Source organism: Lysobacter sp. 2RAF19 (genome assembly GCF_052115395.1).
Lineage (GTDB): Bacteria > Pseudomonadota > Gammaproteobacteria > Xanthomonadales > Xanthomonadaceae > Noviluteimonas.
Map to the genome: position 1 here is coordinate 679,284 of NZ_JBFRGO010000002.1, position 57,077 is coordinate 736,360.

The 57,077-nt window shown below is 67.0% G+C and carries 54 protein-coding genes, 1 tRNA gene and 1 pseudogene (2 of these 56 cut by a window edge); 42 read left to right on the plus strand and 14 right to left on the minus strand.

Annotation, left to right across the window (positions count from 1 at the left end):
- Positions 1-1,465: the end of a TonB-dependent receptor gene (locus AB4059_RS10040; protein WP_498978769.1), read on the plus strand. Its footprint begins 1,643 nt before the window's first position; only the last 1,465 of its 3,108 coding nucleotides appear in the window; its start codon lies off the left edge, out of view; its stop codon occupies positions 1,463-1,465.
- A gap of 158 nt (positions 1,466-1,623) precedes the next feature.
- On the opposite strand, the gene AB4059_RS10045 is transcribed toward AB4059_RS10040, so the two are convergent.
- The 4 genes from AB4059_RS10045 to AB4059_RS10060 are packed head-to-tail and all read right to left on the minus strand — an operon-like array spanning position 1,624 to position 5,589.
- Positions 1,624-2,508, minus strand: coding sequence for a hypothetical protein (locus tag AB4059_RS10045; protein WP_498978770.1), 885 nt, complete (start codon positions 2,506-2,508; stop codon positions 1,624-1,626).
- Positions 2,505-2,969, minus strand: a complete 465-nt coding sequence (cueR, locus tag AB4059_RS10050; RefSeq protein ID WP_498978771.1) for a Cu(I)-responsive transcriptional regulator — start codon at positions 2,967-2,969, stop codon at positions 2,505-2,507. Before cueR ends, AB4059_RS10045 begins: the two co-directional genes overlap by 4 nt.
- 11 nt (positions 2,970-2,980) lie before the next feature.
- The gene (locus tag AB4059_RS10055) at positions 2,981-5,188 is read right to left on the minus strand and encodes a heavy metal translocating P-type ATPase (protein ID WP_498978772.1); all 2,208 of its coding nucleotides are present in this window, start codon (positions 5,186-5,188) and stop codon (positions 2,981-2,983) included.
- Between the two features lie 56 nt (positions 5,189-5,244).
- Positions 5,245-5,589 carry a MerR family transcriptional regulator gene (locus tag AB4059_RS10060; RefSeq protein ID WP_498978773.1) on the minus strand — a complete coding sequence of 115 codons (345 nt, stop codon included), beginning with the start codon at positions 5,587-5,589 and terminating at the stop codon, positions 5,245-5,247.
- A gap of 138 nt (positions 5,590-5,727) precedes the next feature.
- Here AB4059_RS10060 and AB4059_RS10065 point away from each other — a divergent pair, with 138 nt between their 5' ends.
- The 15 genes from AB4059_RS10065 to AB4059_RS10135 all read left to right on the plus strand — a co-directional run bounded on the left by AB4059_RS10065 (position 5,728) and on the right by AB4059_RS10135 (position 18,925).
- Positions 5,728-5,961: a heavy-metal-associated domain-containing protein gene (locus AB4059_RS10065; RefSeq protein ID WP_498978774.1), complete on the plus strand. Its 234-nt coding sequence runs from the start codon at positions 5,728-5,730 to the stop codon at positions 5,959-5,961.
- 25 nt (positions 5,962-5,986) lie between these two features.
- Positions 5,987-6,229, plus strand: coding sequence for a heavy-metal-associated domain-containing protein (locus AB4059_RS10070; RefSeq protein WP_498978775.1), 243 nt, complete (start codon positions 5,987-5,989; stop codon positions 6,227-6,229).
- 15 nt (positions 6,230-6,244) lie between these two features.
- A complete protein-coding gene (locus tag AB4059_RS10075; protein ID WP_477916221.1) occupies positions 6,245-6,508 on the plus strand; it encodes an EF-hand domain-containing protein in 264 nt (87 codons plus the stop codon).
- A gap of 35 nt (positions 6,509-6,543) precedes the next feature.
- Positions 6,544-7,875 carry a pyridoxal phosphate-dependent decarboxylase family protein gene (locus tag AB4059_RS10080; protein ID WP_498978776.1) on the plus strand — a complete coding sequence of 444 codons (1,332 nt, stop codon included), beginning with the start codon at positions 6,544-6,546 and terminating at the stop codon, positions 7,873-7,875.
- Complete coding sequence (locus AB4059_RS10085; RefSeq protein WP_498978777.1) at positions 7,872-8,747, plus strand: PhzF family phenazine biosynthesis protein; 876 nt, start codon at positions 7,872-7,874, stop codon at positions 8,745-8,747. The genes AB4059_RS10080 and AB4059_RS10085 overlap by 4 nt, the downstream gene beginning before the upstream one ends.
- Positions 8,744-9,754, plus strand: a complete 1,011-nt coding sequence (locus AB4059_RS10090) for a zinc-dependent alcohol dehydrogenase family protein (RefSeq protein ID WP_498978778.1) — start codon at positions 8,744-8,746, stop codon at positions 9,752-9,754. The genes AB4059_RS10085 and AB4059_RS10090 overlap by 4 nt, the downstream gene beginning before the upstream one ends.
- A 46-nt stretch (positions 9,755-9,800) precedes the next feature.
- Complete coding sequence (locus AB4059_RS10095; RefSeq protein WP_498978779.1) at positions 9,801-10,199, plus strand: CopL family metal-binding regulatory protein; 399 nt, start codon at positions 9,801-9,803, stop codon at positions 10,197-10,199.
- Positions 10,200-10,280: 81 nt separating this feature from the next.
- Complete coding sequence (locus tag AB4059_RS10100) at positions 10,281-12,110, plus strand: copper resistance system multicopper oxidase (protein WP_498978780.1); 1,830 nt, start codon at positions 10,281-10,283, stop codon at positions 12,108-12,110.
- Between the two features lie 35 nt (positions 12,111-12,145).
- Complete coding sequence (locus AB4059_RS10105) at positions 12,146-13,135, plus strand: copper resistance protein B (RefSeq protein WP_498978781.1); 990 nt, start codon at positions 12,146-12,148, stop codon at positions 13,133-13,135.
- A gap of 124 nt (positions 13,136-13,259) precedes the next feature.
- Entirely contained in the window at positions 13,260-15,353 is a 2,094-nt protein-coding gene (locus tag AB4059_RS10110) for a copper-transporting P-type ATPase (RefSeq protein WP_498979056.1), read from the plus strand.
- Positions 15,354-15,480: 127 nt separating this feature from the next.
- Complete coding sequence (locus AB4059_RS10115; RefSeq protein ID WP_498978782.1) at positions 15,481-16,059, plus strand: anthranilate synthase component II; 579 nt, start codon at positions 15,481-15,483, stop codon at positions 16,057-16,059.
- Between the two features lie 2 nt (positions 16,060-16,061).
- Positions 16,062-17,102, plus strand: a complete 1,041-nt coding sequence (trpD, locus tag AB4059_RS10120) for an anthranilate phosphoribosyltransferase (RefSeq protein ID WP_498978783.1) — start codon at positions 16,062-16,064, stop codon at positions 17,100-17,102.
- Positions 17,099-17,446 (plus strand): antibiotic biosynthesis monooxygenase family protein, encoded by a 348-nt coding sequence (locus AB4059_RS10125; RefSeq protein WP_498978784.1) that lies wholly within the window; start codon positions 17,099-17,101, stop codon positions 17,444-17,446. Before trpD ends, AB4059_RS10125 begins: the two co-directional genes overlap by 4 nt.
- Position 17,447: 1 nt before the next feature.
- A complete protein-coding gene (gene trpC, locus AB4059_RS10130; protein ID WP_498978785.1) occupies positions 17,448-18,236 on the plus strand; it encodes an indole-3-glycerol phosphate synthase TrpC in 789 nt (262 codons plus the stop codon).
- On the plus strand, positions 18,233-18,925 hold the full coding sequence (locus AB4059_RS10135) for a haloacid dehalogenase-like hydrolase (protein WP_498978786.1): 693 nt from the start codon (positions 18,233-18,235) through the stop codon (positions 18,923-18,925). The genes trpC and AB4059_RS10135 overlap by 4 nt, the downstream gene beginning before the upstream one ends.
- 4 nt (positions 18,926-18,929) lie before the next feature.
- Here the strand turns inward: AB4059_RS10135 and AB4059_RS10140 are convergent, their stop codons facing one another.
- Together AB4059_RS10140 and crp are read right to left on the minus strand one after the other, a co-directional pair.
- Positions 18,930-19,385, minus strand: a complete 456-nt coding sequence (locus tag AB4059_RS10140; RefSeq protein WP_498978787.1) for a GNAT family N-acetyltransferase — start codon at positions 19,383-19,385, stop codon at positions 18,930-18,932.
- A gap of 3 nt (positions 19,386-19,388) precedes the next feature.
- Complete coding sequence (gene crp / locus AB4059_RS10145; protein WP_498963797.1) at positions 19,389-20,072, minus strand: cAMP-activated global transcriptional regulator CRP; 684 nt, start codon at positions 20,070-20,072, stop codon at positions 19,389-19,391.
- Between the two features lie 175 nt (positions 20,073-20,247).
- Here crp and speD point away from each other — a divergent pair, with 175 nt between their 5' ends.
- On the plus strand, positions 20,248-21,039 hold the full coding sequence (speD, locus tag AB4059_RS10150; RefSeq protein ID WP_498963795.1) for an adenosylmethionine decarboxylase: 792 nt from the start codon (positions 20,248-20,250) through the stop codon (positions 21,037-21,039).
- Between the two features lie 77 nt (positions 21,040-21,116).
- Here the strand turns inward: speD and coq7 are convergent, their stop codons facing one another.
- Positions 21,117-21,755: a 2-polyprenyl-3-methyl-6-methoxy-1,4-benzoquinone monooxygenase gene (gene coq7 / locus AB4059_RS10155; protein ID WP_498978788.1), complete on the minus strand. Its 639-nt coding sequence runs from the start codon at positions 21,753-21,755 to the stop codon at positions 21,117-21,119.
- Between the two features lie 236 nt (positions 21,756-21,991).
- Between coq7 and AB4059_RS10160 the strand changes: the two genes are divergently transcribed.
- The 9 genes from AB4059_RS10160 (at position 21,992) to maiA (ending at position 35,000) form a co-directional block, all read left to right on the plus strand.
- Positions 21,992-29,761: a hypothetical protein gene (locus AB4059_RS10160; RefSeq protein ID WP_498978789.1), complete on the plus strand. Its 7,770-nt coding sequence runs from the start codon at positions 21,992-21,994 to the stop codon at positions 29,759-29,761.
- Between the two features lie 138 nt (positions 29,762-29,899).
- Complete coding sequence (locus AB4059_RS10165; protein ID WP_498978790.1) at positions 29,900-31,093, plus strand: TIGR03032 family protein; 1,194 nt, start codon at positions 29,900-29,902, stop codon at positions 31,091-31,093.
- Positions 31,090-31,530: an EF-hand domain-containing protein gene (locus tag AB4059_RS10170; protein WP_498978791.1), complete on the plus strand. Its 441-nt coding sequence runs from the start codon at positions 31,090-31,092 to the stop codon at positions 31,528-31,530. Before AB4059_RS10165 ends, AB4059_RS10170 begins: the two co-directional genes overlap by 4 nt.
- Positions 31,531-31,532: 2 nt before the next feature.
- Entirely contained in the window at positions 31,533-32,084 is a 552-nt protein-coding gene (locus AB4059_RS10175) for a hypothetical protein (protein ID WP_498978792.1), read from the plus strand.
- Between the two features lie 134 nt (positions 32,085-32,218).
- Positions 32,219-32,647, plus strand: coding sequence for a 50S ribosomal protein L13 (rplM, locus tag AB4059_RS10180; RefSeq protein ID WP_498963783.1), 429 nt, complete (start codon positions 32,219-32,221; stop codon positions 32,645-32,647).
- A gap of 9 nt (positions 32,648-32,656) precedes the next feature.
- Complete coding sequence (gene rpsI / locus AB4059_RS10185) at positions 32,657-33,049, plus strand: 30S ribosomal protein S9 (RefSeq protein WP_498963781.1); 393 nt, start codon at positions 32,657-32,659, stop codon at positions 33,047-33,049.
- 45 nt (positions 33,050-33,094) lie between these two features.
- Positions 33,095-33,169, plus strand: a tRNA-Gln gene (locus AB4059_RS10190).
- An 81-nt stretch (positions 33,170-33,250) separates the two neighbouring features.
- Positions 33,251-34,243 (plus strand): fumarylacetoacetate hydrolase family protein, encoded by a 993-nt coding sequence (locus tag AB4059_RS10195; RefSeq protein ID WP_498978793.1) that lies wholly within the window; start codon positions 33,251-33,253, stop codon positions 34,241-34,243.
- 85 nt (positions 34,244-34,328) lie between these two features.
- Complete coding sequence (gene maiA / locus AB4059_RS10200) at positions 34,329-35,000, plus strand: maleylacetoacetate isomerase (protein WP_498978794.1); 672 nt, start codon at positions 34,329-34,331, stop codon at positions 34,998-35,000.
- Positions 35,001-35,051: 51 nt separating this feature from the next.
- Here maiA and AB4059_RS10205 read toward each other — a convergent pair whose 3' ends face one another.
- Positions 35,052-36,158 (minus strand): PilT/PilU family type 4a pilus ATPase, encoded by a 1,107-nt coding sequence (locus tag AB4059_RS10205; RefSeq protein WP_498978795.1) that lies wholly within the window; start codon positions 36,156-36,158, stop codon positions 35,052-35,054.
- Positions 36,159-36,316: 158 nt separating this feature from the next.
- On the opposite strand from AB4059_RS10205, the gene AB4059_RS10210 reads away from it, so the two are divergent.
- From AB4059_RS10210 to AB4059_RS10285, 16 genes and pseudogenes are all read left to right on the plus strand, one after another.
- Positions 36,317-37,567 carry an OmpA family protein gene (locus AB4059_RS10210; protein WP_498978796.1) on the plus strand — a complete coding sequence of 417 codons (1,251 nt, stop codon included), beginning with the start codon at positions 36,317-36,319 and terminating at the stop codon, positions 37,565-37,567.
- Positions 37,568-37,898: 331 nt separating this feature from the next.
- The gene (locus AB4059_RS10215; protein WP_498963771.1) at positions 37,899-38,114 is read left to right on the plus strand and encodes an HP1242/YdcH family protein; all 216 of its coding nucleotides are present in this window, start codon (positions 37,899-37,901) and stop codon (positions 38,112-38,114) included.
- 145 nt (positions 38,115-38,259) lie between these two features.
- Complete coding sequence (locus AB4059_RS10220; RefSeq protein ID WP_498978797.1) at positions 38,260-39,642, plus strand: pyridoxal-phosphate dependent enzyme; 1,383 nt, start codon at positions 38,260-38,262, stop codon at positions 39,640-39,642.
- A gap of 49 nt (positions 39,643-39,691) precedes the next feature.
- The gene (locus tag AB4059_RS10225) at positions 39,692-40,864 is read left to right on the plus strand and encodes a cystathionine gamma-synthase (protein ID WP_498978798.1); all 1,173 of its coding nucleotides are present in this window, start codon (positions 39,692-39,694) and stop codon (positions 40,862-40,864) included.
- A gap of 15 nt (positions 40,865-40,879) precedes the next feature.
- A complete protein-coding gene (locus tag AB4059_RS10230) occupies positions 40,880-44,155 on the plus strand; it encodes a glycosyltransferase (RefSeq protein ID WP_498978799.1) in 3,276 nt (1,091 codons plus the stop codon).
- Complete coding sequence (locus AB4059_RS10235) at positions 44,152-45,180, plus strand: GHMP family kinase ATP-binding protein (RefSeq protein ID WP_498978800.1); 1,029 nt, start codon at positions 44,152-44,154, stop codon at positions 45,178-45,180. Before AB4059_RS10230 ends, AB4059_RS10235 begins: the two co-directional genes overlap by 4 nt.
- Positions 45,177-45,764 carry a D-sedoheptulose-7-phosphate isomerase gene (locus AB4059_RS10240; protein WP_498978801.1) on the plus strand — a complete coding sequence of 196 codons (588 nt, stop codon included), beginning with the start codon at positions 45,177-45,179 and terminating at the stop codon, positions 45,762-45,764. Before AB4059_RS10235 ends, AB4059_RS10240 begins: the two co-directional genes overlap by 4 nt.
- The gene (locus tag AB4059_RS10245) at positions 45,754-46,449 is read left to right on the plus strand and encodes a nucleotidyltransferase family protein (protein WP_498978802.1); all 696 of its coding nucleotides are present in this window, start codon (positions 45,754-45,756) and stop codon (positions 46,447-46,449) included. The genes AB4059_RS10240 and AB4059_RS10245 overlap by 11 nt, the downstream gene beginning before the upstream one ends.
- On the plus strand, positions 46,446-47,039 hold the full coding sequence (locus AB4059_RS10250) for a D-glycero-alpha-D-manno-heptose-1,7-bisphosphate 7-phosphatase (RefSeq protein ID WP_498978803.1): 594 nt from the start codon (positions 46,446-46,448) through the stop codon (positions 47,037-47,039). The genes AB4059_RS10245 and AB4059_RS10250 overlap by 4 nt, the downstream gene beginning before the upstream one ends.
- Positions 47,036-47,794: a class I SAM-dependent methyltransferase gene (locus AB4059_RS10255; RefSeq protein ID WP_498978804.1), complete on the plus strand. Its 759-nt coding sequence runs from the start codon at positions 47,036-47,038 to the stop codon at positions 47,792-47,794. Before AB4059_RS10250 ends, AB4059_RS10255 begins: the two co-directional genes overlap by 4 nt.
- Before the next feature lie 35 nt (positions 47,795-47,829).
- Complete coding sequence (locus tag AB4059_RS10260; protein ID WP_498978805.1) at positions 47,830-48,645, plus strand: TylF/MycF/NovP-related O-methyltransferase; 816 nt, start codon at positions 47,830-47,832, stop codon at positions 48,643-48,645.
- Positions 48,642-49,397 carry a methyltransferase domain-containing protein gene (locus AB4059_RS10265; RefSeq protein WP_498978806.1) on the plus strand — a complete coding sequence of 252 codons (756 nt, stop codon included), beginning with the start codon at positions 48,642-48,644 and terminating at the stop codon, positions 49,395-49,397. The genes AB4059_RS10260 and AB4059_RS10265 overlap by 4 nt, the downstream gene beginning before the upstream one ends.
- Positions 49,394-50,224, plus strand: coding sequence for an ABC transporter permease (locus AB4059_RS10270; protein ID WP_498978807.1), 831 nt, complete (start codon positions 49,394-49,396; stop codon positions 50,222-50,224). The genes AB4059_RS10265 and AB4059_RS10270 overlap by 4 nt, the downstream gene beginning before the upstream one ends.
- Positions 50,225-50,355: 131 nt before the next feature.
- Positions 50,356-51,279, plus strand: a pseudogene (locus AB4059_RS10275) (ABC transporter ATP-binding protein); the annotation flags it as partial.
- Positions 51,279-52,700 (plus strand): sulfotransferase family protein, encoded by a 1,422-nt coding sequence (locus AB4059_RS10280; RefSeq protein ID WP_498978808.1) that lies wholly within the window; start codon positions 51,279-51,281, stop codon positions 52,698-52,700. The pseudogene AB4059_RS10275 and the gene AB4059_RS10280, both read left to right, overlap by 1 nt.
- A 31-nt stretch (positions 52,701-52,731) precedes the next feature.
- Entirely contained in the window at positions 52,732-53,151 is a 420-nt protein-coding gene (locus AB4059_RS10285; RefSeq protein ID WP_498978809.1) for a hypothetical protein, read from the plus strand.
- Positions 53,152-53,184: 33 nt separating this feature from the next.
- Here the strand turns inward: AB4059_RS10285 and AB4059_RS10290 are convergent, their stop codons facing one another.
- The 6 genes in view from AB4059_RS10290 to AB4059_RS10315 are tightly spaced (at most 6 nt apart) and all read right to left on the minus strand, a layout consistent with a single transcriptional unit that may run on beyond the window.
- Entirely contained in the window at positions 53,185-53,586 is a 402-nt protein-coding gene (locus AB4059_RS10290) for a GtrA family protein (RefSeq protein WP_498978810.1), read from the minus strand.
- Entirely contained in the window at positions 53,583-54,539 is a 957-nt protein-coding gene (locus AB4059_RS10295) for a glycosyltransferase family 2 protein (RefSeq protein WP_498978811.1), read from the minus strand. Before AB4059_RS10295 ends, AB4059_RS10290 begins: the two co-directional genes overlap by 4 nt.
- On the minus strand, positions 54,532-55,239 hold the full coding sequence (locus tag AB4059_RS10300) for an NAD-dependent epimerase/dehydratase family protein (RefSeq protein WP_498978812.1): 708 nt from the start codon (positions 55,237-55,239) through the stop codon (positions 54,532-54,534). Before AB4059_RS10300 ends, AB4059_RS10295 begins: the two co-directional genes overlap by 8 nt.
- 4 nt (positions 55,240-55,243) lie before the next feature.
- Positions 55,244-55,930, minus strand: a complete 687-nt coding sequence (locus AB4059_RS10305) for a class I SAM-dependent methyltransferase (protein WP_498978813.1) — start codon at positions 55,928-55,930, stop codon at positions 55,244-55,246.
- Between the two features lie 6 nt (positions 55,931-55,936).
- Positions 55,937-56,875 carry an electron transfer flavoprotein subunit alpha/FixB family protein gene (locus AB4059_RS10310; protein WP_498978814.1) on the minus strand — a complete coding sequence of 313 codons (939 nt, stop codon included), beginning with the start codon at positions 56,873-56,875 and terminating at the stop codon, positions 55,937-55,939.
- On the minus strand, positions 56,875-57,077 hold the final stretch of the coding sequence (locus AB4059_RS10315) for an electron transfer flavoprotein subunit beta/FixA family protein (protein ID WP_498978815.1). Its footprint extends 544 nt past the window's final position; 203 of the gene's 747 nt are visible here — the last part of the coding sequence; its start codon lies beyond the right edge, outside the window; it ends in the stop codon at positions 56,875-56,877. The genes AB4059_RS10310 and AB4059_RS10315 overlap by 1 nt, the downstream gene beginning before the upstream one ends.

Genomic DNA, 57,077 nt, shown 5'->3' on the forward strand with positions numbered 1-57,077 from the left:
TGGCGCGACCGTAGGCGTGCTGTCCGATGCGTTCTACCTGGAAGACACCTGGAACGTCACCAACAACTTCCTGCTGTACGCAGGCGTTCGTTGGGACAAGTTCGAGAACACGAACGGCCTGGGTGAGAAATATGTTTCGATCGACGACCAACTGGGGCCGCGCCTCGGCTTGTCGTGGGACGTCTTCGGCGACTCGTCGTTCAAGGTCTTCGCCAATGCCGGTCGTTACGCACTGCCCTTGACCGCCACGGTTGCGGTGCGTGGCGCCAGTGCTTCGTTGTATTCGCAGCAATTCTTCACCTACACCGGCGTGGATCCGACGACAGGCGCGCCGACGGGACTGGATCCGATCTCGGAGGTGAGTTACCTCAACAACGAGTTCGGCACGCCCAAGAACCCGAACGCGGTGACCTCCGGCGACCTCAAGCCGATGTACCAGGACGAATACATCCTCGGCTTCCAGAAGCAACTCACCGACGATATCTCGCTCGGCGTACGCGGCATCTATCGTGACCTCAGCAGTGGGATCGACGACACGTGCGACTGGCGCCCGGTACGCGCCTGGGCGTTGCGCAACGGCTTCGTGGAAGGCGCGGATGGCCCGTTCATCACCACGGCCGACAAGGAGAGCGCCAACCAGTTGGCGTTCCTGAATCCCGGATTCGCGGGCTGCCGCCTGTACAACCCGGGTCGCGCCGCGACGTTCCAGATGGACGTCAATGGCGATGGCGTGTTCGAGAACGTCGCGCTGACGGCCGACGAACTTGGCCAGAAGGCACGTCGCACCTACAAGGCGCTCGAGTTCTTCGCCGAAGGCCACTGGGACGATTTCTTCCTGCAGGGCTCCTACACGTGGGCCAAGAGCCAGGGCAACTCCGAGGGCGGCGTGAACTCGAACCTCGCCCAGGCCGACACCGGAACCACGGTGGACTTCGACTACCCCGAACTGATGTACGGCTCGTACGGCTACCTGCCGAACGATCGCCGTCATTCACTGAAACTGTTCGGCAACTACGAAGTCAACGAACAGTGGTCGATCGGCGCGAACCTGCTCGTGCAGTCGGGCCGTCCGGTGAGCTGCATCGGCGTTTACGGCGACGACCCGACCGGCTACCAGAACAACTACTACTCCTGCAGCCCATCGGCCGGCATTGTCACGACGAGCCCGGGCACTGGCGGCCCGGTCCGCGACAACGGACAGACGCTGGTGCCGCGCGGCACGTACGCCCGCACGCCATGGACCCGAACGCTCGACCTCAACGTTGCCTGGCGCCCCACGTTCGCCGACGGCAAGCTCACGCTGAAGGCCGACGTGTTCAACGTGTTCAACGAACACGGCGCGACGGCGATGAACGAGTTCGCCGAGAATTCCGCGGGCTCGCCGCGCTACCACCTGGCGTTCAACACACCGACGGCCTACCAGGCGCCGCGCTCGGTCCGGCTGATGCTGCAGTACGACTGGTAAGTCCCAGCCGACGAGTCGTCCGACAGAAGGCGGCCATGTGATGGACCCCCCCACCCGCAGCGGAAGCCACCGCTGCGGGGCTTTTTGGGTTGCGGGGCTTTTTCGACAGGTTCGCGGTGCCACGACCGGCCAGGTCGTATGCACGCCGACGGGCCCTCCTATGGCGTGGTCGTTGCTTCCGGGTCGGCCGTCGCGGCGATCCACAATGCGCCCGTCCCCAGGTCGAACGTCACGACCTTGTCGCGCAGGAACGGCATGCCGAGATTTCCGTCGATGATCATGTCGGGTGTGAATGCATTGCCCTTTGCGCGCATGTCCGCGGATACGGAGAAATCCGCCTGCTGCGGGCCCTCGTTGTCGGGATCCAGACCCAAGAATTTGGCGTAAGGCTTTGCGATGAGCAGCGTGCCGCCGTTTCCGGTGTCCAGTTCCATCCAGACCGGTCCATTTGGCGACGGCACGCCGACAGACATCGCTAGCGCGCGGCCTTGCAACTCGCGCGAGAGTAGGCCAGGCAATTTCGTGGAATGGGCGACGCGTTCCTTCAGGCTCGCGGGCGATTCGATCAACAGACGCTGGCCCGGAAAGTCGATCGTGATGGCGCGTCCGGCGAAGAGGTCGAGCGCGATCGAGCCCGCGACCGGCGCGGCGCCTTCGGGCAAGAACTTCGTCACGTCGAGCAACGCGGCGGTCGGCAATTCGAAGGTCGTGTCGCCGAGGGTGATGTGCACGTCGTCGCAGTGTGGCGTATCGACCCGATCGCCCATCATTCGGTGCCCGACGAGGCGGCCCCACGACTTGCAACCGACCTTCGCGGCGTAATCCGGCGAGAGCAGCGTGATGCCGCCCGCGGTGTCGAACAGGAACAGCCCCGGCACGCCTGCAACGCTTCCGCGCAACGCGATGGTCTTGCGATACGGCTCCAGGTGGAACTCGGCCTCCGGCTTCGATGAGGCCTGCGCGCTTTCGAGTGTCGCGGCTGTCGAATGTCCGGGAACCAGACATGACCCGAGCAACAGGGTGATCAACAGGCGTCGCGTCACGTTTCGTCTCCTTGGGCGTGCGGACTGGAAAGGTCGTCGAGGATCGGGCAGTCAGGACGCGCGTCGCCATGGCAGCGCCGCGCGAGATCCTCCAGGGTGCGCTGCATTCCCTGCATCTCCGCGATCCTCTCCGCGAGCGCGCTTGCATGCGCGTGCGCGAGCTTCTTCACGTCGGCGCTCGCCCGCGCGCGGTCGTCCCACAGGCCGAGCAGGTTGGCGATTTCCTTCATCGAGAAGCCCAGCGTGCGTGCGCGCTTGATAAAGCGGATGCGGTGCAGGTCGTTGTCGGTGTAGATGCGGTAGCCGGCGAAGGTGCGGCCCGCCTCCGGAATCAGGTCGATGCTCTCGTAGTGCCGGATCATCTTCGCGCTGACTCCGGTCAGGGAGGCAGCCTCGCCGATATTGTGGAAGCCTTGCGACTTGGCGTCGGCAAGTTCCGGACGTGGGGTTTTATGGGGCATGGAGAGGGTCCTCATGGCGACGGCGACCAGCGGCGCAGCAACAGGGTATTCGACACGACGCTAACCGACGAGAAGGCCATCGCGGCGCTGGCGATCACCGGGTCGAGCAGCCCCATCGCGGCGAGCGGAAGGCCGACGACGTTGTAGCCGAAGGCCCAGAACAAGTTCTGGTGGATCTTGCGGGTGGTGCGGCGCGAGATCTCGATGGCGGCCGCGACAAGTCCCGGATCGGCTCGCATCAGCGTGATGCCGGCCGCCTGCATGGCGACGTCGGTGCCGCTGCCCATCGCGATGCCGACGTCGGCGGCCGCTAGGGCGGGCGCGTCGTTGATCCCGTCGCCGACCATGGCGACGTGGCCTTCTTCCTGCAATGCACGGACCACGTCGGCCTTCTCACCCGGCAGCACCTCGGCGCGCACTTCGTCGATTCCGAGTGCGCGCGCCACCGTTTCCGCCGCACCGCGGTTATCGCCCGAGATCATCACGGTGCGCAGGCCCATGGCCTGCAGGCGCGCGATCGCATCCCTCGCACCTTTGCGTGGTTGGTCGCGGAACGCGAGCAGGCCGAGCAGGTGTGGCGTGCTGTTCGTGTTTTCGGCGAGCCACGAGACGGTCTGGCCAGCACCGGTGGCGAGTGCCGCGTGGTCGCGCAGCATCGCAACATCAACGCCCTCCTCGCGCATCAGCAACGCACTGCCAAGGAACAACGCGCGTCCTTCGATCGTGCCGCGAACGCCGCGGCCAGGAATGGCCTGCACGTCGCAGGCCACGGGAACGGCGCCGTCATGCGCGGCAAGCACTGCCTTCGCCAACGGATGTTCGCTGCCGGCCTGCAATGCCGCCGCCATTCGGAGCAGGGCACGCGCGTCGCCGTCGACGGCGATGCGCTCGGCGAGCACGGGGCGTCCTTCGGTGAGGGTGCCGGTCTTATCGAAGGCCACGATGTCGACATGCTTCGCGCGTTCCAGCGCTTCGGCGTCCTTGATCAACACGCCCGCGCGTGCGGCGACGCCCGTGCCCGCCATGATTGCCGTCGGCGTGGCGACGCCGAGTGCACACGGACATGCGATCACCAGGACGGCGACCGCATGCAGGAGGGCGGCACTCCAGTCGTCGGTAGCGAAGCCCCACCCAACGAGCGTCACAAGTGCGATCGCGACGACCACCGGCACGAACACCGCGCTCACGCGATCCACGATCTGCTGGATCGGCGCCTTGCGACCCTGCGCATCCTCGACCATGCGGATGATGCGAGACAGCAGGCTTTCCGCGCCGACCGCCGTCGCCCGCACGAGGATGCGGCCTTCGCCGTTCATGGCGCCGCCGGTTACGCGATCGCCCGGCTGCTTCGCGATCGGCATCGACTCGCCGGTAACCAGGGACTCGTCGGCGTGCGTGCGGCCTTCGAGGAGTTCGCCATCGACAGGAATGCGCTCACCGGGACGCACGACGACAGCATCGCCGGACGCGACCGATTCGATCGGGACTTCGACTTCCACTCCGTCACGTACTACGCGCGCAACGCTGGGGCGCAGCGCCTGCAAGGAACGGATCGCGTCGGTAGTCTGCCGTTTCGCGCGCCCTTCCAGCCACTTACCCAGCAGGACGAGCGTGATGACCGCGGCGGAGGCTTCGAAGAACAGCGGCCACGCGCCGTGATGGTTGGGCGCGCGCAGGAGGTTGAACACGCTCAAACCGAAGCCCGCCGTCGTGCCTAGCGCGACGAGCAGATCCATGTTGCCGGTGCCCGCACGCACCGCCTTCCACGCGGCCTGGTAGAAGCGCGCGCCGAGGAGGAACTGCACAGGCACCGCCAATGCGAACTGCCACCAGCCCGGCAGCACCCAATGTTTGCCGAAGGGCATCGCCAGCATCGGGAGCACGAGCGGCAGCGACAGCAACGCGGCGAGCAGCAGGTGGCGCGTCTCGCGCGCCAGCTTCGGCGTGTCGGCATCCGCTTGTTCGACGGGAACTTTGGCATCCGCCTTCGCGCCATATCCGGCATCGATCACGGCCGCATGCAGCGCATCGTCCGCCACGTCCCCGGACACGCGCACCGAAGCGCGCTCGGTCGCGAGGTTGACGACGGCGTTGACCACGCCCGGCACCTTCTGCAGCGCGCGCTCGATGCGCATCACGCACGACGCGCAGGTCATTCCTTCGACGGCGAACTCGGCGGTGCGTTCGGGTGCATTCGGGGAAAGCGCAAGGGCGTTCATGTCGCGGTCTCGGAATGGGAACTACCCGAAGCTTCGGGCTTCCCATGATGGGAAGGTCAACGCCCGCCAAGCCATCGGGATAAATGCCGTCGCAACATGGCGTTGCACCGACTCTCGTGTTCGAGTCGCTCGAGGTGCCGCCGCAGCACCTGCACCACCCGCGCCTCATCTGCTGGTACGGCGAGCAACTGCGCGATCTGGCGCAACGACAGCCCCAGGCGGCGTGCGCTTCTGATGATCCGGATGCGTCGCAGATCGTCCTGCGAAAACTGGCGGTAGCCACCGGATGAGCGCGTGGTGGTCGGCAGCAGTCCCTTGCGTTCGTACAGGCGCAGCGCGGCGGTGCTGACGCCTAGCCGGCGCGCCGCTTCACCGATGTTGAGGGGATCGAATCGGGACATGTCGTGACCTTCCGCATTGCCACGGGGGGAAGGTCAACGCGGGCGGGAAATTCCCTCACGAATGCATGCCTTGACCTTCCCATCGGGGGAAGCCCGAACCTGCACGCCGTCGGCAATCGGCCGCACAGGAGAAGTCCCATGAAAATCATCGTCGAAGGAATGACCTGCGCGCATTGCGAACGGGCCATCACCAGGGCTATCCACGCACTGGATGCGGACGCGACCGTCGTTGTCGATGTCGCCGCCGGGATCGTGACCGTCGAGGGCGGCGTGGACGCCGGTCTAGCCACCGCCGCCATCGAGTCAGAGGGCTACCGGGTGGTGTCGATGCAGGACGCGCCGAAGGCTTGCTGCGGCACTTGCAACGCCTGAGCCAGGAGCAGACATGAAACTCCTGGTGGACGGCATTCGCTGCCGTGATTGCGTCGGCGCCATCATCGACGCGGTTCTCGGCATGGACGTGGGCGCACGCGTCAACGTCGATGCAGAAACGCGCCACGTCGTCGTCGCCGGCCGGATGTCGGTCGAGCAGGCGCGAAGCGCGATCGAGTCGCATGGCTTCCCGGTTGCTTCCATCGTCGACAGGACCCTTGAAGACGCAGTCTGGAAAGGCACGCGCCCCACCACCGAATACATCTGACCGTGAGGAATCCCGATGAAATTTCCCGAATGGATCATGTTCGTGGCGCTGATCGCGGCGACGGGCGATTGCCTGGCCAGCGAACCGCAGCACACGCACCCCGCGTCGCCGCCGTCGCAATCGGCCGATGCGTTCACGCGCTACGACGTCGACCGTAACGGCATGTTGTCGATGGCAGAACTGCGCAAGCACCCGATGGGTGCGCACGCCTCGATGGTGGACGCCGACCGCAATGGGGTCCTGGACAAGGTCGAATTCGCAGAGTTGGAACGGATGTGAAGCAAAGGCGGCCCGAAAAGCCAAGGCAGGAAGATATGGAATTGCCCGAAGAGCATGAACTTGCACTCGATCACGCATGGCATCTTGCGCGCGAATACCTGAGCGGCGTTGAGCAGCGTCGAGTCGCGGTGTCAAAGCATCCCGAACCGATTGCTCCCGAGGGAATTGGATTGGATGCAGCCTTTGCTTACCTTCGCGACAACGTGGCCCCGTTCCTGTCCGCCTCGCCCGGTCCGCGGTACTTGGGGTTCGTCACTGGTGGCGCAACGCCTGAAGCGCTTGCCGCGGACTGGGTGGCGAGTGCATGGGACCAGAACGTCTCGAACAAGGTCGGCTCAATCGCGGCCGACGTTGAATCGCGCACGGTTGCGGCCTACGCCGACATCTTCGGGTTGCACCCGGCCATGCATGGGCAATTCGTGAGCGGCGCCACGGCCGCCAATCTTGTGTCGATGGCGACGGCGCGCCATTGGGCGGAGCGCACGCACGGCGCACTACCGACCGTCTTCGCGGGCGCCGCACATTCCAGCATCCTCAAGGTCATGGCCATCACCGGCATTGGCCGACATCGGCACGTTGCCGTTGCGACACAACCGAACAGGACCGCAGTCGACGTTGGTGCGCTGCGAACGGCCCTCGCGGCGCATGAGGGCCCGGCAATCGTCGTTGCGAGCGCGGGAGAGGTGAATACCGGCGACTTCGACGACCTCGTGGCCCTCGCCGATCTGTGCGCGGAAGCGGGCGCCTGGCTACATGTCGATGGCGCGTTTGGCTTGTTCGCAGCCTTCGACGATGCGCTGAAGCCGATGATCGCGGGCATCGAGCGCGCCGACTCGGTGACGGTGGACTTGCACAAGTGGCTCAACGTGCCTTACGACAGCGCGCTCGCATATACGCGATGGCCCGAACTTCAGCGCGAAGTCTTCGCGGCAACCTCCGCTTACCTGGGCGACGACCCCGATCCGCTGCACTACACGCCGGAGAACTCGCGTCGTTTTCGTGCGCTTCCAGCGTGGATGGTGCTCGCGGTTCAAGGGCGCGCGGGAATCGGGCGCTGGGTCGCCGACAACTGCCGACACGCGCGCCTGCTCGCCCGCGGCGTCGAATCGCTGGGGATGGACGTGTTGCACGATGTCTCACTCAACATCGTGGCGTTCGCCCCCAAGGGTGCCGATGCTGCCGAACGCGACGCGTTTCTCGCGCGGCTCAACGCCACGGGCGTCGTCTTCATGACCCCCACGGTGCTGCACCAACGCCCCGCGGTGCGCGCCGCCTTCTCGAACTGGTCGACGACGGACGCCGACGTCGACCAAATCCTACAAGCCATCGCCGAATGCATCGGCGGCACGACGGAAACTGCCCCATGAGCACGAAACCCCAAGGTTGGATCGTCCACGCGTTCACCGAAGGCGGCGGCGGTGGCAATCCCGCGGGTGTCGTCGTCGACGCCGACGGACTCGACGCAGCCGCGCGTCTGCGCATCGCCGCGCGCGTAGGCCTTTCAGAGACGGCCTTCGTGTCGGCGTCGGCCACAGAGACCGTTCGGTTGGAGTTCTTCACGCCAACGCGCCAGATCGCGCATTGCGGTCACGCGACGATCGCGACATTCGCGCTGCTGAGATCGCTCGGTCGAATCGGCGAGGGGCACCTCTCGAAGGAAACGATCGAGGGCCCCCGCGCCGTCATCGTGGAGGGCGATCGCGTATCGATGGAGCAGCGCGCGCCGCGATTTGAACCCGTCACCACGGGCACGCGCACGGCCGCCCGGATCACCGCCTCGCTTCCGGCCACGCGGCTTCAGCACATGACGATCGTGGACACCGGAAATCGATTCGCCGTGATCGAAGTCGCGAGCCGTGCCGACCTCGCCGCCGCGAACCCGGACCAGGCGGCAGTCGCCGAAATCAGCGAGTCGCTCGACCTCGTCGGCTACTACCTTTATTCGCGTGAGGGCGCTCCTGTCGGTCGGGTGGCAACCACGCGCATGTTCGCGCCGCGTTACGGGATCAACGAAGAGGCGGCGACTGGAATGGCCGCGGGGCCGCTGGCGTGTGTCCTGTTCGATCGCTTCGGCCTCGGTCCGACGCTCACCTTCGAGCAAGGTGCGCTGATGGCCGAACCGTCGCCCAGCACGATCCACGTCCGGCTCGACCTCGCCGACGGCGCGATCCGCCGCTTGTTCGCGGGCGGTAGCGCACGCGTCGAACGCCGCGTCGCAGTCGACCTGGAAACGGCATGAACAACGTCTATCGGATTCGCCGCGGCGAAGGTGTCGCGTCCCTGCAACTCGACCATGTTCAGGACCTGCCGCTACTTCCCGATGAAGTGCGCATCCGCATGCACGCGGTGTCGCTCAACTTCCGTGACCTCCTGGTTGCCAAGGGTCAGATGGGTGCTGGTGATGTACGCATTCCGGCATCCGACGGCGCTGGCGAGGTGATCCAGATCGGTTCCGCGGTCACGCGATTTGCAAAGGGCGATCGCGTCGTTCCGACCTTCTTCCCGGAATGGTTGGAGGGCGCCCCGGACGGGGCGGCGCTTTCGGTGTCGCTTGGCGGGAACGTAGATGGCGTGCTGGCGGAGCGGTTTGTCGCGAAGGAGTCGGCACTGGTCCGCGCCCCGGAGAGCCTGACCTGGGCGGAGGCTTCAACCCTCGCTTGCGCCGGCGTTACGGCATGGCACGCGCTATTCGGCATCGGGTCATTGCGCGAGGGTGAGCACATCCTGATTCAGGGGACCGGCGGCGTGTCGACATGGGCCTTGCAGCTTGCGGTTGCCGCCGGCTTGCGGCCGACGGTGCTGTCCAGTTCGGACGAGAAGCTTCAGAAGGCAAAGGCGCTGGGCGCCGTGCATACGATCAACTATGCAGGTGAGCCGGCGTGGGATGCGCGCGTGCAGGATTTGACCGGCGGTGCGCACAGAGTCCTCGACGTCGGCGGAGCCGACACGATCGCTCGGTCGATCGCGAGTACGCGCGCAGGCGGCACGGTGGTGACGATCGGCGGCGTCGCCGGTGGATTTGCACTATCGATCGATCCGTTCGCCTTGGTCGGGCCGCGCTCGGTGACGGGCGTCGTCGTGGGGTCGCGCGCAATGACGGAAGCGTTGGGCGCCTTCATTGACGAACATCGCGTCCGCCCGGCCATCGATCGCGTGGTGCCCTTCGGCGACGCGGCTTCCGCCTACGCGCGGCTGGAATCCGGTCAACCCTTCGGCAAGGTCGTAGTCGGGATCTCCGACCCGTAGGCGACCGCGATCCGCCTTTCACCAGCCGATCGGGTAAAGTGCCGCCATGCGTCTCCGTGCCATCCTGCTCCGCCTGCTGCTGTGCGTCGCTCTCGTGGCGAACGGCACGTCGGCGGTGTATGCGAGCACGATGATGGCCTTCGGCGCCGGCATGGATGCTACGGCCGCCGCCTCCCAAGACTCCAAGCCGCCGTGCGACGACATGCCAGCGATGGCGCATGCGGCCACGGCTACCGACCACGGCGCGCCTGCACCGCCGGTCTCGCATGACGACTGTTGCCCGCCGGGCGCCTGTCTGTGCAGTTGCGTTTCGCATGCGCCCACGATCCCGGCGTTCGGTGCATTCGCCATCCCGGTGCGGCCTTCGGCCGCTCCTGTCGCCGTGCTGCGGATTTCGTTCGCGAGCCCGGCGCTTCCACACCTGATCCGACCTCCCATCGGCTAAGCGGCCCCCCAGCGCCTGCATGGCGCTTCCGCTCGTGCGCGTTCGATCGCGTACGCATGCCCGATTTCTTGGAGTGGTTGGATGTCTTCCGATCGTTTTCTTGGAGCGCCTGTCTATCCGGCGCGTCGTCAGTTTTTGCAAGGTCTTGCCGCAGCCGGCGTGCTGGCCGGCTTCGGCGGTTTCCCGCTGCGCGCTTCCCCTGGTGTAAAGCGCAACGCCACGTTGAGTGGCACCGAGTTCGACCTCGTCATCGGCGAGTCGCCGGCCAACTTCACCGGCCGCACGCGCACGGCCATCACCGTCAACGGTTCCATGCCCGCGCCCTTGTTGCGGTGGAAGGAGGGCACGACGGTCAATTTGCGCGTGAGCAACGCACTGCCCGCGGGGTCCATCCACGGTCATGAAGCCTCGATCCATTGGCACGGCATCCTGCTCCCCGCGAACATGGACGGCGTGCCCGGCATCAGCTTCAACGGCATCGGGCGAGGCGAGACGTACCACTATCGGTTCACGGTGAAGCAGGGTGGGACGTACTGGTATCACAGCCACTCGGGGTTCCAGGAGCAGGCCGGGCTCTACGGGCCGCTCGTCATCGAGCCCATCGCGCCCGAACCATTCTCATACGACCGCGAACACGTCGTGATGCTCACCGACTGGACCGACCTCGACCCGTCGGCATTGTTCGCGCGCCTCAAGAAAATGCCGGGGTACGACAACTACTACAAACGCACTGTCGGCGATTTCGCGCGCGACGCGAAGCGCGATGGCATGTCCGCCACGATCGACGACCGCAAGATGTGGGGCAAGATGCGCATGACGCCGACTGACCTGTCGGACGTCAACGCGAACACCTACACCTACCTGATGAATGGCGCGACATCGCTCGCGAACTGGACCGGCCTGTTCCGGTCCGGCGAAAAGGTGCGGCTGCGCTTCATCAACGGGTCGTCGATGACGTACTTCGACGTGCGCATCCCGGGCCTCAAGATGACGGTGGTCGCCGCCGACGGGCAGTACGTGCATCCGGTGACTGTCGATGAGTTCCGCATGTCGCCTGCGGAGACGTACGACGTGATCGTCGAACCGACGGGGCAGGACGCCTTCACGATCTTCGCGCAGGACATGGCCCACACGGGTTACGTCAGCGGCACGCTCTCCGTTCGCGACGGCCTCCGCGCGCCCGTGCCCGCGCTCGATCCGCGCGCGATCCTGACGATGGCGGATATGGGTCACGGCGGGATGGGCCACGACATGCCCGGCATGGGCGACGGCGCGATGCAACACGACATGGCGGGAATGCAACCCGACGCCATGCAACACGACATGACCGGCATGGACCATGCGGCCATGGGGCACGACATGTCGGGCATGCAGCACGGCACGGCGATGCCGGTGCACCCGGCAAGCGAAGCCGGCAATCCATTCGTCGACATGCAAACGATGTCGCCGACGCCGCGGCTCGACGATCCCGGCATCGGCCTGCGCAACAACGGCCGCAAGGTGCTCAGCTACGGCATGTTGAAGAGCACGTTCGAGGACCCCGATGGCCGCGATCCCGGCCGCGAAATCGAACTGCACCTGACGGGTCACATGGAACGCTTCGTGTGGGGCTTCAACGGCCAGAAGTTCTCGCAGGTCGAACCCCTGCGCATGACCTACGGCGAGCGCCTGCGGATCGTGCTCGTCAACGACACGATGATGTCGCATCCGATCCACCTGCATGGCATGTGGAGCGACCTGGAAGACGAGCACGGCAACTTCCACGTACGAAAACACACGCTCGACATCCCACCGGGAACGCGGCGCAGCTACCGCGTGCGCGCGGACGCGCTCGGTGGCTGGGCGTACCACTGCCACCTGCTGTTCCACATGGAGGCGGGAATGATGCGCGAAGTGAGGGTCGAAGAATGAGGACGTTCAAGCTCACGACGCTCGCGATCGGGTTGATGCTGTCGACCGGCGCGGCCGCGCAGCATCACGATCATTCGTCCATGCCGATGCAGATGCCGATGCCAGCAAAGCCGGCACCGGCGCCGAAGGCCGCGCAGCCAGCGAAACCAGCACCCAAGCCAGCGACCAAGCCGAAGCAGAAGCCTGCCCCGAAGCCGCCAGCCGACAAGCCCGTCGACCACTCGGCGATGGACCATTCGCAGATGCAGATGGACCACTCGACGATGGACCACTCGCAGATGCAGATGGGCGACGCGATGTCCGCGCCCGGCGAGCTCCGCACGCCGATCCCGGCGCTGACCGACGCGGACCGTGAAGCAGCGCGTCCACCCGAGCACGCGCACCCCGTGCACGACAACACCGTGCACTCGAAGGTCCTGTTCAATCGGCTTGAAGCATTCGATGCCGACCATGGCAACGGGTTGGCGTGGGAAGGGCAGGCGTGGATTGGCACCGACACCGACAAACTTTGGCTGCGTTCGGAAGGCGAGCGCGTCGATGACCGGACAGAGGCCGCCGATCTTGAGGTCATGTACGGCCGGCCGATCGCTCGCTGGTGGGACGTCGTCGGTGGCGTTCGGCACGATTTCAAGCCTGGCGCGTCGCAGGACTGGGCGGCAATCGGTGTCGTCGGCATCGCGCCCTACAAGTTTGAAGTCGAGGCCACCGCATACATCGGTGCATCAGGCCGAACGGCGGCGCGCATCGAAGCCGAGTACGAGTTGTTGCTGACCAATCGGCTGATCCTGCAACCACTCGTCGAAGCCAACTTCAACGGCAAGGACGACGAGCGACGTGGCGTCGGTTCCGGCATTTCGACGATAGAGGCGGGACTTCGACTTCGATACGAGGTGCACCGCAAGTTCGCACCGTACATCGGCATCGTGCACGAGCGCGCGTTCGGCGACACGGCGGATTTCCGCCGCCCGCTGGGCGAAGACAAGAGCGATACCCGCATCGTCGCGGGCGTCAGGGTTTGGTTTTGAAAACATGGGTGGATCGAGAATGAACAAGTCTCACCATGACGGTTCGCACGCACATTCCCATGCCCATCGGGATGCGGGCGTTGCGCGATTCGCGAAGAATGCGCAAACGATCTACACCTGTCCCATGCACCCCCAAATTCGCCAGGTGGGGCCGGGCACTTGTCCCATTTGCGGCATGACGTTGGAGCCGGAACTCCCGTCGCTGGACGACGACGAGAATCATGAGCTGCGCGATTTCTCCCGGCGCTTCTGGTGGACGTTGCCGTTGACGCTCGTGGTCGTCGTGCTCGCGATGTGGGGCCATCGCTGGGCTGCGTTGTCGCCGCAGGCAAGGGCGTGGTTGGAGTTGGCGCTCAGCGTGCCGGTGGTGGCGTGGGCGGGGTGGCCGTTCTTCGTGCGTTGCGCGCAATCCATCCGCAACCGCAGCCCCAACATGTGGACGTTGATCGGCATCGGTGTGGCGGCAGCGTTTGGCTACAGCGTCGTCGCGACCGTGGCGCCAGGGCTGTTCCCGGCTTCGTTCCATGCGCATGGGCGCGTGGGCGTGTATTTCGAGGCCGCCACGGTAATCGGCTCCCTCACGCTGTTGGGGCAGATGTTGGAGCTGCGCGCAAGGTCGAAGACATCCGCGGCGATCAAGGCTTTGTTGGGGCTCGCGCCGAAGACCGCGCGCCGAATCGCGGACGACGGCGCCGAAGAGGATGTTCCGCTTGAAAACGTCCACGTCGGCGATCGCCTGCGCGTGCGCCCCGGTGAGAAGGTGCCGGTGGACGGAACGGTCTTGGAGGGGCAGGGCAGCGTCGACGAATCCATGATCACCGGCGAACCGATCCCGGTGCGCAAGGACGCAGGCGCGCGCCTGATCGGAGCGACGATCAATGGCACCGGCTCGCTCATCATGCGCGCGGAGAAGGTGGGGGCCGACACCGTGCTGGCGCAGATCGTGCAGCTCGTCGCACAGGCGCAGCGGTCGCGTGCACCCATGCAGCGCATGGCCGACCGCGTCGCGTACTGGTTCGTGCTCGCCGTGCTGGCCGCTGCCGTCATCACGTTCCTGGCATGGGGCGTCTTCGGACCGGAACCCGCATGGACCTACGCGGTGCTCAACGCGATTTCGGTCCTGATCATCGCGTGCCCATGCGCATTGGGCCTGGCGACGCCGATGTCCATCATGGTCGCCACCGGACGCGGCGCGACCGGCGGCGTGTTGTTCAAGGATGCGGAAGCGATCGAGCGCTTCCGCCGCATCGACACGTTGATCGTCGACAAGACAGGCACGCTGACAGAAGGGCATCCCGCGTACCGCGATGCGGTGGGCGCCGACGGTGTTGCACCCGCCGAGGTGTTGCGCATCGCGGCAAGCCTGGACCAAGGCAGTGAGCATCCGCTGGCCGCTGCGATCGTTGCGGAGGCGCGCCGCCGCGAAATGACACTTGCCACCGTCGATGGATTCGATTCCGTGACAGGGTTCGGCGTGCGCGGTCGCATCGACGGGCGCGACGTGGCGCTCGGGAACACCCGCTTGATGGAACAGGTCGGCGCGGACATCACGCAATGGCAGGACAGGGCGGAAGCGTTCCGGAAGGACGGCGCCAGCGTGATGTTCCTGGCCATAGACGGTCGCGTAGCGGGCCTGCTCGCCGTCGCCGACCCGATCAAGGAATCGGCACTGCCTACGTTGGAGGCGTTGCGGCGCAGCGGTCTGCATGTGGTCATGGCCACGGGCGATGGAGAAACGACGGCGCGCGCGGTCGCCTCGCGGCTCGGCATCGACGAGTTCCATGGTGAAGTCAGTCCGGCCGACAAGGCGGAGCTCGTGCGCGCGCTGCAAGCACAGGGGAGGCAGGTCGCGATGGCGGGCGATGGCATCAACGATGCACCTGCACTGGCCGCCGCCGACGTAGGCGTCGCGATGGGGACGGGCACGGACGTCGCGATGTCGAGCGCGCAGGTCACGCTGGTCAAGGGTGACCTGCGCGGCATCCTGCGCGCGCGTGAACTGTCCGACGCCACGGTGCGCAACATGAAGCAGAACCTCGGATTCGCGTTCGCCTACAACGCGCTGGGCGTGCCGATTGCCGCCGGCGTGTTGTATCCGGTGTTCCACCTCTTGCTGAGCCCCATGATCGCGGCGCTCGCGATGAGCCTGAGTTCGGTTTCCGTCGTCGCGAACGCGTTGCGGCTCGGGGCGGGACCGGGAGTCTCCCCTGCTGGGTGACCCCCGGTGAGCGAGCAGGCATCATGGCGTTTTGCGAGAGCGCCGGTAGCCTTAGGTGGTCCAAGGGGTGGCCCGGGCACCGCAGAGTCCGCAAAATAAACTGTTATTTCAATAGTTTAGGCGAAATATGCTGTTGATGATCGACAACTACGACAGCTTCACCTTCAACCTCGTGCAGTACCTGCAGACGTTGGGGGCGGAAGTGAAGGTCGTGCGCAACGACGCGCTCACCGTGGGCGAGATCGAAAAGCTCGCCCCCGAACGCATCATGATTTCACCCGGTCCGGGGACGCCGCACGACGCGGGCGTTTCGCTCGAGGTCATCCGCGAACTCGGTCCGCGCATCCCGGTGTTCGGCGTGTGCCTGGGGCACCAGACGCTGGGGCAGGTGTACGGCGGCGACGTGGTCCGCGCCAAGACGATCATGCACGGCAAGACTTCGCGCATCCGCCATGAAGGGCGGGGCGTGTTCGCGGGTTTGCCCGACGCTTACGAAGCCACGCGTTACCACTCGCTCGTCGTGGCGAAGGACACCTTGCCCGCTTGCCTCGAGATCACCGCGTGGACCGAGGATGAGAACGGCGGCTTCGACGAGATCATGGGGCTGCGCCACCGCGAGCATCCGGTCGAAGGCGTGCAGTTCCATCCCGAGTCGATCCTCACCGAACATGGCCACGCGCTGTTGCGCAACTTCCTGGAACGCTGACGATGGCCCTCACGCCCCAGGAAGCGCTGCAGCGCACGATCGAGCATCGCGAGATCTTCCACGACGAGATGGTCGAGCTGATGCGCGCGATCATGCGCGGCGAAGTCTCGCCGACGATGACCGCGGCCATCCTCACCGGCTTGCGCGTCAAGAAGGAAACCGTCGGCGAGATCGCCGGCGCGGCGTCGGTGCTGCGCGAATTCGCGCGCCCGGTGCCGGTGCGCGACAGGACCAACCTCGTCGATATCGTCGGCACCGGCGGCGACGGCGCGCACACGTTCAACATTTCCACCGCATCGATGTTCGTCGTCGCCGCGGCGGGCGCGCGCGTGGCCAAGCACGGCAATCGCAGCGTGTCGTCGAAGTCGGGCAGCGCCGATGTGCTGGAAGCGCTCGGCGTGCAGATCGAGCTTTCGCCCGAAGCGGTGGCGCAATGCATCGATCGCACCGGCATCGGATTCATGTTCGCGCCCGTGCACCATCCGGCGATGAAGGTCGTCGCGCCGGTGCGCAAGGAAATGGGCGTGCGCACAATCTTCAACATCCTCGGGCCGCTGACCAATCCGGCCGGCGCACCGAACATCCTGATGGGCGTGTTCCATCCCGACCTGGTCGGCATCCAGGTGCGCGTGCTGCAGGAGCTGGGTGCGCAACGCGCGCTGGTGGTGTGGGGCCGCGATGGCATGGATGAGCTGTCGCTGGGTGCGGGCACGCTCGTCGGCGAATTGCGCGATGGCGTGGTGCGCGAATACGACGTGCACCCGGAAGATTTCGGCATCGCGATGGCGGCCTCGCGCAACCTGCGCGTCAACGATGCGGCCGAATCGAAACTGATGCTCCTCGCTGCGCTGGAGGACATGCCGGGCTTGCCGCGCGAGATCGTCGCGCTCAATGCGGGCGCGGCGTTGTACGTCGCCGGCAAGGCCGAGTCGCTGGAAGACGGCATCGCGCTCGCGCGTCGCACGATCGCCTCGGGCGCGGCGCGCGCGAAGCTCGACGAATTCATCAACGCCACCCGCGCGCTCGCCGGAGTCGCCGCATGAGCATGCACACGGGCTTCGCCAGATTGCCGGAGCCGCCGTACTACGCGGTGATCTTCTCTTCGCTGCGCAACGGCGAGGACGAGGCGGGCTATGCCGCGGCGTCCGACCGGATGCTCGAACTGGCTGCGCTCCAACCCGGTTACCTCGGCGCCGAAAGCACGCGCGGCAGCGATGGCTTCGGCATCACCGTGTCGTATTGGGCGAGCGAATCGGCCATCGCCGCGTGGAAGCACCAGGCCGAGCACGCCGCCACCCGCAATTACGGTCGCAAACATTGGTATGAGCACTTCGAATTACGCGTGGCGAAAGTCGAGCGCGCCTACGGCAAGCCGACGAAGGGTTGAAATGAGCGATGTGCTGAGCACCATCCTTGCGCGCAAGGCCGAGGAAATCATCGAACGCCAACGCACGCGCCCGCTCCAGGCCGTGCGCGAGGCGGCGCTGGCGATGCCCGAGCCGCGCGGTTTCGCGCAGGCGATGCGCGCCCGGCGTGCGCAGAACCTGCCGGCCGTGATCGCCGAGGTGAAAAAGGCCAGTCCGTCGAAAGGCCTGATCCGCCCCGACTTCGACCCGGCCGCCATCGCGCGCAGTTACGAAGCCGGCGGCGCCACGTGTCTTTCGGTGCTGACCGACGTCGATTATTTCCAGGGCAGCGATGCCTACCTGCAACAGGCGCGTGGTGCGTGCTCGCTGCCGGTGTTGCGCAAGGATTTCACCATCGACGAATACCAGGTGTACGAATCGCGCGCGCTCGGCGCCGACTGCATCCTGCTCATCGTCGCCGCGCTCGACGACCTGCGCCTGGCCGACCTCACCGTGCGTGCGCTCGAACTGGGCATGGACGTGCTGGTCGAAGTGCACGACATCGACGAACTCGAACGCGCGCTGCAGGTGCCCGCGCCGCTGCTGGGCGTGAACAACCGCAACCTGCGCACCTTCGATGTCTCGCTGGACACGACGCTGTCGCTGCGCGAGGCCGTACCGGCCGACCGCATCCTGGTCACCGAAAGCGGGATCGCCACGCGCGCCGACGTGCAACGCATGCGCGATGCGTCGGTCAATGCGTTCCTCGTCGGCGAAACCTTCATGCGCGCGCCCGACCCGGGCACCGCGCTGCGCGAGTTGTTCGCATGACGCACGCGCCCCTGGTCGTCTTCGACTTCGACCACACGCTGTACGACGGAGATTCCGGCGGTCATCTGGTGCTGTGGCTGCTCAGGCGCAGTGGGTTGCGCCGCATCGCCGCGTTGCTGGCCACGCCGCTGTTGTTGCCGCTGGTCGCGTTCCTGCCCACGCGGCGCTACGGCATTTCCGGTTACCTGTGGATCGGTACGTTCGGGCTGCACGAACGACGCGAGCTCGACAAGTTGATCGATCAATACGTCGCGCACGATCAGGCGCGCATCCGCGCACGCCTGTTGCCCAAGGCGCTGGCCGTGTTGCAACGGCATCGCGATGCCGGCGACCGCGTGCTCGTCGCCACCGGTGCGCCGCCGGAACTGGCGCGCGCGATCCTCGATTTCGTCGCCCACCAGGATTTGCCGGTGATCGGCAGCCTGTCGCGTCCCTTCCTCGGTGGATTGGTCACGCGCGATCACTGCCACCACGAAAACAAGATGCGGATGGTGCGCGACGCGGGTTACGGGCCGATCGACGTCGCGTATTCGGACAGCGCCGCGGATTTGCCGCTGTTGCTCGCCGCGCGCGCGCCCGTGGTGGTCAACCCGAAAGCGGGCCGCATCGAGATGTTCCGGCGCGTGTTGCCGCCGGGGACGCCGATTCTCAATTGGGGGTGCGTGGATCGGGGTGGCGATCCGGCCTGAGCGGCTAGTCGCCCAGCAGTTTGACGAAGTGGCGCGAGCCGTCGCTGTAGCCGCACGCGTGGTAGAAGGCATGCGCGCCGGTGCGCGAAGGATTGCTGGTGACTTCCAGCCGCACCGCGCCGTTGCGGCGCGCCAGGGTTTCCATCTCGCGTAGCAACCGGCGGCCGATGCCCTGGCCGTGGCAATCCTCGGCCACCACCATCGCGGTGAGCCGCGCGACATCCGCGCCGCGCGTGAGCGAGTAGTTGAGCTTCATCGCGGCCAGGCCCGCGGGAGAACCATCGCGCTCGGCGATCAGCAGGAACTGCCGCGCCTCCTCGCGGAAGTGCGCGATGCGCGCACGCGCCTCGACCACGGTGCACGGATAACCGAGCGCTTCGAGCAGGGCGGCGACCGCTTCGGCGTCGCCCGGCTCCACGCCGCGCACCCGCAGGACCATGGCGGATGCGTCGACGCTCATGGTTCAGCGCGTCCCGTAGAGCACGACGGTCTTGCCGCGGGCGTGCAACTTGCCCTCGGCTTCGAGCTTCTTCAGCACGCGGCCGGCCATCTCGCGCGAGCAGCCCACCAGGCGTGCAAGCTCCTGGCGCGAGACGCGCAACTGCGTGCCCTGCGGATGGCTCATCGATTCGGGCTCGCGCGCCAGGTCGTGGAGCGTGCGCACGATGCGATCGGTGACGTCCAGGAAGGCCAGGCGGCCGGCCTTGCGGCTGGTGTCGAGCAGGCGGCGCGAAAGCTGCGCGCCGATCATGTAGAGGATCTTCGGCGCATCGGCGATCAGCGGGCCGAGCAGCAGCTGGTACAGGCGCTCGTAGCTGATCTCGGCCAGCTCGCAGGGCGTGCGCGTGCGCAGCGCGACTTCACGCCGCTCGGTCTCGATGAACAGGCCCATCTCGCCGACGAACTCGCCGGCGCCGAGGTAGCCCAGCACCAACTCCCGGCCATCGTCTTCCTCGGTGATGATGCTCACCGAGCCGTTGACCACGTAGTAGAGCGTGCCGGCCGGATCGCCGGGGCGGAAGACGTCGGTGCGGGTGGGATAGCGGCGGCGGTGGCACTGCGCGAGGAAACGTTCGAGCGTCGGGCCGTCGGGCGCGAGGGGGCTGGTGGCGCGTCGGAGCGGCGTGGCGTGGAAGTTTGGGCTCATGGGCGCTTCGGTGCTCAGGGGATGGTGAAAACAGGGGATCGCCGCAGCTTAGGCCCAATTCCGGGGCAGCGGTAGATACGTGCAGGCCATGCGATGCCCCTTCCGGGCCGCATGCCGCATAATCGCGCCCCTCGACGGCACCCCCTCGCCGTAGCACCACCCAAGGACTCGACCGATGGTCAAGCCGCTGCCGCGCCTGAAGCTCCAGGGCTTCAACAACCTGACCAAGGCGCTGTCGTTCAATATCTACGACGTCTGCTATGCGGTGTCGGAAGAGCAGCGCCAGCGCTACATCGAATACATCGACGAGGAATACAACGCCGATCGCCTCACCCAGATCCTGACGGACGTGGCGGAGATCATCGGCGCCAACATCCTCAACGTGGCCCGCCAGGACTACGACCCGCAGGGCGCGTCGGTGACCATCCTGATCAGCGAGCAGCCCGTCGTGGAGAAGGCGCTGGCCAAGGGCGTGATCTCCGAGGCGGTGGTCGCGCACATGGACAAGTCGCACATCACGGTGCACACCTATCCGGAAACCCACCCGGACAACGGCATCGCGACCTTCCGCGCCGACATCGACGTGGCGACCTGCGGCGTGATCTCCCCGCTGCGCGCCCTCAACTACCTGATCGAGAGCCTGGAATCGGACATCGTGGTGATGGATTACCGCGTGCGCGGCTTCACGCGCGACATCAAGGGCCGCAAGCACTACATCGACCACAAGATCAACTCGATCCAGGATTACCTGGCCAAGAACGTGAAGTCGCGCTACGAGATGCTCGACGTCAACGTCTACCAGGAAAACATCTTCCACACGAAGATGCATCTGAAGGAATTCGACCTCGACAACTATCTGTTCGAGGAAAAGGCGAAGAACCTTTCGTTCAAGGAGCGCATGAAGATCGAAGCGCGCCTCAAGCGCGAGATCGAAGAGCTTTACCACGGTCGCAACCTGACCGAATAAACCTCCCTTCCAGGGGAGGTCAAAAAGAAACCCGCCGAAAGGCGGGTTTCTTTTTGGGTGGGGTAGCCCGCGACGAATCAAATCCGATACGCAATCGCCTTCATCAAATTCGAAGCCGCCGCCATCAATGTCGGCACCGGCTGCGGCAGCACCCGCGCGCCCTGCGCTTGGGCGTGGTCCGCATGCCGCGCTTCGTCGGCCTTCATGGTTTCCAGGATCGCGCGGCTGCGCAGGTCGGCGGCGGGCAGGCGTTCGAGGTGTTCGTGCAGGTGGGCTTCCACCTGGCGCTCGGTTTCGACCACGAATCCCAGGTTCCAACCATCGCCCCGCAAACCGGCGAGCACGCCGATCGCATAGCTGCCGGCATACCAGACCGGGTTGAGCAGGCTGGGGCGGGCGTCGAGTTCGGCGAGCCGGTCGGCGCACCAGGCCAGGTGGTCGGTTTCTTCGGCCGCGGCGGCGAGCAGCGCCTGGCGCGTCTCCGGATCCCGTGCGACGGAGGCCTGGCCGACGTACAGCGCCTGCGCGCAGACCTCGCCGACATGGTTGATGCGCATCAGCCCGGCGGCATGCCGGCGTTCGTCGGCCTCCAGCACCACTTCGGCGGTGTCGCCGGCGGGGTTGTCGCGGGCCGCATCGGGCCGGCCGAAGACGGTGGACAGCGCGTTCTGCGTGTCGATCAGGAAACGGTCGAGCGGACTGATTTCACGTGCCATGGCCGGGAGTGTACCTATCGTCCAAAGCGCGAGAGGGAGGGGCGGGCGGGCGCGAGGGCTTCAGGTCGCTGAAGCCGCATTTGAAAAAATGTGATGGACGTCCTATTCCATTCGTGAGGGTTCGCACCTTAAACTCGGCTGAACTGGGTCGAAACCGAGACTCAGGTCACAGGGGTTGGGGTCGGGCATCGCAAAAACGCGGCGCAAGGCTTCGTAAAACACATCAGGGGAACAACTTGAAGAACGATCGCAACCGGGCGAGCCGCAAGGCCGCTCGTCGTTACAACGTATCTCCCGTCGCGCGCGCCGTCCGCTCGGTCCTCACCCTCTCCGCCGCGGCCCTGATGTTCTCGGGCACCGGCGTCGTCCTCGCGAAGTCGCCGGTCGTCGCGCCGCTCCCCGTCGAGCGCGCCAGCCTGTCGCATGAATTCGCGAGCGTCGTCGACCTGACGCGCGTTTCGGACGAATGGACGCCCAAGAGCGTCGTCGACGAAGAATTCCGGTCGTTCATTGCGCCCATGGGCGAAATGACGACCTTCGCCGCGGGCGCGACGACCCAGGGCTTCGGCGTCGTCGATGACCCGACGATCCTGCCCGGTTCGTTCCACCCCGGTCCCGGTGGCGTGTACGGGACCGACGACAAGGTCTTCCGAAATTGGGACCTGTCCGTTTCCTATGACGGTCCGGTCAACTGGATCATGTACGACGGCTACGCGCCGCCGGCGCAGGTATCGACCGATGGCATCGCGGTCGGCGCGTTCGTCAGCAACGACGACTCGCTCCTCCTGCGCAACTATTGGGACGGGATCAACGTCACCGGCACGACCTGGGCCGCGGGCCTGGAGGTCGAGTCGGCCGGCGTGACCGGGGTGATCAACTACGATGCGATCACCTCGACGGTGACCGGCGCCGACGGCGTCGCTTTCGGCGTGTACGCCGTCGGCGACACCGGCGCTTGGATCTACAACGACGGCACGCTCGATGTGAACGGCGACGGTGCGGGCGCCGAGGCCTTCGGCATGTACGCCTTCACCAACGACGGCATCGCCGCCACCAACAACTTCGGCAACCTCTCCGTCGACGCCAATGGCGATGCGGTCGGTTCCTCCGCGGTCTCGCTGGCCGACAACGCGTGGAATGCCAACGGCGGCACGATGACCGTGTCCGGCTACGAAGCGCAGGGCATGTACGCCGCCTCCGTGGCCGGCGATGCATTCGGGCAGAACACCGGCACGCTGAGTGTCAGCGGCTTCTACGCCACCGGCATCTACGCGCTGTCGATCAACGGCACCGCGCACGCCGACAACTACGATGCCCTCGATGTCTACGGGGCCTTCGCGCAGGGCGCGTGGGCGCGTTCGATCAACGGTTCGGCCGAGGCGTACAACAGCGAAGACGGCACGATCAACGTCGACGGCTACTACGGCGCGGCGGGTTTGATCGCGAATGCCGACCGTGGCACGGCGCAGGTCCAGAACGACGGCACGGTCAACGTGATTTCGTCGGCCGGCGTCGCGCGCGGCGCGTTCGCCTATGGCGACACGGCGGTCGTCACCAACAACGGCGCGATCACCACGGGCGCGGCGATCCAGGCCATCGGCGTCGACGCCGAAGGCGTCCGCGCCGCGACCGTCACCAACGGCGGTGACATCGTGGCCGGCAGCAGCGGCTCGGCGATCGGCGTGTGGGCGACCAGCTACGGCGATACCAGCGTCACCAATCAGGCCACCGGCAACATCGATGTCGACGCGGTCAACGGTGTCGCCTACGGCATCTACGCCGGTGGTTACAGCGTGGCCGTGCACAATCTGGCGACCGTCGATGCAGCGTCGGTGAACGGCGATGCGATCGGCATCGGCGTGGGCGGCGTGTACGCCACCGCGGTGAACGATGGTCTGATCAATGCCAGCGGCGGTTCGGCCGGCTTCGGCATGTTCGGTTACGGCGCCGCTTCGGTGCAGCTGGACAACCACGACACGATCAACGCGACCGCGACCGGCTCCGAGGGCTTCGCCGCCGGCGTCCTGGCGATCGGCGATAACGCCGGTGCGTACAACGACGGCGCGATCTACGCCAACGGCGCGTTCGCCACCGGCATCGACGTGCGCGGCACGAGCGCCGGCAGCGTCGAGAACTACGGCGACGTGATCGTCGGCGGCGGCGATGTCACCGGCATCAGCGTGCGCGCCAGCGGCCAGGGCGGCACGGCGAATGTCCTGAACTATGGCGTCGTCGATGCGACGGGCGACCTGTTCGCCGTCGGCATCGCGGCGGTTGCGCGCGGCTATCTGGGCACGGCGAGCGTCTACAACGGCAGCAGCGTCACCGCCTCGGCGAAGTACGGCGCGGCGCAGGGCATCGTGGCCTCGGCCGACACCGCCGCCTCCGTCGACAACCAGGGCGTGCTGCACACCTATGGTGGCGACAGCGCCTACGGCATCCTCGCGCTTTCGGCCGATGGCGACGTCACCGTCGACAACGGCAACCAGATGATCACCGCCGCGATGAACCGCGGTTACGGCGTCGCCTACGGCATCGCCGCGCAGTCGAACAACGGCCTGGTGTCGATCACCAACGACGGCATGATGATCACCGCCGGCGAAGCCACGGCGATGGGCATCTACGCCTCGACGAAGTGGAACGACGTCGAAGTCACCAACAACGGCCTGCTCGCCTCGATCGCGGCGAACGGCCGGGCCACCGGCGCCATCGCCATCAGCTACACCGGCGATGCGAACGTCTCCAACAGCGAATACGCCCAGGTCATCGCGCAAGGCGCGTACTCGGCCGCCGGCCTGCGTGCGATCTCGCTGTACGGCGATGCGAACGTCACCAACGACGGCGACGTGGAGACCTACGGCGGCGTGCTCGATCGCGGCCTGACGGCGCGTTCGCTGTACGGCGGCACCGCGAACATCACCAACAACGGCACCATCACCACCGAGAGCGCGTACAGCTCCTATGGCGTGTGGGCGCGTTCGGATTACGGCGACGCCACGGTGCACAACACCAACGCGATCACCTCGACCGCGCATTACGGCGTGGCCTACGGCGCACTGGCCGGCGGCGCGTACACCATCAGCATCGACAACAGCGGCGCCATCCAGGCCTTCGCGGGCGACACCGCGGCCGGCGTGCTGGCCTACTCGCTGGGCGGCGATGCGAGCATCACCAACAGCGGCTACCTGCTCGGCAACGCCGGCAATGCGGCCTACGGCGCGCAGGTCATCGCCAATGCCGGCACGGCCTCGCTGTCCAACACCGCCGACGGCACGATCATCGCCAGCGGCTACAACCTCGCCGATGCGGTGTTCGCTTCGGGCGCGGCGGTCGATGTCCAGAACTACGGCACGCTCTCGGCCGATGCCGACGGCTGGGCCGCGGGCGTGGAATCGGTCGGCGGCGACATCAATATCGTCTCGCACACCGGCGCCGACGTCTCCGCGTATGCGTATTCGGGCCGCGCCACGGGCCTGTTCGCCAACGCCACGGGCGATGCGACAGTGCGCAATGGCGGCACCATCGACGTGGATTCGTATTCGGGCGATGTCTTCGGCACCTTCGCGCAGGCCGGCGGCAACGCCGTGCTCACCAACGGCGGCACGCTCACCGCGAACTCGGTGACGGGCGATGCGTTCGGCATGGTCGGCATCGGCTACAACGCCGACCTCAGCCAGAGCGCCTCGATCACCGTCGGCGGCCAGGGCCGCGCGATCGGCATCGAAGGCATCGGTTACGCGCACGCGAACATCGTCAACAACGGCGACGTCGACGCGACGGCCAATTCCGGCATCGCCGCGGGCCTGTACACCTATTCGGTGCACGACACGCGCCAGGTCAACAACGGCAGCATCACCGCGCACGCCGGCAGCGGCCGCGCCTTCGGCATGTACGCCTACGGCTTCGACCAGACCGAAGTGCGCAACTTCGCGGGTCGTTCGATCGATGCCTCGGTCGACAACGGCGCGGCCTACGGCATGTTCGGTTACGGCGAAGACGCGCTCGTGGTCAACGACGGCGCGATCACCGTTTCGTCCGGCAACGGCATGGCGATCGGCGCGATCGGCGTGGGTTACGCGACCAGCGCGGTGACCAACGGCGCGACCGGCACGATTTCGGCGACCGCCAACGACGCGTTCGGCCTGGTCACCACCGGCGACATCGCGACCGGCACCAACGCCGGCAATATCGCCGCGCATGGCGGCACGACCGCGATGGCGATGCAGGGCATCGGCATGTACGACGGCAGCACGGTGACGCTGACCAACAGCGCGACCGGCTCGCTCTACGCCAACGTGTCCAACAAGTACGGCGCGGCCGTGGGCATCCTCGGCAACGCCGACGGCGACGTGAGCATCACCAACGACGGCGACATCGCCGCCAGCAACGGCCATTACACCTACGGCGTGCTGGCGCATTCGGATTCGGGCAACGCTTCGGTCGGCAACACCGGCGACATCACCAGCTACGCGAGCGTCTTCAACGGCACCGCGCTGGGCATCGATGCGTCGGCCTACGGCGACGTCACCGTCGACAACACCGGTTCGATCATCGCCTCCGGCAAGTACGCGACGGGCATCTCCGCCATCGCCCAGGCCGGCGACGTGATGGTCGACAACGGCAACGCGATCACCGCGAATGTGCTGATCCACCAAGGCCTGGGCATCCTCGCGATCGCCAATGCGGGCAACGCGACCGTCGGCAACACGGGCACGATCACCGTCACGGGCATGGCCCCGGGCGCAGGCGTGATGGGCGTGGTGGCCGGTTCGTACGACGGCACGGCCACGATCCACAACGACGCCGGCGCCACGGTCACCACGACGTCCGAATACGGCGTCGCCGGTGGCCTGTATGCCTTCGGCCCCGACGTGTCGATCGACAACGGCGGCGACGTGATCGTGACCGGCGGGCCGTCCGCGGTCGGCGTCGGCTTCGATTCGGATCACGCCGTCGTCGTCAATGGCGGCACGATCACGGTCGCGCAGCTGGGCGGCGGCAATCCGCCGGCCCCGCCGCTCGCCGTCACCCCGGGCAACGGCATCGGCATCGCCGGTTACGTGGGCGAGGGCGGTTCGGCGCACGTGACCAACAACGGTTCGATCGACGTCACGGCGCTCAACAACGCGTTCGGCATCCAGGTCACCGGCGACGGCGACGTGACGGTCGACGGCACGGGCTCGATCACGGCGACGTCCACCGGCGGCGGCGCATTCGGCGTCTTCGCCTACACGCTGGGCGGTGGCGGAACGACGCACGTGTCGATCACCACGGGCGACGCGCTCGATGTCGACGGCGGCTACTACGGGGCTTATGGCGTGCTTGCCACGGGCAACGATGTCGCGATCACGAATACCGGCGCTTCCAACATCCACGCTTACCGCGCCATCGGCCTCCAGGGCCTGGGCGCTGATGCGGTGGCCATCGGCAACACCGGCAGCCTCACGGTCGCCAGCGCCGGCGACCAGGCCGCGGGCATCCTTGCGCTCTCCGCGCACCACGCCAGCATCGACAACGCGGGCGCGGTGTCGGTGTCCATGGCCGGCGACAACGGTTCGGTCTACGGCTTGTATGCCGACGGCGGCGAATACGCGTCGATCGTCAATGGCGATGCGGTCGAGGTGACCGCGACTTCGAACGTGCAGGGTGCGCACGCCGAAGCAGTCGGCGCCTACGCCACCGCCTACACGGCCAACTTCGACAACGCCGGTCAGATCACCGTGACCTCCGGCGGAACCGCGATGGGCGTGGGCATGTTCGGCAGCGAGGTCGCCTTCCACAACGGCGGCGCCATCAATGCGAACGCGGACCAGCCGCTCCAGGGCATGGCGACCGGCGCGCGCATCGTCGGCGAACACGTCGATTTCGCGAACACCGGCGCCATCACGGCGCACGGCACGGCGGCCTACGGCGCGATCGCAATCGGCTTCGACACCGTCGACCTGGTGAACAGCCACGACATCACCGCCATCGGCGATGGTCTGGCGACCGGCCTGGGCGTCGGAACGTTCAACGGCGCGGTCACCGCGGACAACACCGGCGACATCTACGCGATCGCGTATCACGGCGCCGCACTCGGCGCGGGTGCCTATTCCGAAGACGGCAACATCGCCTTCACCAACGGCGGTTCGATCTCCGCGCATGGCGCGGGCGAAACCATCGGCCTGCGGATCGGTGGCGGCGGCGATGCCAGCGTGGTGAACGACGGCCTGATCGGCGCGATCAATGCCGACACCGCCATCGCGCTCGACCTGGACGTCCTCGGCACCGCCACCGTCAACAACATCGGCCACATCCTCGCGCAGGCGACCGAAGAAGGCAGCATCGCCATCCACGGCGGCGACGGCTTCGACCTGGTCACCAACAGCGGCGACATCGTCGGCGCGCTGGTGACGGGCGCGGGCGACGACCGCCTGACGAACGCGGGCGGCGGTACGTGGACCGTGCGCGGCCACGCCACCGACTTCGGCGACGGCGACGACGCGATCGTCAACGCCGGCACCATCGTGCTGCACGACGCGGCGATCAGCCTCGGCGGCAACACTGCGGCCGGCAACAGCTTCGCCAACAACGGCATGCTCTCCATCGACGGCGACAGCGCCATCGACATGGGCACCGGCGGCGCGGCGCCGCTGGTTGCAGGCAACGCGCCGATCTCGGTGCTGAACTCGCAGGCCTTCACCAACAACGGCACGATCAGCTTCCTCGACGGCGCGCCGGACGACATGCTCACCATCACCGGCGACTTCGCCGGCCAGGGCGCGCTGAACGTCGACGTCTCGCTGCTCAACGGCACCAGCGACATGCTGTACGTCGACGGCAACATCGTCGCCAATTCGGTGCAGACGCTGAACGTCAACGTCCTCGACCTGCTCACCAGCGCCACCGAAATCGACATCCCGGTGGTCGTGGTCCAGGGCGATGCGACGGCGGGCAACGTCAAGGCGGGCAACATCATCGCCGGCAACGTCAACTTCAACGCGAACAACTTCCTCGACCTCAAGGTGTCGGTGAACCCGCACGTCAACGCGCAGAACGGCTCGATCGACGTGTTCGCGCTGACCCTGGGCTTCGGCGGCCTGAACGACACCGGCGCGCTCGCCACCGCGATCGCCCCGGGCGCGCACAGCCTGATGGCCGCGCAGGTCGGCACCTTCCGCCAGCGCATGGGCGTGTTCTCGCAGCTGGGCGACAGCGACAAGGGCGCGTGGGTGCGCGTGTTCGGCGACAAGGGCACGATCACGCCGGATGCGCAGCTCGACAACCTGCCGGCGTCGAACAACTTCGCGTTCGACCAGACCAACCAGGGCGTCGAAGCGGGCGTCAACGCGCTGGTCACCGATGGCTTCTACATCGGCGCCAGCCTCTCCAAGTCGCGCGGCAAGCAGGACCTGGCCAACGGCTTCGGCAGCGACGACATCGACGGCACGACCGTCGGCGGTTATGTCACCTGGCTCGGCCAGAACGGCATGTACGCCGATGTCTCGTATCGCTGGATGCATTTCGATGCCGACATGACCTCCTTCGGCGGTCGTCGCGAAGTGGGCGGCGACGCCGGCGCGTTCAACGCCGAAATGGGCTGGAACGTGTGGACCTCGGCCGGCGGCATGAAGCTCGTCCCGCAGGTGCAGTACACGCGCACGAAGGTCGAGAACATCGACCGCATCGAAGGCGACCTGGCGGACTTCGTGTCCGACGGCGGCACCTCCTCGCGCGCGCGCCTGGGCCTGGAAATGGAGCAGACCTTCCAGTCGGCTTCGGGCACGAAGTGGACGCCGTACGGCGTGGTGAGCATCGTGCGCGAGTTCGATGGCGAAACCGCCTTCACGGTCGCCGACAACTTCACCGGCCGCATGAGCACCGAAGGCACCAGCGGCCAGCTGGAGGTCGGCGTGAACGCCAAGATCGGCCAGCGCGTCGACGTGTGGGGCGGCCTGAACTACATGGACGGCGGCGCCATCGGCGGCGTGTGGGGCGGCCAGGTCGGCGTTCGTTACACCTGGTAATCGCATCGGTCCCGGCGGCCATTGTCCGCCGGGGCCCATTCAGCGGTCGGGTCGGGTTCCATAAGCAAAAAGCGCTGGCAGCCGGCGCGGAAATCGATTCAACTGTCCCGCTGGGGCAGGGGATATCTGGAGAAGTTCGTGGCAAGCAGCAAGAAGACGCCCGGCGGCGAGAAGCCCGCCGCGCAGGTGCAGGGTGCGGACGTTGCACCGGCCGTGGAAACCCCGGCCAAGGCGGAGGCATCCCCTGAACAGCGGGCGCCGCTGGACCTCACCAAACTCAAGGTCGAGAAGAGCTGCTCGCGCGGGCTGTCGACGTGGTTGTCGAGCAACCGCGTGTCGCTGGCGATCTCCTCGTACCAGACCGGCCGCGTCTACCTGGTCGGCAGCGACCAGCAGGGCCGCGTGTCGTTCTTCGAACGCATCTTCGAACGTGCGATGGGCATCGTCGGCAACGCGCAACGCATCTATCTGGGCGGCCTGTACCAGCTGTGGCGCTTCGAGAACGTGCTGCGCCCCAACGAGATCATCCACGGCAAGTTCGACAAGTGCTACGTGCCGCGCAATGCGCAGACGATCGGCGACCTCGACATCCACGAGCTCGGCATCCGCAGCGATGGCCGCGTCGTGTTCGTCAACACCAAGTACTCGTGCCTGGCCGAGCTGAGCACGACGCACAGCTTCAAGCCGATCTGGAAGCCGAGCTTCATCAGCAAGCTCGCGCCGGAAGACCGTTGCCACCTCAACGGCCTGGCGATGAAGGACGGCGCGCCGAAATACGTCACGGCGGTGTGCAAGTCCGACGCGGTGGATGGTTGGCGCGATCGCCGCATGAACGGCGGCGTGGTCATCGACGTGGAAACCGACGAAATCGTCTGCGAGGGCCTGTCGATGCCGCACAGCCCGCGCTGGGCGAACGGCAAGTTGTGGGTGCTCAACGCGGGCACCGGACACCTGGGTTACGTGGATTTCGCGACCAAGTCCTTCGTGCCGACCGCATGGTTCCCGGGTTTCCTGCGCGGCTTGTCGATCGTCGGCAATGTCGCGGCAGTGGGGTTGTCGAAGCCGCGCAACCAGCGCTTCGAAGGCCTGCAGCTGGACGAAGAACTCAAGAAGCGCGATGCCGAACCGTGGTGCGGCGTGCAGATCGTCAACCTGGCCAACGGCGACGTCGTCAACTGGATCCGCTTCGAAGGCGACATCAGCGAGATCTTCGACATCAGCTTCCTGCCCAATGTCGTCAACCCGATGATGATCGGCCTGCGCACGGCGGAAATCCGCGAGCTGATCACTTTCGAACCCGAACAATCGCCGCAGTCCGAGGCTCTCGCATGAAGTCGCGCATTTTCTTCGCCGTTGCCCTGTTGGTGGCCGCGCCCGCGTTCGCGCAGCAGGCCGCAAAGCCCGCCGCGCAGCCCGGGTTGCAGGGCGGCCCCGACGCGACCTTCGCCGCGTGGGACAAGGACGGCAACGGCACGCTGACGAAGGATGAATTCCGCGCCGGCTGGATGGCCACGCGCGACGACCTCGCGCTGCGCCGCCTGCAGACCGAATTCGCGCGCCACGACACCGACAAGAGCGGCAAGCTCGAAGCCGGCGAATACGCGCAGCTCGCGCTGGTGCTGCGCGCGGGCAAGTCGGCGCCGGCGATGACGGCCTTCGACAAGAACAAGGACGGCGGTTTGCAGTTCGCCGAGTACATCGACTTCATCAAGGTCGCAGGGGCGCAGCAACCGCGCGCAGTCGCGCCCGCCACACCGAAGGCGAAGTAAGCATGGCCTATTCGATCGTTCCGACCTGGGGCCAGGTCACGCCGGAACTGCAGGCCGAGCTCGTCGACTTCTGGATCGGCCACAAGGCGATGGCCGATGCCGATCGCGCGAAGATGCGTGCGCAGCAGGCCGTGTGCGTGCTGCGCGATGCCGACGGCGCGCTGTGCGGCGTGGCCACCGCCTTCGTGCAGGTGCGCCCGCGCCTGCGCCAGCCGATGTACTACTTCCGCCAGTTCATCGCGCCCGCGCATCGCCAGCAACAGCAGGCCTTGCCGATCTTCAGGGCGGCCTGCGAGATCCTCGAAGCGGCCAACCAGCGTAAGCCGCAGTGCCTGGGCGTGCTGATGGAGATCGAGAACCCCGACCTGGCGCGGGTCTTCTCGCACGTGGTCGGCGCGCGCACCGGCGCGGTCTTCCTCGGCTATTCGCCGCGCGGGCACCAGCTGCGGGCGGTCTACTTCAAGGGCGCCAAGCTGTTCGCACCGGTGGCCTTGCGCCGTCGCCAGCCGGCCCAGGGCGCCGTGAAGGCCCCCGAAAAGGCCCCCGCGGCCTGATTTTCCAAGGGGCGCGGGTTGCGGCGCCCCCGTGGGGCCGGTATGATTCCGCCTCTTTTGTTCCGCCCTACATCGCGCGGCAACCTTCCGGCTGGCCCGGAACAAGCCCGACCATGTACCAATCGAGTCACGCAATGAAGACTTTTACCGCCAAAAACGAGACCGTCCAGCGCGACTGGTACATCGTCGACGCCGAAGGCAAGACCCTCGGCCGCCTCGCCACCGAGCTCGCACGTCGCCTCCGTGGCAAGCACAAGCCCGTTTACACGCCCCACGTCGATACCGGCGATTACCTCGTGGTGATCAACGCCGAGAAGATCCACGTGACCGGCCGCAAGCTGCAGGACAAGATGTACTACCGGTTCACCGGCTACATCGGCAACCTGAAGTCCGAATCGCTCGCCCAGGCGCTCGAGCGCCACCCCGAGCGCGTCATCGAAACCGCCGTCAAGGGCATGCTGCCCAAGAACCCGCTGGGCCGTGCGATGTATCGCAAGCTCAAGGTCTACGCTGGCCCGAATCATCCGCACACGGCCCAGCAGCCGCAGCCCCTGGACATCTAAGGTAACGACATGGCTATCCAGCAGAATTACGGCACCGGCCGCCGCAAGTCCTCGACCGCCCGCGTGTTCCTGCGCAAGGGCACGGGCAACATCACCATCAACGAGCGCACGATCGAAGACTTCTTCGGCCGCGAGACCGCCCGCATGATCGTGCGCCAGCCGCTCGAACTCACGCAGTCGACCGACAAGTTCGACATCGTCGTGACGGTCGAAGGCGGCGGCATCACCGGCCAGGCCGGTGCGATCCGCCTCGGCATCTCCCGCGCGCTGGTGGAATACGACGAGTCGCTGAAGTCCGACCTGCGCAAGGCTGGTTTCATGACCCGCGACGCCCGCGAAGTCGAGCGCAAGAAGGTCGGCCTCCACAAGGCCCGCCGCGCCACGCAGTTCTCGAAGCGCTAATCGCTCGGTTACGGCTTTCGCGGTAGAATCGCAAGACAGCTCAATAGCCCCGTCGCCAAGCGGTAAGGCACCTGACTCTGACTCAGGCATTCGGTGGTTCGAATCCATCCGGGGCTGCCAAACAAAGAAGACCCGCCGAAAGGCGGGTTTTCTTTTTTCCGTACAATGCACGGCTCCCACGCGTCGGAAGAGCCCCCTGCAATGAAGCTCGGTTCCCTCAAGGACGGCGGCCGCGACGGCACGCTGATCGTCGTTTCCCGCGATCTGTCGCGCGGTGTGCGCGCCACCACCATCGCCCCGACCCTGCAGCGCGCGCTGGAAGACTGGTCCAATGCCGCGCCGCGCCTGAACGCGCTGTCCGATGCGCTCAACGCCGGTACCGCGCCCGACGCCTTCGACATCGACATGGCCGCGCTCGCCGCGCCCCTGCCGCGTGCGTATGAGTTCGTCGACGGCAGCGCTTACCTTCCGCACGTCGAGCGCGTGCGCCGTGCGCGCGGGGCCGAAGTCCCCGAAAGTTTCTACGTCGACCCGCTGATGTACCAGGCCACCAGCGCCGGCTTCCTCGGCCCGCGCGACGCGGTGAAGGTGGTCGACGAAGGCTATGGCATCGACCTGGAAGCGGAGATCGTCGTGATCACCGACGACGTGCCGATGGCCGTCTCCGCCGAACGCGCCGCGACCCACATCCAGCTCGTCGGCCTGGTCAACGACGTCTCGCTGCGCAACCTGATTCCCGGCGAACTCGCCAAGGGCTTCGGCTTCCTGCAGTCCAAGCCGCGCTCGGCGCTTTCGCCGGTGTTCGTGACGCCGGACGAACTGCACGACGCCTGGCAGTCCAACAAGGTGCACCTGCCGCTGCTGACGCACATCAACGGGCAGTGGTTCGGCGCGCCGGAAGCAGGCGTGGACATGCAGTTCGATTTCGCGCAGCTGGTCGCGCACGCGGCGAAGACGCGTCCCCTGTCGGCGGGCACCATCGTCGGCTCGGGCACGATCGCCAACGCCGATACCTCCAAGGGCGCCTCGTGCTTTGCCGAAAAGCGCACGGTGGAAACGCTGGAACACGGCAAGCCGTCGACGCCGTTCCTCTCCTTCGGCGACGCGGTCCGCATCGAGATGCTGGATGCGCAGGGCCGCAGCATCTTCGGCGCCATCGACCAGCGCATCGAACGGCAGACCCCGGCGGTCTGAGGGTGGGCCCGGCGGGCTTCCGCGCCCGCCTGCGCCAAGCTAATGTGGACGCGCCGCCAACCGCGGCACGGGGGGAAGGGCGGCAGTGAACGACCGGCTTCGTCTGTATTCGTACTGGCGCTCCAGCGCCGCGTATCGCGTGCGCATCGGCCTGAACCTCAAGGGCCTGCCGTACGAACAGTTCCCCGTGCACCTGGTGCGCGACGGCGGCGACCAGCACAAACCTGCGTTCCGCGCGACCAACCCGCAGGGCCTGGTGCCGGTGCTCGAACACGGCCAGCGGATGCTGCGCCAGTCGATGGCGATCCTCGAATACCTCGACGAGGTGTGGCCCGATCCGCCGCTGCTGCCCGCCACCGCGCGCGACCGCCAGCGCGTGCGCGCGCTCGCGCAACTGGTCGCGTGCGACATCCATCCGCTCAACAACCTGCGCGTGCTGCAGTATTTCGAGCGCGAGTGGCACGTGCCGCAGCCCGAGCGCGACGAATGGGTGCGCCACTGGATCTGCGACGGCCTGGATGCCTTCGAGGCGATGCTGCACGACCATCCCTCGACCGGCGCCTTCTGCGATGGCCACGCACCGACCATCGCCGATGCCTGCCTGATCCCGCAGCTCTACAACGCGCGCCGCTTCGGCGTGGACATCGCACGCTTCCCGACCATCGCGCGCATCGAGCAGGCATGCCTCGCGCACCCGGCCTTCGACGACGCGCGGCCGGAGAAACAACCCGATGCGCCGGAGAAACCCGCCGGCTGAAAAAAAGCCCCGCATCGCGGGGCTTTTCGTTTCTGGCGATCTCGAGATGCCTCAGTGCGTTTCGAACACGTCCGCGTAAGGGTCGTGTTCGCCGGTCGCGCCTTCGGAGAGGCGGAACTTCAGCGCCAGGCCATCGCGCGAGTCGGCGGCGTTGAGCGCCGATTCCTTCTCGATCTTGCCTTCCTTGTACAGGCGGAACAGGCACTGGTCGAACGATTCCATGCCCGCTTCCAGCGACTCTTCCATCGCCTGCTTCAACTCGTGCACCTGGCCGCGGCGCAGCAGGTCGCGGATCATCGGCGTGTTGATCAGCACCTCGCACGCGGGGATGCGGCGGCCGTCGACGCCGATCACCAGACGCTGCGAAATCACCGCCTTGAGGTTCAGCGCCAGGTTCATCAGCACGTTCTTGTGCGCGGCCTCGGGGAAGAAGTTGAGGATGCGTTCGATCGTCTGGTCGGCGTTGTTGGAGTGCAGCGTGGCCAGGCAGATGTGGCCGGTCTCGGCGAAGGCGATCGCCGCTTCCATCGTCGTGGCGTCGAGGATCTCGCCGATGAGGATGACGTCCGGCGCTTCGCGCATCGCGTTCTTCAGCGCGTTGTGGAAGGCGTGCGTGTCCAGGCCGACTTCGCGCTGGTTCACGATCGACTTCTTGTGCTTGTGCAGGTATTCGATCGGATCCTCGATGGTGAGGATGTGGCCGGCCGAGGTGCTGTTGCGGTGGTCGATCATCGACGCGAGCGTGGTCGACTTGCCCGAACCGGTGGAGCCCACGATCAGCACCAGCCCGCGCGGGGCCATGATGATTTCCTTGAGCACCTGCGGCAGCTGCAGCTCCTCGATCGAGGGGATGATGCTGCGGATGGCGCGGATCACCATGCCCACTTCGCCGCGCTGCTTGAACACGTTCACGCGGAAGCGGCCCGAATCGGCCAGGGCAATGGCGATGTTGAGCTCGAGCTCGCGCTCGAACTGCGGCACCTGGCCCTCGTCCATCAGGGAGTAGGCGATCTTCTTGACCATGCCCGCGGGCAGGCCGGTGTTCCCGAGCGGATAAAGCTTGCCTTCGACCTTGATGTACACCGGCGCGCCGGTGGTCAGGAACATGTCGGAGGCATTCTTTTCCGTCATCAGCTTCAGGAAATAGCCGATGTCCATAGCGCGTACTCTCTCCCGGAGGCGACCGTTTGCATGCGCGGCGCCGGCTCAACACAATGACTGCGCGCTCAATCCCCTATAGACCGGCACGGCACCCCTCTATGCGCCCAAGCTTCGCACACTTCACCCGAACGCAACACGCGAGGCTCTGCGGCCTTGTGATCGCAATCGCGTTGTCCGGTTGCGCCAGCGTGCCGCCGCCGACCGGCGAGTTGTCGGCTGCGCAGCAGTCGGTCTCGCGCGCCGAAAGCGCCGATGCCGACCAATACGCAGCCGCCGAACTGGCCGCGGCGCGCAACGCGCTGACCCGGGCGCAGGCCGCCATGTCGCAAGGCGAAGACGCAGACGCGCGCGCCCTGGCCGATACCGCTTCGGCCCAAGGCGACCTGGCCTATGCCAAGAGCCGGGCCGCCACGACCCAGGCCGATTACGACCAGCGCCGCAACGAGATCGCCGGGCTGCGTCAGCGCCTTGGCGTCCAGGGCGACGAGGCCGCGCCGCTGGAATGGGCGGGAGCTCCCGTGGTCGTCGACGGCACGGCGCAGGATTCGCTCAACGCACGGCTCGTCGCCCTCGACGCCGATGCCCGCCTGCAAGGGCTGGCGGCCTACGAGCGCCTCCGCGCCCGCCAGGCGGTCGACAGGCTCGCGACCGTGTCCAAGCGCGATCGCGGGGCCGCCACGCAAATCGCCGTTGCCCGGGTGGAGACCGCCACGATCGCGGCCCATGCCGAAGCCACCCGTCGCGAAGTCGACCGCCTGGACCGCGAACGCAGCGACCTGCTGGTCGAATCCAGCCGCCAGGATGCCGAGCGCGCCCGCCAGGAGACCGAGCGCCTGCGCCTTGAAACGCAGATCCAGATGGAAGAAGCGCAGCGCCTGCGCGCGGCCGCCGAATCCGAAGCCGCCGCCCGCGCACAGGCCGACCAGATCGTCCTGGATGTCGCCGGCGACCAGGCCGCCAAGCTCGCGGCCGCCAAGGCGCGCGATGCGGAACTTGCCCGCAAGGAAGCGCAACTCACCGGCGCGGTCGGCGACCTGCCGCCGTCGAAACGCACATCGGCCGGCGAAGTCTTCACCCTCGGCGGCGATGCCTTCGCTTCGGGCAAGGCCACGCTGTCCTCCAGCGGCAGCGGCAGCGTGCGCGCGCTGGGCGCCTACATCGCCGCCGCACCCACCGGCACGATCCGCATCGAGGCGCATACCGACGGGCAGGGGGAGGCCGCCGCCAACCAGGACCTCTCCCAACGCCGCGCCAACGCCGTGCGCGACGCGCTCGCCGCGGCCGGTGTCCCGAAGTCGAAGCTGCAGGCCACCGGAAAGGGGGAATCGGATCCGATCGCCAGCAACGACACGGCGCAGGGCCGTGCGCGCAACCGTCGCGTCGAGATCATCGTCGCTGACAAATAACCTTTTATTTTCAATACGTTGACACAGCCTTGCCGGCTGTCGGCAAGCGGCCGCAAATCGACGATCGTCCCCTTGCCGAGTCGTGGGGGGAGGAGTAGCGTCGATCTCCCGAGCAGACTCTTGCTCGGCTTGCGAGAGACCAGGCCGATGACGCAAACGCCCGTATCCGAGGAGCGTGCCGCCGGACGAAACGTCCGGTCAGGCGCCGAATCGAATGCCCCGGCGGCCTGCGGAACCATCGACCCGATGATCCTCGCCCCCATGGACGCCCCGTGCCCCAGGCCCGGGGCGTTCGCGTTTTTGAAGGTCGTGCGATTTTCAGGAGGCTGACATGTTCGAAGGGCAACCGCAGGCGGAACTCGACGCGCTGATGAAGACCAATCCCGAGTTCAAGAGCCTGTATCAGCGCCACAAGGAACTCGACAAAAAAGTGCTCGACGCCGAACTCGGCGTGCTGGCCGTCGACGACCTCACCTTGACGAAGATGAAACGCGAGAAGCTCGCCGCGAAAGACCGCCTCGTCACGATGTACGACGGACGACACTGACCTTTCCTACCGTCGTGGGCGGCACCGGCGTCCTCGTCCGCCGGTGCCGCCCGCGGGGGCATCAAGCCGCGCTGATAAGCGCCGCCCTTCATAAGAGATAATCGCCCTCTCGCCGCGCAACGCGGCCGCACCCCGGGCGATCCGCATGCCGATCCACCAATCCGTGCTCGAATTGATCGGGCAAACCCCGGTCGTCCAGGCCCAGCACCTGGACACGGGCCCGTGCACCTTGTTCCTCAAGCTCGAAAGCCAGAACCCCGGCGGCTCGGTGAAGGACCGCATCGGCGTTTCGATGATCGAAGCGGCGGAAAAACGCGGCGACATCAAGCCCGGCGACACCCTGGTCGAAGGCACCGCGGGCAACACCGGCATCGGCCTTGCGCTCGTCGCGCAGCAGAAGGGCTACAAGCTGATCCTCGTCGTGCCCGACAAGATGAGCCGCGAGAAGATCTTCAACCTCAAGGCGATGGGCGCGCAGGTCGTGCTCACGCGCAGCGACGTCGCCAAGGGCCATCCGGATTACTACCAGGACATGGCCGAGCGCATCGCGCGCGAAACGCCCGGCGCGTATTTCATCAACCAGTTCGGCAACCCCGACAACCCCGCCGCGCACGAGTTCGGCACGGGCCCGGAGATCCTGCGGCAACTGGATGGCGACCTGGACGCGATCGTCTTCGGTTGCGGCAGCTCGGGCACGATGACGGGCCTGTCGCGTTGCTTCGCGCAGCACTCGCCGAAAACCGAGTTGATCCTCGCCGACCCCGTCGGCTCGATCCTCGAGGAATACATCAACCGCGGCACGCTGTCCGACAAGTCGGCGAGCTGGATGGTCGAAGGCATCGGCGAGGATTTCCTGCCGCCGATCTCCGACTTCTCGCGCGTGAAGCAGGCCTACGCCATTTCCGACAAGGAAAGCTTCCTCACCGCGCGCGAACTGCTCTCGAAGGAAGGCATCCTCGGCGGTTCGTCCACCGGCACCTTGCTCGCGGCCGCGTTGCGTTATTGCCGCGAGCAAACCACGCCCAAGCGCGTCCTCGTCTTCGTCTGCGACACGGGCAACAAGTACCTGTCGAAGATGTACAACGACTACTGGATGCTCGACAACGGCTTCCTGGAACGCGAATCGCACGGCGACCTGCGCGATCTGATCCTGCGCCCGTATTCGCGCAAGGACACCGTCGTCGTCGCCCCGACCGACCTGCTGGTCACCGCCTACCAGCGCATGAAGCTCTACGACGTCTCGCAGCTGCCCGTGATGGATGGCGAGAAGATCGTCGGCATCGTCGACGAATCCGACGTCCTGCTGCACGTCTACGGCAACGAAGACCGCTTCCGCGACCCGGTGTCCACCGCGATGGTGTCCAAGCTGGACATCCTCGACGTGCGCTCGCCGGTGGAGGCCCTGCTGCCCGTCTTCGACCGGGGGCATGTGGCCATCGTCACGGAGGGGACGACCGAAGGCACGCGTTTCCTCGGCCTCATCACGCGCATCGACCTGCTCAACTGGCTGCGGCGCCGGGTCCAGTAAAGCGGGTATGGGCTAGACTTCCCGCCTTGATTCCACGAGGCGGGCAGGCATGAAGGACGAAGGTCGCAACGCGCAAAACCATGGCCGGGGCACCCTGGCCATCCACGCGGGCCAGTCCCCCGATCCGTCGACCGGCGCGGTCATGACGCCGATCTACGCCACGTCCACGTATGCGCAGTCCAGCCCCGGCGAACACCAGGGCTTCGAGTACTCGCGCACGCACAACCCGACGCGCTTCGCCTACGAGCGCTGCATCGCCGGCCTGGAAGGCGGCTCGCGCGGGTTCGCGTTCGCCTCGGGCCTGGCGGCCACGTCCACCTTGCTGGAGTTGCTCGACACCGGCGACCACGTCGTGGCGATGGACGATGTGTACGGCGGCACCTTCCGTTTGTTCGAACGCGTGCGCCGCCGTTCGGCGGGCCTGGACTTCAGCTGGGTCGATCTCACCGATCCGGCGCAGTTCGAAGCCGCGATCCGCCCGACCACCAAGATGGTGTGGATCGAAACGCCCACCAATCCCCTGCTGAAGATCGTCGACATCGGCGCGATCGCGAAGATCGCGAAGAAGCACGGCCTGCTGGTGGTGGTCGACAACACCTTCTCCTCGCCGATGGTGCAGCGCCCGCTGGAACATGGCGCCGACATCGTCATGCATTCGGCGACCAAATACCTCAACGGCCACAGCGACATGGTCGGCGGCATCCTGGTCGTGGGCGACAACAAGGAACTGGGCGAACAGCTCGCGTTCCTGCAGAACTCCATCGGCGCGGTGCAGGGGCCCTTCGACAGCTTCCTCGCGCTGCGCGGGCTGAAGACCCTGCACCTGCGCATGCGCGCGCATTGCGAGAACGCACTCGCGCTCGCGCAATGGCTGGAAACGCAGCCCGCGATCGAGCGCGTCGTCTACCCGGGCCTGGCCTCGCATCCGCACCACGCGCTGGCCAAGCGCCAGATGGACGGCTTCGGCGGCATTGTCACGATCTTCGTCAAGGGCGGGCTCGAGGCGTCCAAGCGTTTCTGCGAACGGACCGAGTTGTTCACGCTGGCCGAATCGCTCGGTGGCGTGGAAAGCCTCGTCAACCATCCGGCGATCATGACGCACGCGTCGATCCCGCCCGAGCGCCGCGCGCAGCTGGGCCTGTTCGACAATCTCGTGCGCCTGAGCGTCGGCGTGGAAGACCTCGCGGACCTGCAGGCCGACCTGGCGCACGCGCTGGGCTGACGGATGCAGGATCCGATGGAATTCACCGGCGAGCGGTACGTGCCCACGGAGCAGGGCGAAATCCGCCAGGAACACGTGCATCGCTACGCATGGGCGCAATCGCTCGCGCAGGGGCGCGAAGTGCTCGACATCGCCAGCGGCGAAGGCTACGGCTCGGCGATGCTCGCGCAATCGGCGCGCAGCGTCACGGGCGTGGACATCGATCCCGACGCCGTGCGCCATGCCGCCGCGCGCTATGCCGCGGCCAACCTGCGCTTCATCGAAGGCAGTGCCGCGCAGATCCCGCTGGCCGATGCGAGCATCGACTTGGCGGTCTCCTTCGAAACGATCGAACACCACGATCGCCACGAAGAGATGTTGCGCGAACTGCGCCGCGTGCTGCGCCCCGATGGCGTGCTCGTGCTGTCCTCGCCCAATCGCGTCGTCTATTCCGAGCTCGCGGGGCACCACAACGAATTCCACGTCCGCGAACTGGATTTCGCGGAACTCGACGCGCTGCTGCGCCGGCACTTTCCCGCGGTGCGCTACTACGGCCAGCGCATGTCCGCCGGTTCGCTCGTGGTGCCGATCGGCGCCGGCGACACCGCGACGATCGCGCCGCTGGCCGATGCGCCCGCCGGCATCGCATCGCGCGCACCGAAGATGTCCGATCCGGTTTACTTCATCGCGCTCGCCGCTGCCGACGAATCCCTGCTGCCCGCGCGCGATGCCTCGGTGTTGTTCTCCGACGAAGAAGATCTGTACGCGCGCACGCGCGAAATCGCGGCGTGGGCCAGGCAGCAGGACGCCTCCGTCCAGTCCTTGCGCGAGCGCGTGGGCACGCTCACCAGCGAACACGCCGACGCTGTCCGGTGGGCGCAATCGCAGGCGGCCGACGTGGAGGCACTGCGCGCGCGGGTCGGCACGCTGACGGAAGAACACGCGCAGGCGGTGCAATGGGCGCAGCGCCTGGATGCCGAACACCAGAAGACCGTGGCGTGGGCGAAGGGCTTGGACACGGAGCTCGACGACTTGCGTCGCCAGCACGCGGCCCTGGTCAATGAGCACGGCCGCACCGTGGCGTGGGCGCAGTCGCTCGACCGCGATGTGTTCGCCTTGCGCGAGCGCGTTGTCGAAGCGGCGGGCGAAGTGCGCCGCATGCTGCAGTTGCTCGCCGACACGCATCGCGAACTCAGCGCCGAAATCGACGCACGGGATCGCTATGCGATGCAGCTGCGCAATGTCATCGACCAGATCCGCGGCTCGGCGGCGTGGCGCCTGACCGGGCCCTTGCGTCGTGCGCTGGCGAAACTGCGCAGGACTGCGCCCGAAGTCGTCCTGCCCGCGCCACCGCCGACGGGCGGCGCGCGTGCCGTGCGGTTCGGCGACCTGCGCTTCGATGCCACCGAGTCCCCGCGCGTCACCGTCGTCGTGCCGACCTGGGGCAACGTCGCCTACACCGCCGCGTGCCTGCGTTCGCTGATGATCTCCGGTGCGAGCGTTCCCTACGAAGTCCTCGTGATCGAAGATGCCTCCGGCGACGAGGCGATGGCCGCGTTCGCCGACGTGCCGGGCCTGCGCTATCACGTCAACGAAACCAACCTGGGCTTCATCCGTTCGTGCAACCAGGCGATCGCGCTGGCGCGCGGCGATTACCTGGTGTTCCTCAACAACGACACCGAAGTGCGGCCGGGCTGGCTCGACGCGCTGCTGGATGTGTTCGCGCAACACGCGGATGCGGGCATCGCCGGATCGAAACTGATCTATCCCGACGGTCGCCTGCAGGAAGCCGGCGGCATCGTCTGGCGCGATGGATCGGCGTGGAATTACGGACGCCTGGGCGATCCGAACGCGGGCGAGTTCAACTACGTGCGCCGCGTGGATTACTGCTCCGGCGCCGCGCTGATGGTGCCGCGCACGTTGTTCGAACGCCTGGGCGGCTTCGACGAACGTTACGTGCCGGCGTATTGCGAAGACTCCGATCTCGCATTCCGGATCCGCGCCGAAGGCCTGGAGGCGTACTACACGCCCTTCTCCGTGGTGGTGCACCACGAAGGCATCTCGCACGGAACGGACACCGGCTCGGGCATCAAGGCCTACCAGGTCGACAACCAGCGCAAGTTCCTCGAGCGTTGGCGCGACACGCTCGCCGCGCACTATCCGAACGCGCAGTGCGTGACGCGTGCGCGCGATCGCGCGTGGGATCGCCCGGTCGTGCTCGTGATCGATCACTACGTGCCGCAGCCCGATCGCGATGCGGGCTCGCGCACGATGTTCGCGTTCCTGCGCCGCCTGGTCGAAGCCGGCTGCGTGGTGAAGTTCTGGCCGGAGAACCTGCACTTCGATCCGGACTACGCGCCGGCGCTGCAGGCGCTCGGCATCGAGGTCTACACCGGCGGCGACTGGATGCGCGGATTGCCCGCCCTGCGCGAAGCGATCGGCGAGGAAGTCGACGCGATCCTGCTTTCGCGCCCCGACGTCGCGGAGAAATTCCTGGCCCAGGCGCGCGACGCGTTCCCGCGCGCGCGCATCGCCTACTACGGCCACGACCTGCATTTCCGCCGCGTGCGCCAGGAAGCCGATGTGCTCGGGCAACCGGCGCTGCTCGCCCACGCCGACAAGCTCGAGGAACTCGAGCGCGAGGTGTGGCGAGGCGTGGATGTCGTGCTCTATCCCTCGCAGGATGAAGCCGACGCCGTGCGTTCCCTCGAACAGGACGTCGACGCACGCCCGATCCTGCCCTACGCCTACGATGCCTTCCCGCGCATGGACGGTCCGGGCGAACGCAGCGGCCTGCTGTTCGTCGCCGGCTTCGCCCATCCGCCGAACGTGGATGCGGCCGAATGGCTGGTGTACGAGATCATGCCGCGCGTGTGGGCGCGGCGCCCCGAAGCGCGTCTCTCGCTCGTCGGCGCAAATCCCACGCCGCGCGTGCAGGAACTGGCCGAAGGGCGCGTGGAAGTCACCGGCTTCGTCAACGATGAAGCATTATTCCGCCGCTACGCCACCGCGCGCGTGTGCGTCGTACCGCTGCGCTTCGGCGCGGGCGTGAAGAGCAAGGTCGTCGAAGCCTTCCAGCAGGGCACGCCGCTGGTCACCACGCCGGTCGGCGTGCAGGGCTTGCCGGGCGCCGAGGCGGTCTGCGACGTGGCTGACGACCCGCAGGTCCTCGCCGACGCACTCGTCGCGCTGCTCGACGATGATGCGAAGTGGACGCAGCGTTCGCACGCGGCCACCGACTATGTCGCGCAGCGCTTCTCGCGCGAGGCGATGGCCGCCACCCTTCTCGACGCACTGGGAGTCCAGCGATGATCGTGCGTGCGCGTGCCCCGTTGCGCCTGGGCCTGGCCGGCGGCGGGACCGACGTCGCGCCGTACTGCGATCTGCACGGCGGCTTCGTGATGAACGCGGCCATCGACAAGTATGCCTACGCCATCGTCGATCCCTCGCCAGACGGCCAAGTCGAACTGCACGCACTCGACCGCGCGTGCGTCGCGCGCTGCGCGCCGGATTCGGTGAAGAGCGAGGATCGCGACCTGCAGTTGTTGCTCGGCACCTACCTGCGCATCTGCCGCGATTTCCTCAACGACGAGCGCCCGGCGATCCGCCTGCGCAGTTTCTCCGATGCACCGCCGGGGTCGGGCCTGGGCTCCTCCTCGACGATGGTGGTGGCGCTCGTCGCCGCGCTCGCCGAATACTTCGGGCTGGCGCTGGGCGAATACGAAATCGCAAGGCTCGCCTACGAAATCGAACGCCACGATCTCGCGCTGGCCGGCGGCAAGCAGGACCAGTACGCCGCGGCCTTCGGCGGATTCAACTTCATGGAATTCCACGCCGACGACCGCGTGATCGTGAATCCCTTGCGGATGAAGGATTGGGTGGTCGCCGAGCTCGAAGCCTCCTTGCTGCTGTACTTCACCGGCGTCTCGCGCGATTCGGCGCGCATCATCGACGAGCAGGCGCGCAACGCGAAGGCGGGCAAGGCCGTGCCGGTGGAGGCGATGCACCAGCTCAAGGCCGAGGCGGTGGCGATGAAGGAATCGCTGCTGCGCGGCGACCTGGCCGCCTTCGCGCGCACGATGCAGGCCGGCTGGGAAGCGAAGAAACAGATGGCCGCCTCGATCACCAATCCGATGATCGATTCGGTCGAAGCCGCCGCCCGCAAGCACGGCGCACTCGCCACCAAGGTGAGCGGGGCAGGCGGCGGTGGGTTCATGATGTTCGCGTGCGACCCGGCCGACCGCGTCGGCCTGTCGCGCGCGTTGCTCGAACAGGGCGGCACGTTGCTGGATTTCCACTTCAACCCGCGCGGCGCTGTCGCATGGAGGAGCCCGTGAAGACGTTCATCGCCGACGAGTTCGACAAGGCGCTCGCCAACTTCGCGGCGATGGCGGGCGACGCCGCGCTCAGGCAGCGCATCGAGGATGCGGTGTCGCTGTGCACCGCGGCGCTGCGCAACGGCAACAAGATCCTGTTCGCGGGCAACGGCGGCAGCGCGGCCGACGCGCAGCACTGGGCCGGCGAGCTGGTCAGCCGCTTCTACTACGATCGCCCGGGGCTTCCCGGGATCGCGCTGACCACCGACAGCAGCATCCTCACCGCGATCGGCAACGACTACGGCTTCGACTACGTGTTCGCACGGCAGGTCGAAGCGCTCGGCCGGCGCGGCGACGTCCTCGTCGCGATTTCCACGTCGGGCAATTCGAAGAACATCCTGCGCGCGATCTCCGCGGCGAAGGAACGCGGCCTGCACGTCATCGGCTACACCGGCCGCACCGGCGGCGCGATGGCGGCGCAATGCGACCTGTGCTTCCACGTGCCGTCCGACGACACGCCGCGCATCCAGGAAGGCCACGAGTTCCTCGGCCACATGCTCTGCGCCCTGATCGAAACGCAAATGCATCCGCGCGATGGCGGTTGACGAAGCGATCCTCCTCGTCGGCGGTCTCGGCACGCGCTTGCGCGAAGTCGTCGCCGACGTGCCCAAGCCGCTGGCGCCGGTCGCGGGTCGGCCGTTCCTGGCGTGGGTGCTCGATGCGCTCGCCGCGCGCGGCATGCGCCGCGTCGTGCTGGCCACCGGCCACGGGGCAGGGCAGGTGGAAGCGGCGATCGGTGCGCACTGGCAGGGCATGGCGGTCGCGTACTCGGTGGAGGATCGACCGCTCGGCACCGGTGGCGCGGTGCGCCACGCGTTGCGCCTGATCGAAGGCGCGGGCACGCACGTGCTCAACGGCGACACCTACCTGGACTACGACCCGCGCGCGCTCGAAGCGACAACGCGCGAGGCCAACACGTGCATCGGCGTCGCCCTCGCGCACGTCGACGACGCGGGCCGCTACGGCAGCGTCGACGTCGGCGCAGGCCGCGTCACCGCGTTCCGCGAAAAAGGCGGCAGCGCGCCGGGCTGGATCAACGCGGGCTGCTATTTCCTCACGCGCGCGGCGATCGACACGCTGCCGTCCGCCGAGCGCTTCTCGCTGGAACACGATTGGCTGCCCGCGCGTGCCGCGGCGGGCGACATCGCCGCGTTCGAAGACACGCGCGATTTCATCGACATCGGCGTGCCCGCCGATTACGCGCGCGCACAGGGATGGTTCGCGCGATGACGTTCGTCGATGCCGCGCACTTCGACGATCCGACCCTGCAGGCGCAACTGGCCGCGTGGCCGGCACCCCGCCGCGCGTTGTTCCTCGACCGCGACGGCGTGATCAACGTCGACCACGGTTATGTCCACGCCGCCGAGCGCACCGATTTCCTGCCGGGCATTTTCGACCTCGTGCGCACCGCGCGCGCGGCGGGTTTCGCGCCGATCGTCGTGACCAACCAGGCCGGCATCGCGCGTGGCCTGTACGACGAGGCGACATTCCTGTCCTACACCACGTGGGTGCATGTGCAGTTCCGCGCGCACGATGCGCCCTTGTTCGCCACCTACTACTGCCCGCACCATCCCACCGCCGGCATCGGCGATGCGCGGCGCGCCTGCGCGTGCCGCAAGCCGCAGCCGGGCATGTTGTTCGCCGCCGCGCACCACCTGCACATCGAGCTGCCGGCCTCGCGCCTGCTCGGCGACACCCAGGCCGACCTCGACGCGGCCCGCGCGGCCGGCGTGCGCGACGCGCGCCGCCTGGATCCACACAGCGACGACGACGCCGTGTTCCGTACACTCGACCAAGCCCTCGACTGGTTTTCCGCATGACGCACACCGCATCTCCCGCCACGGCCACCTTCGGCGTGGACGACATCAAGGCCTGGTTCGAGCGCCCGCGCACCTCGCGGCTGGCGCGCGATCGCGTGATGGAGCTGTACTTCACCTTCCATCCGCGCACGGCCTTCCTCAAGACGCTGCCGCCGAAAGCGTCGGTGGTGGATGTCGGCGCGGGCGACGGTTCCTTGTCGGTGTTCCGCGCGTGGCCCGCGCCGGAACGCGGCGACCTGGAACTGCACGCGTATTCGATCGAGAAGGGGCGCCTGTTCGATCAGTTCGCCAGCTTCGAGATCGGCGACTGGAATCTCGCGCCGCCGGAATTCGGCGGCCGCACCTTCGACGCGATCCTGTGCGCGCACTTCATCGAGCACATCGCCGACCCGCGCACGTTCGTCGAATGGGCCGCGCGCAAGCTCGCGCCCGGCGGGCGCATGTACCTGGAGTGGCCCGCGCCGGCCGCGCTCACGCTGCCTTCGCGCGATGTATTGCAGCGCGCCGGCGTGGACCTGGTGATCTCGCGCTTCGACGACGACCACACGCATCGCGACCTGCCCGACGGCGATGCGATCGCCGCCGCGCTGGCCGCCGCGGGATTGCAGATCCAGGCGCGCGGGACCGTGCGCCTGCCCTGGCTGGAAGAAGAGATGCTCGCGCATTTCCGGGACGACGCCGATGGTTTCCCGCGGCAGGCCGCCTTCTGGTCGCGGACCGGGTGGTCCCAGTACATCGTCGTGGAACGAGGCTGATAAACTCCGGCCGCATACGCATCCACGGAGAGATCATGCGGGACATCATCGAACGCGCGCTCTCCAGGCGCCCGCAGTCGCCGGCACCCGGCAGCCTGCTCGAACGCATCGCCGGACTGTCGCACCGCCCCTGGCAACTCGATCGCGGGCGCGCCATCCAGCTCGGCCACCTGCGTGGCTGGGGCCTGGAATACGGCCCGCTGGCCGAGGAAATCACGGCGCAGAAGGATTTCGCCGAAGCCTTCGAACTCGCGCGCAGCCGCGGCTCGCTGCTCACGCTGCACAAATTGATGAACCTCTACATGCTGATCGTCTTCGGCCTGCCGGAGCTCGAAGACGGCGACATCGTCGAATTCGGCAGCTACCGCGGCGGCTCGGCGATCTTCATGGCCTCGCTCCTGCGCGCGCACGGCGTGCAGGCGCGCGTGTTCGCGCTCGACACCTACGGCGGCATGCCCAAGACCGACGCGGTGCGCGACCTGCACCACGAAGGCGACTTCAAGGACACCAGCTTCGACGACTTCAGCGCCGCGATCGCCTCGGCGAAGCTCGGCGACTGGCTCGTCCCGGTGAAGGGCGTTTTCGATGCGACCTTCCCGGCGATCGCCGCCAGCGGGCGCCGCATCGCGATCGCGCACGTGGACTGCGATATCTACGAGGGCGTGCGTTACGCCGTGGAAGCCTCGCGTCCGCTGATGGTGCGCGACGGGTACTTCGTCTTCGACGATCCGCTGCACGGCTCGTGCCTGGGCGCGATGCAGGCGATCGAGGAAACGCTGCTGCACGAAGACAAGCTCTTCGCCGAGCAGATGTATCCGCATCCCGTCTACCGTTATCCGCCGCTCGCATGACGTCGGACGCGACGCACTTCACCTGCAATCTCTGCGGCGCGCACAGCGCGCTGGGCGATGATCCGCGCCACATCTGCGAAGGCTGCCGGTCGACCGAGCGCATGCGCCTGGTCGTGCACGCCTTCACCCGCGGCGTGCTCGGCGTCGATGCGCCGTTCTCGCAACTCCAGGGCCCGCTGAAGCTGCGCGGCATCGGCCTGTCGGACTGGGTCGGCTACGCGGACAGGCTGGCGAAGCTCTGCGACTACACGAACACCTTCTATCACTGCGAACCGCGCGTGGACATCACCGCGCCGCCGCAGAACCAGATCGGGCGCAACGATTTCCTGATTTCCTCCGACGTGTTCGAACACGTGCCGCCGCCGGTGCTCTCGGCGTTCCGTGGCGCCTTCCAGGTGCTCAAGCCGGGCGGCAAGTTCCTGCTGACCGTGCCGATGAACCGCCGCTTCACGCAGACCATCGAACACTATCCGAAGCTGCACGACTTCTCCGTCGAGAAGCGCGGCGAGGACTGGGTGGTCGTGAACACGCTCGCCGAAGGCGGGACCGAAACCTATCTGCACCCGCGCTTCCACGGCGGTCCGGGCCAGACGCTGGAGATGCGCATCTTCTCCGAGACGCACGTGCGCGAGTTGCTGCAGCAGGCCGGGTTCGTCGACATCCGGATCTTCGAGGGTCCGCTGCCGGAGTACGGATTGATCGGCGCGCAGGCCCTCAACGGCGCCGTCGTCGCGACGCGACCGCAGGCATGAGCGCGCAGGCACCGGTCCACGAGAACGCGGCCACCCGCGCTTCGCCGGCGCGCGCCGCGTGGCGCGACTGGGTGCGTGCGTTCGGCCTGTGGCGCCTGTGGACCGCGCTGGGCGCCGAGGATCTGTCGGATCGCTATCGCCGCACGTTCTTCGGCGTGACGTGGGTGGTGACCTCCTTCGCCGCGTTCGTGGGCGTGAAGGTGCTGGTGTTCGGGCAGATGTCGCCGGCCTCCTTCGCCGAGTTCGCGATGTTCGTGACCGTCGGCTTCGGGCTGTGGAGCTACATCAACCTGATGGTGCTGGATTGCTGCTCGGCCTACATCACCTCGAGCAACTGGTTGATGGGCACGTCCATTCCCTATCCGGTGTTCTTCCTGCAGGCGATCTACCGCAACTGGCTGGTGTTCGGCCTGACGCTGCTGGTGATGTTCGGCGTGCTCGTCTGGAAGCAGACGCATTGGTCGTACGTGATGCTCGCGGCGATTCCCGGGCTGGTCTCGTACATGATCGCGCCGATGTGGTTCGCCGCCATCATGGCGCCGCTGTGCGTGCGCCATCGCGACATCTACCACGCGATGCAGACCGTGATGCGCCTGTTGTTCTTCATCACGCCGATCATCTGGATGCCGGGCACAACGGCGGGGCTGGCCAAGCTCGCGCAGTACAACCCGGTGACGCACTTCATCGAGATCGTGCGCATGCCGCTGGTCTACAACACCGTGCCCTGGGACAGCTGGGCGGTGGTGCTGGCGGTCAACATCGCCGGGCTGCTGGCCGGTGCGTACACCTACACCTCCACGCGCAACAAGATCGCATTCTGGCTCTGACGATGTACCTGCGCGCACGCAACCTCACCTTGCACTTTCCCTTGCGGCAGACCCGCGCGCACGCCGACCTCGTGCGCTTCCGCGGCAAGCTCGGCGGCCGGTTCGAATCCAAGGGCGGGCAGGGGCGTGTGCTCGCGCTCGACGACGTCTCGCTCGATCTGCGCGAAGGCGATCGGCTCGCGCTGATCGGCCACAACGGCGCGGGCAAGTCGACGCTGTTGCGCGTGCTCGCCGGCATCTACCATCCGCAAACCGGTTCGGTGGACAGCAGCCGGCCGGTGACGGGCCTGTTCAACATCGCGATCGGCTTCCGCCAGGAGGCCAGCGGTTACCGCAACATCGTGCTGAAAGGGCTGATCGCCGGCAAAACTCGCGCGCAGATCGAAGCCGCGCTGCCGGGCATCGTGGCGTTCACCGGGCTGGGCCCGTACCTGGACATGCCGCTGCGCACTTATTCGCAAGGCATGGCGATGCGTCTGGCGTTCGCGATCGCGACCGGCTTCTCCAGCGAGATCCTCCTGATGGACGAGTGGATCGGCGCGGGCGACGCGGCGTTCCGCGAGAAAGTCGTGGCGCGGATGAACAGCTTCGTCGAATCGGCCCACATCGTCGTCGTCGCTTCGCACAACGCGCAGTTGCTGCGCCGCGTGTCCAATCGCGCGATCTGGATGGAGGGCGGGCGCATCCGCGCCGTCGGTCCGACCGAAGCGCTGCTCGAGGAATACGAGAGCGAGGCGCGCACCCAGGCGCGCGAAGAAGCGCTGCGCCTGCGCGGACCATTGCGCACCGACAACGTCGTGTTCCGCCTCGCGCCGGCGGGCAAGCGCATGGGCGAAATCGCGTGGGACGCCAGCGACAGCGGCGCCGAGGCCGTCGACATCGTGCTCGTGCGCTCGGACGGTACGCGCACGCAATTCGCGCGCGGTGGCAGTGTCGGCACGTGCGTCACCGGCGCATGGCTGCGCGCGGGCCAGAAGTTCGAACTGCTCGCCGCCGCAAGCGACGACGTGCTGGCCTCGCTCGTCGTGGATCCGGAAAACGTGGTGGAAACCTGATGTCGATGCCGATGCCCGCGCCGTCCCCGGCGTCGCCCGGATTCTCGTTCGTCGTGTGCGGCATGCCGCGCGGCGGCACGACATTCTTCGGGCAATTGTTCAACGCGCATCCGGACGTCTTCTGCTACTTCATGGAGACCAGCCTGTTCCGCCAGTTGTGGATGTTCGGGCGCGATCGTCCGTTCCCGCGCGAGAACCTGGCGTTGCTCGAAGGCTGGCTGCGTCCGCAACTGTGGGGCACGCTGGTGGAAGGCACGAACGAAGCGCGCCTGCAGACCTTCCGCCGCCTGTGCAAATTCCGCGACGTGCTCGGGCAACACGGTTTGGGCGAACCCTCCGGCCCCGGCATGCGCGTGTGGGATGCGTCGAACTTCGAAGCCTTCCTGCAGAAGATCCTCGCGCTGTTCCGCGATGGCCTGCATGGCCCGGCCTTGTTCGAAGCAGGCATGGCCCTGCTCGGCGCCGAGATGGGGCAGGCGACCGCGCGCCCGTACCTGGGCGAGAAAACACCGGACAACGTGTTCTTCCTCGATGCGCTCCAGGCCGCGCGGCCGTCGCTGCGCACCTTCTGCATCCTGCGCGAACCGCATTCGGTGCTCGAATCGATGAAGCGCCGCGCGATGCGCAGCGATGCGTTCTTCGACACCGCGTTCTCGACCGAAGTGCTCTACGGCATTTCCGATTACCACCGCTGGCTCGACGCGGCCTATCGCCATGCGCGCGCCACCACCGACGACAGTTTCCACCCGGTGCGCTTCGAAGACCTGGTCGCCGATCCGGTCGCGCAGATGGCGCGCGTGTATGCCGCGCTGGGCCTGGACATGCCGCAGGTCGCGTGCGACATCCTGCCGCAACTCGCGCTGCCGACCGAACGCAAGCACATGTGCGACCTGGCGCTCGGTGCGGCCGAACATCGCCTGATCCAGCTCGTGCTCGGCGACATGCTCGCCTACTTCGGCTATCCGCAGCCCGCGCCGCCGCCGGGCCTGGACGCGGTGGCGCCCGACGAACACATTCTTGCGCTCGGCGGCGTGCACCAGCCGGCCGATGCGCTGCACGGCATTTCCGATGCGTGGATGAGCCAGCGCGCGGACTTGTTCGTGCTGCATGGGCCGCGACGCACGCGCCTGGTGTTCGACATGGGCTGCAACTTCCCCGTCGAGCTCGGCCTGCGCAAAGTCACGCTGCGTTTTCTGTCCGGCGAACGCGAAGTGCTGAAGCTCGAGCTCGATGCCGTCACGCCGCGCGTGGAAGTGGAGATTCCGCTGGCGGCGCTCGATCGCGCGCCGGCCGGCGGCCCGATGCTCGGCGCCAAGCTCGTGTTGGAAAGCTCGCACGCCTTCACGCCGATCACGGTGCCCGGAAAGGGCCCCGACCTGCGTGAGATATCCTTCCTGATCCGCTCCTGCCGCTTCGATTGATACGAGGGTTCAACCTGTGCGCACCATCCGAATGATCCAAACCGTCGCGGTGCTTGCCGCCATCGCGCTCACCGCTTGCAACCGCGCGCCCACGCCGGCGCAGGCGCCCGCGAACGCCACCACGGCCGCGCCCTCCACTGTCGCCGCGCCGGTCGCTGCCGCCGCGGGCCCGGCGATCTGGTTCGAACCGGCGAGCGTGGACACGTGCGACGGCAAGGCGGTCGCCGTCACCGTGCATTGGAATGCGCGCAGCGTGCCCGGCGTGCGCCAGGTCGAAGTGCGTCCGCTCGGCCCGGGCGGCAAGGAGTCGTTGTTCATGCTCGGCGGTGCGTTCGGCAGCCGCGAAACCGGCAAGTGGATGACGGCCGGCCGCACGATCCTCCTGCGCGACCACGCCAACGGCAAGGAAATCGGCCGCGCGCGCCTGGCCGGCACGGCCTGCCCGAAGTAATCGGCGGCGCGAACACGGGCTGATGCGCAGGCATCAGCCCGGCAAGCGTTTGAAGACCCAGCGGTCCAGCAGGAAGAACACGACGACGGGGACGAAGGTCATCGTCGCCACCACGCCCCACAGATAGGCGGCGTGCAGCACCGACACCACGACGTGCATCACCGCCGCCGACGCGGCGATGTTGCCCGCGTGCACCAGCAGGTAGCGCGGCAGGTCGCGTTGCACGCGGTTTTCCGAGCGGAATGCGAAGCCGCGCTGCAGCAGGAAATTGAGCGGAACCGACGCGACGTAGGCGAGCACCGATGCGGGCACCGGCGCGATCGATGCATGCTCGACGAGCGCCCAGGCCAGCACGCCGTAGAACAACGTGGTCGCGCCGCCCACCATCGCGAAGCGGACGAAACGCCCCGCGACGGCCGAAAGATGCGTCGTCATTCGCGCGCGGCCAGGCGCCCGACCGTCTTTCGCACGACGTACTGCGGTTTGCCGTTGAGCGTGAGCAGCACGCGCCCCACGTATTCGCCGATCGCACCGAGCGCGAGCAGCTGGATGCCGCCGAGGATCAGCACGGTGACGATCAGCGAGGCCCAGCCGACGGTCCACTCCGGATGCAGCAGCTTGGAGACGACCACCAGGCCCGCCATCGCGAAGCCCACGACCGACGACAGTGCACCGACCAGCGACACGAAGCGCAGGGGCACGACGGAGAAGCTGGTGGCCATCTGCGACCACAGCGAGACGAGCTTGGTGAAGCTGTAACCCGAGCGCCCGTCGCTGCGTGCGTGATGGTCGACGTCGACCGTCGCGATGTTGCGCGTGGCCTGCAGGATCAGCCCGTCGACGTAGACGAAGGGGCCGTCGTAGCGCAGCACTTCATCGCGGATTTCGCCGCGCATCGCGCGGAAGGGCGAGAGATACAAGCCCTTGGGTTTCTTCAGCAGGCGCTGCGCGACCCAATCGTTGAAATTGCTGCCGAGCACTTTCCACTTCGCGTGCTCGCGCCGCGCGAAGTTCGCGTAGCACACGTCCGCCCCGGCCTCGATCGGCGCCACGAGCGCGGCGATGTCGTCGGGCGAATGCTGCAGGTCGTCGTCCATCGTGACGACGATGGCACCGCGCGCGTGCGCCAGGCCCGCCATCACGGCGTTGTGCTGCCCGGCATTCATGCGCAGGTCGACGCCGCCGAGCCACGGATGCTGTTGGGCGAGCGACTCGATCACCTGCCACGCATCATCCGGGCCGCTGTCGTGCACGAGCACCGCTTCGAACCCGTCCAGGCCGTAGCGCGGCGCGAGCGCAGCTTCGAGCCGCCGCGCGAGTTCCGGCAGGATGCGCGCGCTGCCGTACACGGGAATGACGACGGACAGCGCGAGGGGCGTCTCAGCCATAGTATTTTCCGATGACGCGTTCGAGATAGCCCGCATCGAAGTCGATTCCGATGCGCCGTGCGATGGCCTGCGCGAGCGGCGCATCGATGGGCATGGGGTGCCCGAGATCCAGTGGCGTGTAGTTCGCCTTGCGTCCGAGCACGCGTTCGAACACGTCGACGATCCGCGGCATCGGCGTGGACACCGGGCACGCGACGGTCACCACGTGGGCGTCGCGCGGCCAGGCATCGAGCAGTGCGCCGACGATCCGCGCGACATCGTCGACGTCGACGAGGTTGCGTTCGGCATGCGCCCACAGTTCGAAGTGTTCCCCGTGCACGATGCGATCGCGCAGGTAGTTGGTCAGCGTGTGCGTGTTGTCCGTGCGCCCGACCACCTGCGGCAGCCGGACGACGCGGCCGCCGTTGGCGACGACCAGGTCTTCCATCGCCTGCTTGTGGCGGATGTAGGGACGGCGCGCTTCGAAGGCATCGGCGACGCCGCAACTGCTGAAATACAGCAGGGGACGCCAATCCTCCAGGCGTTCGCGCAGCAGCGCTGCTTCGCGTGCGAATGCGGCGGGATCGGTTTCCGTCGAATTGGAAACGCCCGAGGCGAACACCACGCAGGCGTGACGCGGATGCACGACCGGCGCCATTGCGCGCGCCAGCATTCCGTGGCCCACGATGGCGGGCGCGTCTTCCCGTGTGCGCTGCGTCATGGTGTCAGGCACGTCCGCTCGCGACGTATTGCGCGCCCACCGGCACGCGCGTGAGCAGGCGCTCGAGCGGGCGCAGCGCGGCGAGCGCGTGCCGGAAGAAGATCGTGTAGTCCACATGCGTGCCGTCGAAGCCCGCGTCGCGCAGGAGGCCGCGGGTTTCGATGCTGCTGAGCAGGATCGCGTCCTCGTCGAATGCGCAATCGCGCACGACCTTGCGCGTCAGCGGATTCCACGGATTGTGTTCGAACACGAACAGGCGGCCGCCGGGCTTGAGCACGCGGCGCAATTCGCGCAGCCAGTGCGCGCGTTCGGCCGGCGGGATGTGGTGGAAGACGCACGCGGCCACCGCCACGTCCACCGTAGCGTCGTCCATGGCCAGGCGGTCGCCTTCGATCACCGACAGCGCGACCTCCGGATGCGCCTGGCCGGCCATCGCGAGGCTTTCGCGCGAGACGTCCATGCCATGCAGCGTCGTGTCCGGGAGCGCTTCGCGCAGGAAGCCGAGCGTTCCACCGATGCCGCAGCCGAAGTCGAGCAATTGCGCCGGCGGCCGATCGGCGACCGCGCGCGCCACGTAGGCGGCCTTGGAGGCGGCGAAGTACGCCGGCTCCTCGCCGCTGGCACGGATGCTTTCGCCGTGCAGGCGCGCGTAATCGCGCGCGTAGCGGTCGAATTCGGGCGGTTGATCCATGGGCGCTTACAGCGCCTGCTGCAATTCCGGCAGCAGCTTGAACAGATCGCCGACCAGGCCGATGTCGGCGATCTCGAAGATCGGTGCTTCGGGATCCTTGTTGATCGCCACGATCGTGCCCGCGTCCTTGATGCCCGTCAGGTGCTGGATCGCGCCGCTGATGCCGACGGCGACGTACAACTCCGGCGAGATGATCTTGCCGGTCTGGCCCACCTGCATTTCGTTCGACACGTAGCCGGCATCGACGGCCGCGCGCGAGGCGCCGACCGCGGCGCCGAGCTTGTCGGCGAGTTCGTAGACGATCTTGAAGTTCTCGGCCGAACCCACGCCGCGGCCACCGGACACGACGCGGCGCGCACTCTGCAGGTCGGGGCGATCGGACTTGCCGGCGGCCAGACCCTGGAAACGCGTGTGCGTCGGCAAGCTCGCGTCGGTGCTCGTGGATTCGACGGCGGCGTTGCCGTCGCGCGCGACTTCCGGCCACGAAGCCGTGCGCACGGTCGCGACCACCGGGCGACCTTGCGGCGCTTCGACGGTGACGATCGCGTTGCCCGCGTAGATCGGGCGCTTGAACGTGTGCGTGCCTTCGACGGCCATGACGTCGGACACCTGCGACACGCCGAGCAGCGCGGCGACGCACGGCATCAGGTCCTTGCCGAAGGTGGTGCTGGGGCCGAACACATGCGTGTAACCGGCGGCGAGCTTCGCGACCTGCGGCGCCTGCACCTGCGCGATCGCATTGGCGTTGGCGGCATCGGCAACGTCGAGCACGCGCGCGACGCCCTGCAGCTTCGCCGCTTGCGCTGCGACCGCGGCCGGATCGGCGGCGAGCACGAGCACGTCGATGGAGTCGGGATTCAGCGCCTTTGCCGCGGACACGCACTTGGCGGTCGCCGCATTGAGCTTGCCGTCGAGGTGTTCGGCAACGATCAGGACCTTGGACATCAGAGCAACCCCTTCGCTTTCAGTGCGGCGACCAGTTCGGCCGCGTCCTTCACCATCACGCCCTTGCTGCGCTTGGCAGGCGGCGCGTAGTGCGTGGTCTTGAGTTCATCGCCCGCATCGACGCCGAGGTCGGCCAGCGGGATCGACTCCATCGGCTTGCTCTTGGCCTTCATGATGTCGGGCAGCTTGATGAAGCGCGGCT

Excerpts from the sequence above, each read along its gene's own strand:
- cueR (WP_498978771.1), bottom strand. The coding sequence starts at position 2,969 with ATGCCCCATAAAACCCCACGTCCGGAACTTGCCGACGCCAAGTCGCAA.
- AB4059_RS10055 (WP_498978772.1), bottom strand. The coding sequence starts at position 5,188 with ATGAACGCCCTTGCGCTTTCCCCGAATGCACCCGAACGCACCGCCGAG.
- AB4059_RS10060 (WP_498978773.1), bottom strand. The coding sequence starts at position 5,589 with ATGTCCCGATTCGATCCCCTCAACATCGGTGAAGCGGCGCGCCGGCTA.
- AB4059_RS10065 (WP_498978774.1), top strand. The coding sequence starts at position 5,728 with ATGAAAATCATCGTCGAAGGAATGACCTGCGCGCATTGCGAACGGGCC.
- AB4059_RS10075 (WP_477916221.1), top strand. The coding sequence starts at position 6,245 with ATGAAATTTCCCGAATGGATCATGTTCGTGGCGCTGATCGCGGCGACG.
- AB4059_RS10080 (WP_498978776.1), top strand. The coding sequence starts at position 6,544 with ATGGAATTGCCCGAAGAGCATGAACTTGCACTCGATCACGCATGGCAT.
- AB4059_RS10085 (WP_498978777.1), top strand. The coding sequence starts at position 7,872 with ATGAGCACGAAACCCCAAGGTTGGATCGTCCACGCGTTCACCGAAGGC.
- AB4059_RS10090 (WP_498978778.1), top strand. The coding sequence starts at position 8,744 with ATGAACAACGTCTATCGGATTCGCCGCGGCGAAGGTGTCGCGTCCCTG.
- AB4059_RS10095 (WP_498978779.1), top strand. The coding sequence starts at position 9,801 with ATGCGTCTCCGTGCCATCCTGCTCCGCCTGCTGCTGTGCGTCGCTCTC.
- AB4059_RS10100 (WP_498978780.1), top strand. The coding sequence starts at position 10,281 with ATGTCTTCCGATCGTTTTCTTGGAGCGCCTGTCTATCCGGCGCGTCGT.
- AB4059_RS10105 (WP_498978781.1), top strand. The coding sequence starts at position 12,146 with ATGCTGTCGACCGGCGCGGCCGCGCAGCATCACGATCATTCGTCCATG.
- AB4059_RS10110 (WP_498979056.1), top strand. The coding sequence starts at position 13,260 with ATGCACCCCCAAATTCGCCAGGTGGGGCCGGGCACTTGTCCCATTTGC.
- AB4059_RS10115 (WP_498978782.1), top strand. The coding sequence starts at position 15,481 with ATGCTGTTGATGATCGACAACTACGACAGCTTCACCTTCAACCTCGTG.
- trpD (WP_498978783.1), top strand. The coding sequence starts at position 16,062 with ATGGCCCTCACGCCCCAGGAAGCGCTGCAGCGCACGATCGAGCATCGC.
- AB4059_RS10125 (WP_498978784.1), top strand. The coding sequence starts at position 17,099 with ATGAGCATGCACACGGGCTTCGCCAGATTGCCGGAGCCGCCGTACTAC.
- trpC (WP_498978785.1), top strand. The coding sequence starts at position 17,448 with ATGAGCGATGTGCTGAGCACCATCCTTGCGCGCAAGGCCGAGGAAATC.
- AB4059_RS10135 (WP_498978786.1), top strand. The coding sequence starts at position 18,233 with ATGACGCACGCGCCCCTGGTCGTCTTCGACTTCGACCACACGCTGTAC.
- AB4059_RS10140 (WP_498978787.1), bottom strand. The coding sequence starts at position 19,385 with ATGAGCGTCGACGCATCCGCCATGGTCCTGCGGGTGCGCGGCGTGGAG.
- crp (WP_498963797.1), bottom strand. The coding sequence starts at position 20,072 with ATGAGCCCAAACTTCCACGCCACGCCGCTCCGACGCGCCACCAGCCCC.
- speD (WP_498963795.1), top strand. The coding sequence starts at position 20,248 with ATGGTCAAGCCGCTGCCGCGCCTGAAGCTCCAGGGCTTCAACAACCTG.
- coq7 (WP_498978788.1), bottom strand. The coding sequence starts at position 21,755 with ATGGCACGTGAAATCAGTCCGCTCGACCGTTTCCTGATCGACACGCAG.
- AB4059_RS10170 (WP_498978791.1), top strand. The coding sequence starts at position 31,090 with ATGAAGTCGCGCATTTTCTTCGCCGTTGCCCTGTTGGTGGCCGCGCCC.
- AB4059_RS10175 (WP_498978792.1), top strand. The coding sequence starts at position 31,533 with ATGGCCTATTCGATCGTTCCGACCTGGGGCCAGGTCACGCCGGAACTG.
- rplM (WP_498963783.1), top strand. The coding sequence starts at position 32,219 with ATGAAGACTTTTACCGCCAAAAACGAGACCGTCCAGCGCGACTGGTAC.
- rpsI (WP_498963781.1), top strand. The coding sequence starts at position 32,657 with ATGGCTATCCAGCAGAATTACGGCACCGGCCGCCGCAAGTCCTCGACC.
- AB4059_RS10195 (WP_498978793.1), top strand. The coding sequence starts at position 33,251 with ATGAAGCTCGGTTCCCTCAAGGACGGCGGCCGCGACGGCACGCTGATC.
- AB4059_RS10205 (WP_498978795.1), bottom strand. The coding sequence starts at position 36,158 with ATGGACATCGGCTATTTCCTGAAGCTGATGACGGAAAAGAATGCCTCC.
- AB4059_RS10215 (WP_498963771.1), top strand. The coding sequence starts at position 37,899 with ATGTTCGAAGGGCAACCGCAGGCGGAACTCGACGCGCTGATGAAGACC.
- AB4059_RS10220 (WP_498978797.1), top strand. The coding sequence starts at position 38,260 with ATGCCGATCCACCAATCCGTGCTCGAATTGATCGGGCAAACCCCGGTC.
- AB4059_RS10225 (WP_498978798.1), top strand. The coding sequence starts at position 39,692 with ATGAAGGACGAAGGTCGCAACGCGCAAAACCATGGCCGGGGCACCCTG.
- AB4059_RS10230 (WP_498978799.1), top strand. The coding sequence starts at position 40,880 with ATGGAATTCACCGGCGAGCGGTACGTGCCCACGGAGCAGGGCGAAATC.
- AB4059_RS10235 (WP_498978800.1), top strand. The coding sequence starts at position 44,152 with ATGATCGTGCGTGCGCGTGCCCCGTTGCGCCTGGGCCTGGCCGGCGGC.
- AB4059_RS10245 (WP_498978802.1), top strand. The coding sequence starts at position 45,754 with ATGGCGGTTGACGAAGCGATCCTCCTCGTCGGCGGTCTCGGCACGCGC.
- AB4059_RS10250 (WP_498978803.1), top strand. The coding sequence starts at position 46,446 with ATGACGTTCGTCGATGCCGCGCACTTCGACGATCCGACCCTGCAGGCG.
- AB4059_RS10255 (WP_498978804.1), top strand. The coding sequence starts at position 47,036 with ATGACGCACACCGCATCTCCCGCCACGGCCACCTTCGGCGTGGACGAC.
- AB4059_RS10260 (WP_498978805.1), top strand. The coding sequence starts at position 47,830 with ATGCGGGACATCATCGAACGCGCGCTCTCCAGGCGCCCGCAGTCGCCG.
- AB4059_RS10265 (WP_498978806.1), top strand. The coding sequence starts at position 48,642 with ATGACGTCGGACGCGACGCACTTCACCTGCAATCTCTGCGGCGCGCAC.
- AB4059_RS10270 (WP_498978807.1), top strand. The coding sequence starts at position 49,394 with ATGAGCGCGCAGGCACCGGTCCACGAGAACGCGGCCACCCGCGCTTCG.
- AB4059_RS10280 (WP_498978808.1), top strand. The coding sequence starts at position 51,279 with ATGTCGATGCCGATGCCCGCGCCGTCCCCGGCGTCGCCCGGATTCTCG.
- AB4059_RS10285 (WP_498978809.1), top strand. The coding sequence starts at position 52,732 with ATGATCCAAACCGTCGCGGTGCTTGCCGCCATCGCGCTCACCGCTTGC.
- AB4059_RS10290 (WP_498978810.1), bottom strand. The coding sequence starts at position 53,586 with ATGACGACGCATCTTTCGGCCGTCGCGGGGCGTTTCGTCCGCTTCGCG.
- AB4059_RS10295 (WP_498978811.1), bottom strand. The coding sequence starts at position 54,539 with ATGGCTGAGACGCCCCTCGCGCTGTCCGTCGTCATTCCCGTGTACGGC.
- AB4059_RS10300 (WP_498978812.1), bottom strand. The coding sequence starts at position 55,239 with ATGACGCAGCGCACACGGGAAGACGCGCCCGCCATCGTGGGCCACGGA.
- AB4059_RS10305 (WP_498978813.1), bottom strand. The coding sequence starts at position 55,930 with ATGGATCAACCGCCCGAATTCGACCGCTACGCGCGCGATTACGCGCGC.
- AB4059_RS10310 (WP_498978814.1), bottom strand. The coding sequence starts at position 56,875 with ATGTCCAAGGTCCTGATCGTTGCCGAACACCTCGACGGCAAGCTCAAT.